This window comes from Pseudomonas sp. MOIL14HWK12:I2, assembly GCF_000510745.1.
GTDB lineage: Bacteria > Pseudomonadota > Gammaproteobacteria > Pseudomonadales > Pseudomonadaceae > Chryseomonas > Chryseomonas oryzihabitans.
On the sequence record NZ_AZOA01000010.1, the window covers coordinates 168,983 to 218,997 of the forward strand.

The 50,015-nt window shown below is 65.9% G+C and carries 43 protein-coding genes, 1 other RNA gene and 1 pseudogene; 23 read left to right on the forward strand and 22 right to left on the reverse strand.

Going from position 1 to position 50,015, the window contains the following annotated elements:
- Nucleotides 1-716: 716 nt before the first annotated feature.
- The 5 genes from ppx to PSK12I2_RS0109360 form a co-directional block, all read right to left on the reverse strand.
- Nucleotides 717-2,216, reverse strand: coding sequence for an exopolyphosphatase (gene ppx / locus PSK12I2_RS0109340; protein WP_027598183.1), 1,500 nt, complete (start codon nucleotides 2,214-2,216; stop codon nucleotides 717-719).
- 112 nt (nucleotides 2,217-2,328) lie between these two features.
- The gene (locus PSK12I2_RS0109345) at nucleotides 2,329-3,060 is read right to left on the reverse strand and encodes an amino acid ABC transporter ATP-binding protein (RefSeq protein WP_027598184.1); all 732 of its coding nucleotides are present in this window, start codon (nucleotides 3,058-3,060) and stop codon (nucleotides 2,329-2,331) included.
- Nucleotides 3,047-3,697: an amino acid ABC transporter permease gene (locus tag PSK12I2_RS0109350; RefSeq protein WP_169854531.1), complete on the reverse strand. Its 651-nt coding sequence runs from the start codon at nucleotides 3,695-3,697 to the stop codon at nucleotides 3,047-3,049. Before PSK12I2_RS0109350 ends, PSK12I2_RS0109345 begins: the two co-directional genes overlap by 14 nt.
- Nucleotides 3,694-4,359: an amino acid ABC transporter permease gene (locus tag PSK12I2_RS0109355; RefSeq protein WP_027598186.1), complete on the reverse strand. Its 666-nt coding sequence runs from the start codon at nucleotides 4,357-4,359 to the stop codon at nucleotides 3,694-3,696. Before PSK12I2_RS0109355 ends, PSK12I2_RS0109350 begins: the two co-directional genes overlap by 4 nt.
- Before the next feature lie 13 nt (nucleotides 4,360-4,372).
- Nucleotides 4,373-5,155, reverse strand: coding sequence for a transporter substrate-binding domain-containing protein (locus PSK12I2_RS0109360; protein WP_027598187.1), 783 nt, complete (start codon nucleotides 5,153-5,155; stop codon nucleotides 4,373-4,375).
- 267 nt (nucleotides 5,156-5,422) lie between these two features.
- On the opposite strand from PSK12I2_RS0109360, the gene PSK12I2_RS0109365 reads away from it, so the two are divergent.
- The 5 genes from PSK12I2_RS0109365 (at nucleotide 5,423) to PSK12I2_RS0109385 (ending at nucleotide 10,606) form a co-directional block, all read left to right on the forward strand.
- A complete protein-coding gene (locus tag PSK12I2_RS0109365; protein ID WP_027598188.1) occupies nucleotides 5,423-6,118 on the forward strand; it encodes a FadR/GntR family transcriptional regulator in 696 nt (231 codons plus the stop codon).
- Between the two features lie 107 nt (nucleotides 6,119-6,225).
- Nucleotides 6,226-6,552 carry a thioredoxin TrxA gene (gene trxA, locus PSK12I2_RS0109370; RefSeq protein WP_017639417.1) on the forward strand — a complete coding sequence of 109 codons (327 nt, stop codon included), beginning with the start codon at nucleotides 6,226-6,228 and terminating at the stop codon, nucleotides 6,550-6,552.
- Nucleotides 6,553-6,778: 226 nt separating this feature from the next.
- Complete coding sequence (gene rho / locus PSK12I2_RS0109375; protein WP_007161344.1) at nucleotides 6,779-8,041, forward strand: transcription termination factor Rho; 1,263 nt, start codon at nucleotides 6,779-6,781, stop codon at nucleotides 8,039-8,041.
- A gap of 118 nt (nucleotides 8,042-8,159) precedes the next feature.
- Nucleotides 8,160-9,626: a 4-hydroxy-3-polyprenylbenzoate decarboxylase gene (gene ubiD / locus PSK12I2_RS0109380; protein ID WP_007161343.1), complete on the forward strand. Its 1,467-nt coding sequence runs from the start codon at nucleotides 8,160-8,162 to the stop codon at nucleotides 9,624-9,626.
- 11 nt (nucleotides 9,627-9,637) lie between these two features.
- Nucleotides 9,638-10,606, forward strand: coding sequence for a CDP-6-deoxy-delta-3,4-glucoseen reductase (locus PSK12I2_RS0109385; protein WP_027598189.1), 969 nt, complete (start codon nucleotides 9,638-9,640; stop codon nucleotides 10,604-10,606).
- A 101-nt stretch (nucleotides 10,607-10,707) separates the two neighbouring features.
- On the opposite strand, the gene glpT is transcribed toward PSK12I2_RS0109385, so the two are convergent.
- Nucleotides 10,708-12,048 (reverse strand): glycerol-3-phosphate transporter, encoded by a 1,341-nt coding sequence (glpT, locus tag PSK12I2_RS0109390; RefSeq protein WP_027598190.1) that lies wholly within the window; start codon nucleotides 12,046-12,048, stop codon nucleotides 10,708-10,710.
- Between the two features lie 190 nt (nucleotides 12,049-12,238).
- Here glpT and PSK12I2_RS0109395 point away from each other — a divergent pair, with 190 nt between their 5' ends.
- On the forward strand, nucleotides 12,239-13,264 hold the full coding sequence (locus PSK12I2_RS0109395) for a DUF5924 family protein (protein ID WP_027598191.1): 1,026 nt from the start codon (nucleotides 12,239-12,241) through the stop codon (nucleotides 13,262-13,264).
- 44 nt (nucleotides 13,265-13,308) lie between these two features.
- A complete protein-coding gene (locus PSK12I2_RS0109400; protein WP_027598192.1) occupies nucleotides 13,309-13,722 on the forward strand; it encodes a flagellar basal body-associated protein FliL in 414 nt (137 codons plus the stop codon).
- Nucleotides 13,723-13,731: 9 nt separating this feature from the next.
- Here the strand turns inward: PSK12I2_RS0109400 and PSK12I2_RS0109405 are convergent, their stop codons facing one another.
- The gene (locus PSK12I2_RS0109405; protein WP_027598193.1) at nucleotides 13,732-14,187 is read right to left on the reverse strand and encodes an EVE domain-containing protein; all 456 of its coding nucleotides are present in this window, start codon (nucleotides 14,185-14,187) and stop codon (nucleotides 13,732-13,734) included.
- 182 nt (nucleotides 14,188-14,369) lie between these two features.
- On the opposite strand from PSK12I2_RS0109405, the gene PSK12I2_RS25060 reads away from it, so the two are divergent.
- A complete protein-coding gene (locus PSK12I2_RS25060; RefSeq protein ID WP_169742417.1) occupies nucleotides 14,370-14,534 on the forward strand; it encodes a hypothetical protein in 165 nt (54 codons plus the stop codon).
- Here the strand turns inward: PSK12I2_RS25060 and PSK12I2_RS0109415 are convergent.
- The 4 genes from PSK12I2_RS0109415 to PSK12I2_RS0109425 all read right to left on the reverse strand — a co-directional run bounded on the left by PSK12I2_RS0109415 (nucleotide 14,501) and on the right by PSK12I2_RS0109425 (nucleotide 15,917).
- Nucleotides 14,501-15,136, reverse strand: a complete 636-nt coding sequence (locus PSK12I2_RS0109415; protein ID WP_027598194.1) for a 5-formyltetrahydrofolate cyclo-ligase — start codon at nucleotides 15,134-15,136, stop codon at nucleotides 14,501-14,503. The two genes, PSK12I2_RS25060 and PSK12I2_RS0109415, sit on opposite strands and share 34 nt — an antisense overlap.
- A 9-nt stretch (nucleotides 15,137-15,145) precedes the next feature.
- Nucleotides 15,146-15,323, reverse strand: a non-coding RNA gene (gene ssrS / locus PSK12I2_RS24580) — 6S RNA.
- Between the two features lie 58 nt (nucleotides 15,324-15,381).
- The gene (locus PSK12I2_RS0109420; RefSeq protein ID WP_007161335.1) at nucleotides 15,382-15,690 is read right to left on the reverse strand and encodes a cell division protein ZapA; all 309 of its coding nucleotides are present in this window, start codon (nucleotides 15,688-15,690) and stop codon (nucleotides 15,382-15,384) included.
- Nucleotides 15,687-15,917: a TIGR02449 family protein gene (locus PSK12I2_RS0109425; protein ID WP_007161334.1), complete on the reverse strand. Its 231-nt coding sequence runs from the start codon at nucleotides 15,915-15,917 to the stop codon at nucleotides 15,687-15,689. The genes PSK12I2_RS0109420 and PSK12I2_RS0109425 overlap by 4 nt, the downstream gene beginning before the upstream one ends.
- 98 nt (nucleotides 15,918-16,015) lie before the next feature.
- On the opposite strand from PSK12I2_RS0109425, the gene PSK12I2_RS0109430 reads away from it, so the two are divergent.
- Genes PSK12I2_RS0109430 through PSK12I2_RS0109445 form a run of 4 tightly spaced genes read left to right on the forward strand, consistent with a single transcriptional unit; the run spans nucleotide 16,016 to nucleotide 20,343 of the window.
- On the forward strand, nucleotides 16,016-16,570 hold the full coding sequence (locus PSK12I2_RS0109430; RefSeq protein ID WP_027598195.1) for a UPF0149 family protein: 555 nt from the start codon (nucleotides 16,016-16,018) through the stop codon (nucleotides 16,568-16,570).
- Nucleotides 16,571-16,576: 6 nt separating this feature from the next.
- Nucleotides 16,577-17,926, forward strand: a complete 1,350-nt coding sequence (gene pepP, locus PSK12I2_RS0109435) for a Xaa-Pro aminopeptidase (RefSeq protein WP_027598196.1) — start codon at nucleotides 16,577-16,579, stop codon at nucleotides 17,924-17,926.
- A complete protein-coding gene (gene ubiH, locus PSK12I2_RS0109440; RefSeq protein WP_027598197.1) occupies nucleotides 17,913-19,094 on the forward strand; it encodes a 2-octaprenyl-6-methoxyphenyl hydroxylase in 1,182 nt (393 codons plus the stop codon). The genes pepP and ubiH overlap by 14 nt, the downstream gene beginning before the upstream one ends.
- Before the next feature lie 19 nt (nucleotides 19,095-19,113).
- Nucleotides 19,114-20,343 (forward strand): 2-octaprenyl-3-methyl-6-methoxy-1,4-benzoquinol hydroxylase, encoded by a 1,230-nt coding sequence (locus PSK12I2_RS0109445; RefSeq protein ID WP_027598198.1) that lies wholly within the window; start codon nucleotides 19,114-19,116, stop codon nucleotides 20,341-20,343.
- Between the two features lie 5 nt (nucleotides 20,344-20,348).
- Here PSK12I2_RS0109445 and cysQ read toward each other — a convergent pair whose 3' ends face one another.
- Both cysQ and nudE read right to left on the reverse strand, forming a co-directional pair.
- Nucleotides 20,349-21,191, reverse strand: a complete 843-nt coding sequence (gene cysQ, locus PSK12I2_RS0109450) for a 3'(2'),5'-bisphosphate nucleotidase CysQ (protein WP_037007631.1) — start codon at nucleotides 21,189-21,191, stop codon at nucleotides 20,349-20,351.
- Entirely contained in the window at nucleotides 21,188-21,754 is a 567-nt protein-coding gene (gene nudE, locus PSK12I2_RS0109455; RefSeq protein ID WP_027598200.1) for an ADP compounds hydrolase NudE, read from the reverse strand. The genes cysQ and nudE overlap by 4 nt, the downstream gene beginning before the upstream one ends.
- A 63-nt stretch (nucleotides 21,755-21,817) precedes the next feature.
- Between nudE and yrfG the strand changes: the two genes are divergently transcribed.
- The 5 genes from yrfG to PSK12I2_RS0109480 all read left to right on the forward strand — a co-directional run bounded on the left by yrfG (nucleotide 21,818) and on the right by PSK12I2_RS0109480 (nucleotide 27,280).
- The gene (gene yrfG / locus PSK12I2_RS0109460) at nucleotides 21,818-22,477 is read left to right on the forward strand and encodes a GMP/IMP nucleotidase (RefSeq protein WP_007161327.1); all 660 of its coding nucleotides are present in this window, start codon (nucleotides 21,818-21,820) and stop codon (nucleotides 22,475-22,477) included.
- Between the two features lie 77 nt (nucleotides 22,478-22,554).
- Complete coding sequence (locus PSK12I2_RS0109465) at nucleotides 22,555-23,448, forward strand: LysR family transcriptional regulator (protein WP_007161326.1); 894 nt, start codon at nucleotides 22,555-22,557, stop codon at nucleotides 23,446-23,448.
- A gap of 94 nt (nucleotides 23,449-23,542) precedes the next feature.
- Nucleotides 23,543-24,358 (forward strand): formate dehydrogenase accessory sulfurtransferase FdhD, encoded by an 816-nt coding sequence (gene fdhD, locus PSK12I2_RS0109470; protein WP_027598201.1) that lies wholly within the window; start codon nucleotides 23,543-23,545, stop codon nucleotides 24,356-24,358.
- Between the two features lie 16 nt (nucleotides 24,359-24,374).
- Complete coding sequence (locus tag PSK12I2_RS0109475) at nucleotides 24,375-26,699, forward strand: FdhF/YdeP family oxidoreductase (protein WP_037007633.1); 2,325 nt, start codon at nucleotides 24,375-24,377, stop codon at nucleotides 26,697-26,699.
- A gap of 38 nt (nucleotides 26,700-26,737) precedes the next feature.
- Entirely contained in the window at nucleotides 26,738-27,280 is a 543-nt protein-coding gene (locus PSK12I2_RS0109480; protein WP_027598203.1) for a nucleotidyltransferase family protein, read from the forward strand.
- A gap of 127 nt (nucleotides 27,281-27,407) precedes the next feature.
- On the opposite strand, the gene PSK12I2_RS25480 is transcribed toward PSK12I2_RS0109480, so the two are convergent.
- Together PSK12I2_RS25480 and PSK12I2_RS25485 are read right to left on the reverse strand one after the other, a co-directional pair.
- Nucleotides 27,408-28,280 (reverse strand): methyl-accepting chemotaxis protein, encoded by an 873-nt coding sequence (locus PSK12I2_RS25480; protein ID WP_371100438.1) that lies wholly within the window; start codon nucleotides 28,278-28,280, stop codon nucleotides 27,408-27,410.
- Nucleotides 28,266-29,285 (reverse strand): annotated as a pseudogene (locus tag PSK12I2_RS25485) (HAMP domain-containing protein); the annotation flags it as partial. The gene PSK12I2_RS25480 and the pseudogene PSK12I2_RS25485, both read right to left, overlap by 15 nt.
- Nucleotides 29,286-29,764: 479 nt before the next feature.
- Between PSK12I2_RS25485 and PSK12I2_RS0109490 the strand changes: the two are divergent.
- On the forward strand, nucleotides 29,765-30,757 hold the full coding sequence (locus tag PSK12I2_RS0109490) for an LLM class oxidoreductase (RefSeq protein ID WP_027598205.1): 993 nt from the start codon (nucleotides 29,765-29,767) through the stop codon (nucleotides 30,755-30,757).
- Between the two features lie 267 nt (nucleotides 30,758-31,024).
- Entirely contained in the window at nucleotides 31,025-34,993 is a 3,969-nt protein-coding gene (putA, locus tag PSK12I2_RS0109495; RefSeq protein ID WP_027598206.1) for a trifunctional transcriptional regulator/proline dehydrogenase/L-glutamate gamma-semialdehyde dehydrogenase, read from the forward strand.
- Nucleotides 34,994-35,241: 248 nt separating this feature from the next.
- Here putA and PSK12I2_RS0109500 read toward each other — a convergent pair whose 3' ends face one another.
- A complete protein-coding gene (locus PSK12I2_RS0109500; RefSeq protein WP_256203964.1) occupies nucleotides 35,242-37,590 on the reverse strand; it encodes an FdhF/YdeP family oxidoreductase in 2,349 nt (782 codons plus the stop codon).
- A gap of 76 nt (nucleotides 37,591-37,666) precedes the next feature.
- Nucleotides 37,667-38,134 carry a tRNA (cytidine(34)-2'-O)-methyltransferase gene (locus PSK12I2_RS0109505; RefSeq protein WP_007161318.1) on the reverse strand — a complete coding sequence of 156 codons (468 nt, stop codon included), beginning with the start codon at nucleotides 38,132-38,134 and terminating at the stop codon, nucleotides 37,667-37,669.
- A 72-nt stretch (nucleotides 38,135-38,206) separates the two neighbouring features.
- On the opposite strand from PSK12I2_RS0109505, the gene PSK12I2_RS0109510 reads away from it, so the two are divergent.
- Nucleotides 38,207-38,764 (forward strand): hypothetical protein, encoded by a 558-nt coding sequence (locus PSK12I2_RS0109510; protein WP_027598208.1) that lies wholly within the window; start codon nucleotides 38,207-38,209, stop codon nucleotides 38,762-38,764.
- A 1,168-nt stretch (nucleotides 38,765-39,932) separates the two neighbouring features.
- On the opposite strand, the gene ntrC is transcribed toward PSK12I2_RS0109510, so the two are convergent.
- From ntrC to glnA, 5 genes are all read right to left on the reverse strand, one after another.
- Nucleotides 39,933-41,363, reverse strand: a complete 1,431-nt coding sequence (ntrC, locus tag PSK12I2_RS0109515) for a nitrogen regulation protein NR(I) (RefSeq protein WP_007161316.1) — start codon at nucleotides 41,361-41,363, stop codon at nucleotides 39,933-39,935.
- Between the two features lie 12 nt (nucleotides 41,364-41,375).
- Complete coding sequence (glnL, locus tag PSK12I2_RS0109520; protein ID WP_007161315.1) at nucleotides 41,376-42,440, reverse strand: nitrogen regulation protein NR(II); 1,065 nt, start codon at nucleotides 42,438-42,440, stop codon at nucleotides 41,376-41,378.
- A 171-nt stretch (nucleotides 42,441-42,611) separates the two neighbouring features.
- Nucleotides 42,612-43,250 carry a DUF4124 domain-containing protein gene (locus tag PSK12I2_RS0109525; protein ID WP_027598209.1) on the reverse strand — a complete coding sequence of 213 codons (639 nt, stop codon included), beginning with the start codon at nucleotides 43,248-43,250 and terminating at the stop codon, nucleotides 42,612-42,614.
- On the reverse strand, nucleotides 43,250-43,765 hold the full coding sequence (locus PSK12I2_RS0109530) for a DUF4124 domain-containing protein (protein ID WP_027598210.1): 516 nt from the start codon (nucleotides 43,763-43,765) through the stop codon (nucleotides 43,250-43,252). The genes PSK12I2_RS0109525 and PSK12I2_RS0109530 overlap by 1 nt, the downstream gene beginning before the upstream one ends.
- A 159-nt stretch (nucleotides 43,766-43,924) precedes the next feature.
- On the reverse strand, nucleotides 43,925-45,331 hold the full coding sequence (gene glnA, locus PSK12I2_RS0109535; RefSeq protein ID WP_017639449.1) for a glutamate--ammonia ligase: 1,407 nt from the start codon (nucleotides 45,329-45,331) through the stop codon (nucleotides 43,925-43,927).
- A 385-nt stretch (nucleotides 45,332-45,716) separates the two neighbouring features.
- Here glnA and thiI point away from each other — a divergent pair, with 385 nt between their 5' ends.
- The 3 genes from thiI (at nucleotide 45,717) to PSK12I2_RS0109550 (ending at nucleotide 49,682) form a co-directional block, all read left to right on the forward strand.
- Nucleotides 45,717-47,171, forward strand: coding sequence for a tRNA uracil 4-sulfurtransferase ThiI (gene thiI / locus PSK12I2_RS0109540; protein ID WP_027598211.1), 1,455 nt, complete (start codon nucleotides 45,717-45,719; stop codon nucleotides 47,169-47,171).
- Nucleotides 47,172-47,328: 157 nt separating this feature from the next.
- Nucleotides 47,329-49,146 carry a translational GTPase TypA gene (gene typA, locus PSK12I2_RS0109545; protein ID WP_027598212.1) on the forward strand — a complete coding sequence of 606 codons (1,818 nt, stop codon included), beginning with the start codon at nucleotides 47,329-47,331 and terminating at the stop codon, nucleotides 49,144-49,146.
- Nucleotides 49,147-49,292: 146 nt separating this feature from the next.
- Nucleotides 49,293-49,682: a lysozyme inhibitor LprI family protein gene (locus PSK12I2_RS0109550; protein WP_027598213.1), complete on the forward strand. Its 390-nt coding sequence runs from the start codon at nucleotides 49,293-49,295 to the stop codon at nucleotides 49,680-49,682.
- Nucleotides 49,683-50,015: the final 333 nt, after the last annotated feature.

The following is a 50,015-nucleotide window of genomic DNA, read 5'->3' on the forward strand; positions in this document are numbered from 1 at the left end:
GCTGATGTTTCTTGTTTCGCCCGCCCGGGCGAGTCACTTTTTGCAGTCGCGCAAAAAGTAACCAAAAACGCTTGCCCCGACCATCCGGCCCTACGCTTCGCTCCGGGTCCGCTCACGCCAGCACCGTTCCGGGGTCGGTCCATATGGGCCATCCATGGCCCACTGAACCTCTCGCCGCATCCATGCGGCTCGACCCACTCCACGGCACTGGCGTTCGCCCTCCTGAACGGGGCGATTCGCTAGCCTGAAAGTTTTGATTGAAAAATCGTAGCGTGGACAACGGCGTAGCCTTGTCCACAAAGCCCGCGGTGCATGCCAGTGGAAAACGCTGCGCGGTTTTCCACGCTACAAGGATGTGCATCAGGCATCAGGCTTGCGCCCTGTTCCCGTCAGTGAGGCAGAGTCCAGGTGTCGCGGAGGGGGATGCGAGGCAGGACGGCGAGCAAGGCGCAAGGGGCAAGAGTCCACTTCGTGTCGTGCACTTGGAGCGGCGCCGGAGCGAGGGGATCCGGAGCGCAGCGGAGGGCCGAAACGTGGGGCAAGCGTTTTTGCTTACTTTTGTCCGGGGCGCGCAGCCGCGATTGGCAAAAGTGAGTCGCCCGGGTGGGCGAAACAAGAGCCATCAGCAGACCACGATAATCAGCTAGTGCCGTGAAAGGCTAAAACCCAGGGCGTTGGGCTTCGCTCCCGCTCCACCCAACCTACGAAAAATCCCCTCAGCGTACGCTCAACCGATACCCCACCCGCTCCAGCCACTGGGCTTCCAGTTCGAAGTCGGCCTGAGTCAGGGGGTTTTCTGCCAGCCAGCCATCGGGGAATTGCACATCGAGGCTACGCTCGCCAGCGCTGAGCTGCACATCCGGAATGCTCTTGTGGCGGATGTGGTGGAAAAGGATGGCGAAGCGCAGCAACAGCGTCAGGCGCAGCAGCGGCTCGCCTTCCGGGCCCAGCTCCTGCAGGCGGTCCAGCGGAATGTTGCGGCGATGGCCGCGTACCAGCAGGGCCAGGGCCTGCTGATCGCGGCGGGAGAAGCCGGGCAGGTCCGAGTGCTCGATCAGGTAGGCGCCGTGCTTGTGGTACTGGTAGTGGGCGATGTCCAGGCCGACGCCGTGCAGGCGCGCGGCCCAGCGCAGCAGTTCGGCATGGTTCTCGTCGGTCAGGGCCCAGGCCTCGGCGACCTGTGCCAGGGACTTCAGGGCGCGCTTTTCCACCCGCTCGGCATGGCGCTGGTCGACGTGGTAGCGCTCGGCCAGGGCGTTGAGGGTGCGCTCGCGGACGTCTTCGTGGCTGTGCCGGCCGATCATGTCGTAGAGCACCCCTTCGCGCAGGGCGCCTTCGGAGAGATGCATCTCCTGCAGTTCCAGTGCCTTGAACAGGGCTTCGAGGATGGCCAGGCCGCCTGGCAGGATGGCGCGTCGATCCGGCTTCACGCCGTCGATGTTGAGCAGGTTGATGTCACCCTGCTTGAGCAGCTTGCGCTTGAGCCATTCGATGCCGTCCGGGGTGATCTCGCCATTGCCGCGGCCGGCGGCCTGGATCGCCAGGGCCACCGCGCGGATGGTGCCGGAGGCGCCGAGGGCCTGGTGCCAGCCCATCTCGCGCAGGCCCTGGTCGATGTTCATCAGTTCCAGGCGGGCGGCGGTATAGGCGCGAGCGTACTGGGCGGCGGTGATCTTGCCGTCGGCGAAGAATCTCTTGGTGAAGCTGACACAGCCCATCTGCAGACTCTCGCGCTGCAGGGTCTCGAAGCGCTGGCCGATGATGAATTCGGTGCTGCCGCCGCCGATGTCGGTCACCAGGCGGCGTCCGGGCACATCGGGCATGGAGTGGGACACGCCCAGGTAGATGAGACGGGCCTCTTCGCGACCGGAGATGACCTCGACCGCATGGCCGAGCACGGCTTCGGCGCGCTGGATGAATTCGGCGCGGTTGCGCGCCTCGCGCAGGGCGTTGGTGCCCACCACCCGCACGGCGCCGCGCGGCATGCCGGCGATCAGCTGGGCGAAGCGGCGCAGGCAGTCCAGGCCCCGCTGGATGGCCTCTTCGCTGAGCAGGCGCGACTCGTCCAGACCGGCGGCCAGCTGGATCTTTTCGCCCAACCGCTCAAGGATGCGGATTTCCCCGTGGGAGTGGCGCGCCCGGACGATGTGAAAGCTGTTCGAGCCCAGGTCGATCGCGGCGATCAGTTCGTGGGGTTCGGCTGGCGAAGGCTGCATCTGGAGGCTCTCGGCGATAAACCGCGCCATCGTGCCAGCTAGCCGGTGGCGGCTTCAAGCGCACAGCGGTTACGGTTGCGCAAAGTGGCAGAAAAAATAGGGTTTTTCCGCCTCAGGAGGCCACCTGACCGATGAACTGGGCCAGTTCCGGCGTCTGCGGATGGGCGAACAGCTCCTGGGGATGACCGCTTTCGTGCACCTTGCCCTGGTGCATGAACACCAGCTTGTCGCCGACCTCGCGGGCGAATCTCATCTCGTGGGTGACCATGATCAGCGTCATGCCCTCGCGGGCCAGTTGCTTGACCACCATCAGCACCTCGTTGACCAGTTCCGGGTCCAGCGCCGAGGTGATCTCGTCGCAGAGCAACACCTTGGGCGACATGGCCAGGGCGCGGGCGATCGCCACCCGCTGCTGCTGGCCGCCGGAGAGGCGATCCGGATAGCTGTCGAATTTCTCCGCCAGGCCGACCCGTTCGAGCATCTGCCGCGCCAGGGCGCGGGCTTCGTCCTTGCTGGTCTTCTTGACCACCTGGGGCGCCAGCATCACGTTCTCGCCCACGGTCAGGTGCGGGAAGAGGTTGAATTGCTGGAAAACCATGCCGACCTTCTGCCGCAGCGACCTCAGATTGACCCGGGCCGCGTCCAGGTATTCGCCATCCACCTCGATGACGCCGTCGTTGATGGATTCCAGGCCGTTCAGGGTGCGCAGCAGGGTGCTCTTGCCCGAGCCGCTCTTGCCGATGATGGCCACCACCTGGCCTTCCTCGACGGTCAGGTCGATACCCTTGAGCACATGGTGGTTGCCATAGTGTTTGTGCAGGGCGGTCACTCTAAGCAGCGGCATGCAGTCTCCTTTCCAGCCAGCGGGCGGCCAGCGACAGCGGATAACAGAGGATGAAATAGCCCAGGGCCGCGAGGCCGTAGACGGTGAAGGGCTGGAAGGTCGCGTTGGCGAGCATGCCGCCGATCTTGGTCAGTTCGGTGAAGCCGATGATGGAGGTCACCGCGGTGCCCTTGACCACCTGCACCGAGAAGCCCACGGTGGGCGCCACGGCGATGCGCAGGGCCTGGGGCAGGATCACGTGGCGCAACTGCTCGAAGCGGGTCAGCGCCAGGCTTTCCGAGGCTTCCCACTGGCCGTGGGGAATGGCGTCGACGCAGCCCCGCCAGATCTCGGCGAGATAGGCGCTGGTGAACAGCGTCAGGGCCAGGCCGGCGGCCAGCCAGGCGGGGACTTCCAGGCCCAGCAGCGACAGGCCGAAGAAGGTCAGGAACAGCTGCATCAGCAGCGGGGTGCCCTGGAACAGCTCGATGTAGCCGCGCGCCAGCAGGCGGAGCGGCCGGAGCGTCGAGTTGCGCGCCAGCAGCACCAGCACGCTGGCCAGGCCGCCGAAGAGGAAGGCCGCCAGCGACAGCAGCAGCGTCAGGCCGAGACCGCTGGCCAGGCTGCGCAGGATGTCGGCGAGAGTGAAGTCCATCAGCGCCTCCTGACGATGAAAAAGACGCCCAGCCAGTGCAGCGCCTGGCGCACGCCGATGGCCATGAGCAGATAGATGAGGGTGGTCAGCAGATAGGTTTCGAAGGCGCGGAAATTGCGCGACTGGATGAAGTTGGCGGCGAAGGTCAGCTCTTCGGTGGAGATCTGCGAGCAGACCGCCGAGCCCAGCATCACGATCACCACCTGGCTCGACAGCGCCGGCCAGACCTTGGCCAGCGCCGGGCGCAGGATCACGTAGCGCAGGGTTTCGAAGCGGGTCATGGCCAGGGCCGCCGCCGCTTCCAGCTGGCCGCGCGGGATCGCCTGGATGCCGGCGCGGATGATCTCGGTGGAGTAGGCGCCGAGGTTGATGACCATGGCCAGCACCGCCGCCTGGCCGGCTTCGATCCGCACCCCGATGGAGGGCAGGCCGAAGAAGATGAAGAACAGCTGGATCAGGAAGGGCGTGTTGCGGATCAGTTCGACATAGACCCCGAAGGCCTGGGCGAAGGGTTTCAGGCGCCAGGCGCGGCAGGTGGCGCCGACGATGCCGATGAGGATGCCGAAGAAGCCACCGATCACCGTCAGCTCAAGGGTGTAGAGCGCTCCCTTGAGCAGCAGGTCGCTCTGCGCGAGCACAGGCTGGAAGTCGAACTGATACGCCATGGCGCGTCGATCCTCAGAGAGTGGCCGGCAGGGGATCGCCCAGCCATTTTTCGGAGTTCTTGCTCAGGGTGCCGTCGGCGCGGGCCGCGTCGAGAATGGCGTCGACCTTGGCCTTGAGCGCCGGCTCGTTCTTGTTGATGCCCACGTACACCGGCGAATCCTTGAGCTTGACCTTGAGCACCGGCTCCTTGGCCGGATTGCGCGTACCTATCACCTTCATCACCACGCTGCCGCTGGCGATCAGCTCGGACTGCCCGGCCAGGTAGGCGGCGATGGTGGAGTTGTTGTCTTCGAAGCGCTTGATCACGCTGTCCTTCGGCGCCACGTCGGTGAGCGCCAGGTCTTCGATGGAGCCGCGGGTCACCGAGATCACCTTGCCGGCCAGCTGCTCGGGCGTGCTGATGGCGGCATCCTTGGGACCGAAGACGCCGAGATAGAAGGGCGCATAGGGCTTACTGAAGTCGATGACCTTTTCGCGGTCGGGATTCTTGCCCAGGCTGGAGATGACCAGGTCGACCTTGCCGGTGGTCAGGAAGGGAATGCGGTTGGTGCTGTTGACCGGGGTGACTTCCAGCTTCACGTTCAGCTTGTCCGCCATCAGTTGTGCGGTGTCGATGTCCAGGCCGCGCGGCTTGAGATCCGGGCCGATCGAGCCGAAGGGCGGGAAGTCCTGCGGCACGGCGACCTTGAGCACGCCGCGCTGCTGGATGTCGGCCAGCTGATCGGCTTGGGCGGAGGTGTGCAGGGCGGTCAGGCCCAGGGCGAGCAGGGAGAGGGCGGTCCAGCGCTTGAGCATGACGAGACTCCGAAAGCAGGAAGGGATGGCTCTGCCCAGTGCATTTCATGTGCCAGTCCCCTGCCAGACGGGTGCAAGGGCCGTCTGGCCTGAGGATTGGTCTTACTGGTCTGAACAGTTGTCCCGCTCAGCACCCTGAACTTCCGCTTGCCGTGAGCCGCTTTGGTGCGCGGCTATGGCGGCGTGCTCTGCCTTGGGGCTGCACTTGAAGTCGCTGGAAATTGGGCATAAAAGGCAAGCTTCCGGACTGACTGGCCTGACCACGCCATGCCCCTCGCTGCCACCCGTGCCGTACCCCAATATGCCGTCGACGCCATTCGCCGGCTGATCGAGACCGAAGGCTATGCCCCCGGCGCGGCCCTGCCCGCGCAGCGCGAGCTGGCCGAGCGGCTGGGGGTGAGTCGCGCCTCCCTGCGCGAGGCACTGTCCACCCTCAGTGCCCTGGGCCTGGTCAGCGTCCAGCCCGGGCGCGGGGTCTATGTGCAGGAGGCGACGGGCGCGCCGGATGGGCACTGGCCCTTCGCCGGCGAGGTCGCCGCCGCCCATGTCTTCCAGTTGAGATTCGCCCTGGAGGGCTTCGCGGCTGGCCTCGCCGCCGTCACCCTGGGCCCCGCCGACCTGGATCGCCTGGAGGTCAATCTCGCCGCCCTGCACCGGGCGCTGCGGGCCAACGAGCTGGAAGAGGCCGCCGTGCTGGATTTCGATTTCCATCGCCAACTGCTGCTGGCCGCGGACAATCCGGCCATGCTCGCGGTGATCACCAGCAGCCCCGAGCGTTTCCACGAAAGCCAGAAACTGCCCTTCGTGCGCCCCGAGCGGGCCCTGGAAACCTGGCAGGAACACCGGCGGATCCTCAGGGCGCTGAGCCGCCGCTCGCCCGCGGCCGCGCAAAAGGCCATGCGCGAACATATCCGCAATGCGGCGCTGCGCAGCGGAACCCCTTTCCCGGTACCTGCGGTCTAACATCAATGCCGGTCATAGCCACCATCAATGTTCGAATGCTTTCGAAGTGACGGCAGCAGGGCTATCATGGGCGTACTTCAAGTCGCACCCGAATTCGGAGAGAGTCAATGAGCGAATACATCACCAACGTCAGCGACGCCAGCTTCGAGCAGGACGTGCTGAAGTCCGACAGCCCCGTGCTGGTCGACTACTGGGCCGAATGGTGCGGTCCCTGCAAGATGATTGCCCCGGTTCTGGACGAGATCGCCAAGGACTACCAAGGCAAGCTCAAGGTCTGCAAGCTGAACATCGACGAAAACCAGGACACCCCGCCGAAGTACGGCGTGCGTGGCATCCCGACCCTGATGCTGTTCAAGAACGGCGCGGTCGAGGCCACCAAGGTCGGCGCCCTGTCCAAGTCGCAACTGGCCGCCTTCCTCGACGCCAACGTCTGAGGGTTCTGGTCGAAAGCCCCGCCATGCGGGGCTTTTTTATGCCTGGACGGCTGGACGAGCACAGGTGCAGGTGCTAGATTCCAGCCACGACCCCATCAGCGGGCCGTCTTCTCATCTGCTGTAGCCGTCAGTTCTCCTCTTCAGAACGCATCCCGCGAAGCTAATCTCGCATCCGGCCGCTCAGCTCGAATCCCTCCTTCGCCTCTTCTCACGTCAACATACGTCTATGAATCTGACCGAACTCAAGCAAAAGCCCATCACGGAACTGTTGGAAATGGCGGATGCCGCGGGCTTGGAAAACATGGCCCGGTCCCGCAAGCAGGACATCATCTTTGCGCTGCTCAAGAAGCACGCCAAGGGTGGCGACGAGATTTCCGGGGATGGCGTGCTGGAGATCCTGCAGGACGGCTTCGGCTTCCTGCGTAGCGCCGACTCCTCCTACCTGGCCGGCCCCGACGACATCTATGTCTCTCCCAGCCAGATCCGCCGCTTCAACCTGCGCACCGGCGACACCATCATCGGCAAGATTCGTCCGCCGAAAGAGGGCGAGCGCTACTTCGCGCTGCTCAAGGTCGACACCATCAACTTCGACCGTCCGGAAAACGCCAAGAACAAGGTGCTGTTCGAGAACCTCACGCCCCTGTTCCCCAACAAGCGCCTGACCATGGAAGCCGGCAACGGCTCCACCGAAGACCTCACCGGTCGGGTCATCGACCTCTGCGCCCCCATCGGCAAGGGTCAGCGCGGTCTGATCGTCGCGCCGCCCAAGGCCGGCAAGACCATCATGCTGCAGAACATCGCGGCCAACATCACCCGCAACAATCCCGAGTGCTACCTCATCGTGCTGCTCATCGACGAGCGTCCCGAGGAAGTGACCGAGATGCAGCGTACCGTACGCGGCGAAGTGGTGGCCTCCACCTTCGACGAGCCGCCGACCCGCCACGTGCAGGTCGCCGACATGGTGATCGAGAAGGCCAAGCGCCTGGTCGAGCACAAGAAGGACGTCGTCATCCTGCTGGACTCCATCACCCGTCTGGCGCGTGCCTACAACACCGTGATCCCCAGTTCCGGCAAGGTGCTCACCGGTGGTGTCGATGCCCACGCCCTGGAGAAGCCCAAGCGCTTCTTCGGTGCCGCGCGCAACATCGAGGAAGGCGGCAGCCTGACCATCATCGCCACCGCGCTGGTGGAAACCGGCTCGAAGATGGACGAGGTGATCTACGAGGAATTCAAGGGCACCGGCAACATGGAGCTGCCCCTGGAGCGGCGCATCGCCGAGAAGCGCGTCTTCCCGGCCATCAACATCAACAAGTCCGGCACCCGCCGCGAAGAGCTGCTCACCGACGAGGAAGAGCTGTCCCGCATGTGGATCCTGCGCAAGATCCTGCATCCGATGGACGAGATCGCCGGCATCGAATTCCTCCTCGACAAGTTGCGTCAGACCAAGACCAACAACGAGTTCTTCGATTCGATGAAGCGCAGCAAGTAAGGCGCAGTCGCATGCAAAGGCCGGGAAATCCCGGCCTTTGGCGTTTCTGGACCAGTGCTTTCTCGATGCGCGACTCAGGCGGTAGACTGCCAGACTTTCCCCAGCGCCAAGAGGCCGCATGCAATACCGAGATCTGCGTGACTTCATCCGCAGCCTGGAGCAGCGTGGTGAACTGAAGCGCGTGACCGCCCCGGTCTCGCCGATCCTCGAGATGACCGAAATCTGCGACCGGACCCTGCGCAAGCAAGGCCCGGCGCTGCTGTTCGAGAATCCCGTGGGCTTCTCCATGCCCGTGCTGGGCAACCTGTTCGGCACGCCCCAGCGCGTAGCCCTGGGCATGGGTGCCGAGGACGTCGGCGCCCTGCGCGAGATCGGCAAGCTGCTGGCCTTCCTCAAGGAGCCCGAGCCGCCCAAGGGCCTCAAGGACGCCTGGTCGAAGCTGCCGATCTACAAGAAGGTCATCAGCATGGCGCCCAAGGTCCTCAAGGACGCCCCCTGTCAGGAGGTGATCGAGGAGGGCGAGGCGGTCGATCTGGGCCGGTTGCCGATCCAGCACTGCTGGCCGGGCGACGTGGCGCCGCTGATCACCTGGGGCCTGACGGTCACCCGCGGCCCCAACAAGGAGCGCCAGAACCTCGGCATCTATCGCCAGCAGGTCATCGGCCGCAACAAGCTGATCATGCGCTGGCTGAGCCACAGAGGCGGCGCCCTGGACTTTCGCGAGTGGTGCCAGAAGCATCCCGGCCAGCCCTATCCGGTGGCCGTGGCCCTGGGCGCCGATCCGGCCACCATCCTCGGCGCGGTCACGCCAGTGCCCGATACGCTGTCCGAATACGCCTTCGCCGGCCTCTTGCGCGGCAGTCGCAGCGAACTGGTCAAGTGCGTGGGCAACGACCTGCAGGTGCCGGCCAGCGCCGAGATCGTGCTGGAAGGCGTCATCCATCCGGGCGAGACCGCGCCGGAAGGGCCCTATGGCGATCACACCGGCTACTACAACGAGGTCGATACCTTCCCGGTCTTTACCGTGGAGCGCATCACCCGGCGTCGCGATCCCATCTATCACAGCACCTACACCGGGCGTCCGCCGGACGAGCCGGCCATCCTGGGCGTGGCGCTCAACGAAGTCTTCGTGCCCATCCTGCAAAAGCAGTTTCCGGAAATCGTCGACTTCTACCTGCCGCCGGAAGGCTGCTCGTACCGCATGGCGGTGGTGACCATCAAGAAGCAGTACCCCGGCCACGCCAAGCGGGTGATGCTGGGCGTCTGGTCGTTCCTGCGGCAGTTCATGTACACCAAGTTCGTGATCGTCACCGACGACGACATCAATGCCCGCGACTGGAACGACGTCATCTGGGCGGTCACCACGCGCATGGATCCCAAGCGCGACACCGTGATGATCGACAACACCCCCATCGACTACCTGGACTTCGCCTCGCCGATCTCCGGCCTGGGCTCGAAGATGGGCCTGGATGCCACCCACAAGTGGCCGGGCGAAACCACCCGCGAGTGGGGGCGGGCGATCGTCAAGGACGAAGCGGTGGTCAAACGGGTGGACGAGATGTGGTCCAGTCTCGGGATCGATTAACGGAGACGACGATGAAGGTCACCCTGCAGCCCTCGGGTGCGGTACTGGAAACCCAGCCCGGCGAAGCCATCCTGGCCGCCGCGCAGCGCCTCGGCTACAGCGGACCGCACAGCTGCCGCAATGGCAACTGCCAGCTCTGCGCCGCGCTGCTGGTGGAGGGGCAGGTCAGCCAGCACGGCCAGACGGTCGATCACGGCGAGGTCTATGTCTGCGTGGCGGTGCCCCTGAGTGATTGTCTGCTGCAGTGGGACGGCGTCCTGGCGCCCGGCGAATTGCCGGTGCGCACGCTGGCCTGCCAGGTGGTGGCGCTGGATGACGTGGGGGGCGATGTCCGCCGGGTGCGCCTGCGCGCGCCGGCTGGGCGACCGCCACGCTATCACGCTGGCCAGTACCTGCTGATCGGCCGTGACGACGGCAAGCAGTCGGCCTTTTCCCTGGCCTCGGCGCCCCACCAAGGGCGTGAGCTGGAATTGCACGTGCTGGCGCGCGAGGCCAGCAGCCAGGCGCTGCTGGCGCAACTGGAAGGCAAGGGCATGGCCCAGGTCGAGCTGCCCTATGGGGATGCCCATCTGGCCGAGCTGCCCGATGGTCCCCTGGTGCTGATCGCCGCCGGGACCGGCATGGCGCAGATGCACAGCCTGATCGAGGACGCCCGCACCCGCGGCTTCGCCCATCCGGTGCACCTCTACTGGGGCGTGCGCACGCCGGACGACTTCTATGCCATCGAGGCCTGGGAGCAATGGGCGGAGCTGCCCAATCTCGTCCTCAACCGGGTGGTGAGCGATGCCTGTGGCTGGGAAGGGCGCTGTGGTCTGCTGCACGAGGTGGTGAGGGCGGATTTCGCCGACCTGAGCGGCCTGCACGTCTATGCCAGCGGCTCGCCGGCCATGGTCTATGCCACCCTGGACGCCCTGGTGGACGCCGGCATGGACGCGCACCAGATGCGCGCCGACGTCTTCGCCTACGCGCCGCGGGGTTGATGCGGCTCGCGGCCATGCCGGTGCGTCGTAGCGACCGCTCCTGCAGCTAGGGTGAGCTGTAGGAGCGGCCCATGGCCGCGATTTGTCAGTGGCGTTCAGCGCTACCGCTGTGACTTGGCCACCATGCCGGTGTGTCTCAGAGTCAGTGCCAGGAAGACGATGGCCAGGACGCAGGAGCCGATCAGCAGCATGAAGCCGCCATCCCAGCCGAAGTGGTCCACGGTGTAGCCGACCAGGGCATTGGCCGCCACCGAGCCACCCAGGTAGCCGAACAGTCCGGTAAAGCCCGCAGCGGTGCCGGCGGCCTTCTTGGGCACCAGTTCCAGCGCCTGCAGACCGATCAGCATCACCGGACCGTAGATCAGGAAACCGATGCAGACCAGGGCCGCCAGGTCGACGCCGGGATTGCCTTCCGGGTTGAGCCAGTAGACCAGGGTGGCGATCATCACGCCAAGCATGAACACCACGCCGGTGGCGCCGCGGTTGCCGCGAAACAGCTTGTCCGAGAGCCAGCCGCAGAGCAGGGTGCCGGGGATGCCGGCCCACTCGTAGAAGAAGTAGGCCCAGGAGGTCTTGTCCACCGAGAAGTGCTTGGCTTCCTTGAGGTAGGTGGGGGCCCAGTCCAGCACGCCATAGCGCAGCAGATAGACGAAGACGTTGGCAAAGGCGATGTACCAGAGCAGGCGGTTCTTCAGCACGTACTCGACGAAGATCTCCTTGGTGGAGAATTCACGTTCGTGACCTTCGCTGTAGCCCTCGGGGAAGTCCTGTTTCCAGTGTTCCACCGACGGCAGGCCGCAGGATTGCGGGGTGTCTCTCATGGCGATGAAGGCGAAGGCCGCGACCGCCAGGGCCACCACGGCCGGGACATAGAAGGCGGCGTGCCAGTCGTTGAACCAGGCCAGGCCGAGCAGGAACAGCGGACCGATCAGGCCCCCGCCGACGTTGTGGGCGACGTTCCACACCGAGACCNCCCCGCCACGCTCCTTCTGCGACCACCAGTGCACCATGGTGCGACCGCTGGGCGGCCAGCCCATGCCCTGGAACCAGCCGTTGAGGAACAGCAGGACGAACATGATGCTGACGCTGGAGGTAGCCCAGGGCGCGAATCCGAACAGCAGCATCACCAGCGCCGACATCACCAGCCCGAAGGGCAGGAAGTAGCGCGGATTGGAGCGGTCCGAGACCAGCCCCATGAGGAATTTGGACAGGCCGTAGGCGATGGCCACCGCGGACAGCGCCACGCCCAGTTCGCCCCGGCTGTAGCCTTGCTCCACCAGGTAGGGCATGGCCAGCGAGAAGTTCTTGCGGAGCAGGTAGTAGCCGGCATAGCCGATAAAGATCCCGGCAAAGATCTGCCAGCGGAGACGTCGGTAGACGGGGTCGATGCGATCGGCGGGCAGCGGCGCGCGGTGGGCCGCGGGGGCGAAGATTCCAAGCATGGGAGCCTCGGTATTGTTATAGGTATTAATCGAAAGCGAACATTCCAGGTTCGTTTTCGAATATTACAATGATATTACAGCGGGTCCAGGCTTTTCCGCCCTGTGGCAGCGGCAGCCCGGATTCCCTCTTGATCTGCGGGGGTTGCGCGCCTAGGGTGGCGCGTCTTTGCCGTTGTTTTCGCGAGTCGTCATGCCTGCCTGGAAAGTCCTCTCCTCCCGCGCCCTGAACCTGGCCACCGCCCTGTTCGAACGCTATCCGCGGCTGATCGCCCTGGCCGGCTTCATCTCGGGGATCTGCAGCTTCCTGCTGGTGGACCGGCAGAAGGGCTTCGCCCCGGTGATGGCCGTGGTCATGCTCGCGAGCTGGGTCTGGCTGATGCTGGAAAACGTGCTGCGGGGCTGGGTCAGCCGCCGTTTCGGCTGGGAATTGCCGCCGCCGCTGTTGCGCTACGCCACCCAGCTGATCCACCAGGAAAGCCTGTTCTTCTGCCTGCCGTTCTTTGCCATCACCACGGCCTGGAACAGCGGCCAGGCGCTGTTCACCGGGCTGCTCGGCGCGGCCGCGCTGGTGTCCATCATCGATCCGCTCTACTACAAGGCCCTGGCGCCGCGGCGCTGGGTCTTCCTCAGCTACCACACCCTGACCCTGTTCGCTGTGCTGCTCACGGCGCTGCCGATCATCCTGCACCTGACCACCACCCAGAGCTACGAACTGGCCCTGGGGGTCGCCGTGCTGCTGTCCTTTCCCAGTCTGGCGGTGGCCTTCCGGGTACGCCTCGGCTGGCGCTGGCTGGGGCTGCTGGGGCTGTGCCTGGCCATCGGCGCCTTCGGCTGGCTGGGGCGCGCCTGGGTGCCGCCGGCCACCCTGTGGCTGACCGACATGGGCATGAGCACCAACTTCGACAGCCTCAAGCGCCAGCCCGGCGATGCGGTGAAAAGCCTGAGCATTGCCCAACTGCGCGCCCAGGGGCTTTATGCCTTCACCGCCATCAATGCGCCGCGCGGTCTGAACGAGCGCATCTACCACGTCTGGCGCCATGCCGGTCAGGAGGTGGATCGGATTCCGCTGGATATCAGCGGCGGTCGGGAGGCCGGTTATCGCGCCTGGACCCACAAGCAGAACTTCCCCGGTGACGTGACCGGCCGTTGGCAGGTGCAAGTGGTAACGGACGTCGGCCAGGTGATCGGAACCCTCAGGTTCGAGGTGACCCCTTGAGCCGTGCTGGCTATGCTGCAGCCATCCACCCGCGAGGATCCAACGTGAAAGCTGTCGTTGCCATTGTGTTGTCTTTCTGCCTGGCCATGAATGTCTGGGGCGAAGAGAAGAAGGAAGGGAAGGAAGGCGAGGCGCCCAAGACCGAGTTCTACAACCTGACCCCGGCGCTGGTCGGCAACTATGGCAGCGGTCCCAAGCTCAAGTACTACAAGGCCGACATCGCCCTGATGATGACCGGCAAGGAAGCCAAGGATAAGGTCGAATTCCATGAGCCGCTGCTGCGCAATCAGCTGGTGATGCTCTTCGCCCAGCAGACCGATGAGACCCTGGCGGGCGTGGAAGCCCGCGAGAAGCTGCGTCAGGAGGCCCTCAAGCAGGTGCAGAGCGTCCTGACCCAGGAGGAGGGCAAGCCCCTGGTGGAAGACCTGCTGTTCAACAACCTGATCATCCAGCCCTGAAGCCAGCGCTCAGCCGCGGACCGCGGCGACGATCGCCGCCCATTCCGCCGCGCTGACCGGCATCACCGAGAGGCGGTTGCCCTTGCGCAGCAGGGCGAAGTCGGCGAGTGCCGGCAGCTGGCGCAGGCGCGGCAGGGTCAGCACCCGCGGAAAGGCCTCGACGAAGGCGACCTGGCGCGCCGTCCAGAGGTTGTCTGAGACACTGGCCTTGGGCGCATGATAGGGACTTTCGGGATCCAGGGCGGTGGGATCCGCGAAGGCTTCGCCGACGATGCGGCCGATGCCGGCAATGCCGGGTTCGGCGCAACTCGAATGGTGAAAGAAGAACAGCTCGTCGGGAGCCATGGCGCGCAGGAAGTTGCGCGCCTGGTAGTTGCGTACCCCGTCCCAGCGCGCCTGGCCCAGGCGTTCCAGGTCGGCCAGCGAGAATTCATCGGGCTCGGATTTCAACAGCCAGCAGGCCACGGTTCGTCTCCTGACGAATGGAGGCTCGGGAGCTTCCAGGAAAGGGTCTGGTCGATTGCAAGGGGCGACCGCTTGTCGCAGAATGCCGCGCATTCCGGATGTAGTCTGATCGTACGCGCTGAGCATAACAGGGCGACGTCCTGTCCTGCCCAAAGGTGCCAGCAAGGGGGTGGCCCAGCTCGATGAAACGCAAACCTGATCTGTTGTGGGTGCTGGTCCTGATCTTTACCCTGGGTGTCGTCACCACAGGGTACACCCAGAGCTTCTGGGAACAGCGCCAGAGCCAGCAATACGCCCGCTATGCCAGCGACACTCAGCCGGCGCGGGAAGTCTCGCCCGTACGCTGAGCGTACCAGCCGTCATCGCTCACCACGGCCGCCATGGGCACGTCCCAGGCCGCCAGTGCCAGCCGCTCCACCTTCTGACATTCATGGGCACAGCCGATCAGCTGCGGGCTGTGCCATTGCCGCCGGCGCGCCAGATAGGCCAGGTTGCGATCATAGAAGCCCTTGCCCATGCCCAGGCGTCCGCCCTGGGGATCGAAACCCACCAGTGGCATCAGAATCAGGTCCAGGGCCCAGGTCGGGCGACCCAGGCGCCGATCCGGGCGCGGCTCGGCGATGCCGAACCTATTGCGCACCCAGGATTCGCCACGACCCACGCGCTGAAAGATCATCGCCGTCCGCGGCCAGCGGGACAGCACCGGCAGGTAGGTGGCCTTGCCGCGGCGCTGGGCTTCCTCGAGCAGCGGACGCGGATCGATCTCGCCATCGCTCGGCAGGTAGAAGGCGATATGCCGGGCACGGCGAAACAGCGGATGCTGCGCGAGCTGCCGATAGAGTTGGCGGGCGGCCTGGCGTTGCTGCACAGGGGTGAGGGCGCGACGTCGCTGGCGAAGGAGCTTGCGCAGCGCGGGCCTGCTGAGATCGGAGGAAGGCGGGGTGGTCATGAAGGAAATGAGCTCTCCGGAATGCCGCTGCCGGTGTAGCCCTTGAACCCTTGGTTCAAGGTGGGAGAAGTCGTAGACCTTTAGGCTTTCCGCCGTAGCGGACATGCACACCAGTCTGACGAGCAACCCCCGGGGTGTTGCTTATCGGCTCGGGGACATGACCGACTGGCGCACACACCAGAGAGTGATCTCAAGTATACGCCCCTGAGCCGGGATGCAAACCCCCACCTGTCCCCGGTCGGCGATCAGGCGGTGGTGTCGTGTTCGGTGATCAGCGCCCGGTCGACGCGATCCAGCAGATCGCGAACCCGCTCGCGGGTGCTGCTGACTTCCAGGCTGACGTCGTCCTGGCGGTGCAGCAGTTCGTGGGTGATGTTGAGGGCGGCCATCACGGCCACGCGGTCGGCGCCGATGACCTTGCCGCTGCCGCGGATCTCGCGCATCTTGCCATCCAGGTAGCGAGCGGTGCTCTCCAGGTTGGCGCGCTCGTCAGCCGGGCAGCTGATGCGATATTCCTTTTCCAGTATCTGGACGGTCACGGTCTCGATGCTCATGAGTCCTGCTCCAAGGCTTTCAGGCGTAAAATCATCGCTTCGACCTTCGATCTGGCCAATTCGTTCTTCTCGATCAACTCGGCGCGCTCCTGGCGCCAGTTGCGCTCGCCCTGGCGCAGTTGTCGATTCTGCCGCTGCAATTCCTCGAGACGCAGGAGCAGGCGCTCCACACGGTCACCGAGGGCTTCCAGATCGGCGTCGAGGGGCGTGTCGCGAGACTCGCGCATGAGGGCTACAGCTCCAGAAGGGTGCAACGAGATTGGCCGCCGGCGGGGTCAGCGCGTAGGATAAGGCTTCATTCTAGCCAGCGCCTCACCTCGACGCCATGTCCAGCTCAGCATCCGCCTACGCCGCCTTCGCCACCCTGCTCGCCGAGGCCGCTCTGCCGGTCTCGCCCGCCGAACTCCACGGTCACCTGCTCGGGCGGGTCTGCGGGGGCGCGGGCTTCGACGAGAACGACTGGCTGGCCGCGGCCAGCGAGCTGCTCGGTGGCGCGCCGGGCGAGCGTCTGCAGGCGGCGCTCTCGGGTCTGCTGGGCATGGTGCAGCAGGAATTCGCCGGTCAGCAGGTGGCCCTGGTGCTAATGCTGCCGCCGGACGAGGTGCCGCTCGCCGAGCGCACCGCGGCCCTGGGCCAGTGGTGTCAGGGCTTCCTCGCCGGCTTCGGCCTGTCCGGCCGCACCGGCGAGGTCTCCGGCGAGGCGCGCGAGGTGCTCGAGGACCTGGCGGCCATCGCCCAGATCCAGGAGCCGGCCGAGGAAGGCGAAGAGGGCGAGAACGACTTCATGGAAGTCACCGAGTACCTGCGCGTCGCCCCGCTGCTGCTCTATGGCGAATACGGCCGCGGTCCCATTCCCGAACCCGCACCCGTGGTGCACTGAGCGGCCATGCCGCGGATCCACAAGGCCGAATTCGCCCGTCGCCGCCGCGCCCTGATGGCCGAGATCGGCCACGGCGGCATCGCCCTGCTGCCCGCCGCTCCGGTGTGCCTGCGCAATCGCGATATCGAACAACCCTATCGCCAGGACAGCGACTTCCAGTACCTCACCGGCTTTCCCGAACCCGAAGCCCTGGCCGTGCTGATTCCCGGCCGGGCCCACGGTGAATACCTGCTGTTCTGCCGCGAGCGGGACGCGGAGCTGGAGCGCTGGGAAGGCCGGCGCGCCGGTCAGGAAGGGGCACTGGCCGACTATGGCGCCGACGATGCCTTTCCCATCGGCGATCTGGACGACATCCTGCCCGGGCTGCTGGAAGGGCGCGAGCGGGTCTACTACGCCATGGGCGCCCATCCGGAATTCGAGCGGCAGCTGCTCAACTGGATCGAACTGATCCGCGCCAAGGCCGACCAGGGCGCCTCGCCGCCACGGGAGCTGCTGGCGCTGGATACCCTGTTGCACGACAGCCGGCTGTACAAGTCGGCCGCCGAGGTGCGTCTGCTCAAGGCCGCCGCCGAGCTGACCTGCGCCGCCCACCTGCGCGCCATCCAGGCCTGCCGACCGGGACTGCGCGAGTATCACCTGGAGGCGGAGCTGGACTACTGCTTCCGCCAGGGCGGTGCCCGGCTGGCGGCCTATGGCTCCATCGTCGCCGCCGGGGCCAATGCCTGCGTCATGCACTACCAGGCCAACGATGCCCCTCTGCGCGACGGCGACCTGGTGCTGATCGATGCCGGGTGCGAGCTGGAGTGCTATGCCAGCGACGTGACCCGCACCTTTCCGGTGAATGGCCGCTTCTCGCCGGAGCAGCGGCAGCTGTACGACATCGTGCTGGCCGCCAACCAGGCCGCCATCGCCTGCGTCGCGCCCGGACGGCACTGGAACGAACCCCACGAAGCCACGGTCAGGGTGATCACCGAGGGGCTGCTCGCCCTGGGGCTGCTGCAGGGCGAACTGGATGCGCTGATCGAGGCCGGCGCCTGTCGTGAGTTCTACATGCACCGCGCCGGACACTGGCTGGGGCTGGACGTCCACGACGTCGGCGAATACCGCATCGGCGATCAGTGGCGGATGCTGGAACCGGGCATGGTGCTGACCGTGGAGCCCGGACTCTACATCCCGGTGGAGGCCGAGGTGCCGCGCAAATGGCGCGGCCTGGGCATCCGCATCGAAGACGAGGTGCTGGTGACGCGCAGTGGTTGCGAGGTGCTGACCGCCGGCCTGCCCAAGGCGGCCGCGGAGATCGAAGGCTTGATGGCGGCCGCGCGCGACCGCCGGGAGAACGCTCATGCAACGTCCTGATATCGCCATCATCGGTGGCGGCCTGGTGGGCGCCAGTCTGGCGCTGGCCCTGCAGGCCGGCGCCAAGGCGCGCGGCTGGCGCATCCTGCTGGTGGAGCCCTTCGCCCCTGGCGACACCTATCAGCCCAGCTACGATGCCCGCTCCTCGGCGCTCTCCTACGGCTCGCGGCTGATCTACCAGCGCCTCGGCGTCTGGGACGCCCTGGCCGAGCATGCCGAGGCGATCCGCGAGATCCAGGTCTCCGACCAGGGCCGCTTCGGCGTGACCCAGCTGCTCGCCCGCGACGAGAACCTGCCGGCACTGGGCTATGTGGTGGAGAACGCCTGGATCGGCCAGGTGCTCTGGCAGGCGCTGGATCGCGAGGTGGTGGAATGGCGCTGCCCGGCCGAGGTACGCACGCTCACCGCCGTTGCCGACGGCTATCGCCTGGAGCTGGAGGATGGCGACATCCTCGAATGCGGCCTGGCGGTACTGGCCGACGGCGGGCGCTCGGCGCTGCGCGAGTCCCTCGGCATCGAGGTGCGGCGGACGGTCTATGAGCAGACCGCACTGATCGCTAACGTCTCGACCAATCTCAGGCATGGCGGTCGCGCCTTCGAGCGCTTCACGCCCCACGGCCCCCTGGCGCTGCTGCCCCTGCCGGGCCAGCGCAGCGCCTTGGTCTGGACCCAGCCGGACGGCGAGGCCCTGCGACTGCAACAGGCGCCCGCTGCCGTCTTTCTCGCCGAATTGCAGCAGGCGGTGGGCTATCGCCTCGGCAGCTTCACCCAGGTCGGCACCCGCCATGCCTATCCGCTGACCCTGCTGGAAGCCAACGAACAGGTCCGCCCGCATCTGGTGGTCCTAGGCAACGCCGCCCACAGCCTGCACCCCATCGCCGGCCAGGGCTTCAACCTGTCCCTGCGCGACGTCGACAGCCTGGCCGAGTGCCTGCTGGAGAGCGCCGCGGCGCCCGGCGACTTCGCCACCCTGCAGGACTACCTGCAGCGCCAGCGCCTGGACCAGCAGCTGACCATCGGCTTTTCCGATCGCATCACCCGGTTGTTTTCCAACAGCCGGCCCTGGCTCAGTGCCGGACGCAACCTGGGCCTGGTCGGCCTGGAGCTGTGCCCGCCGGCCAAGAGTGCCTTCGCCCGCCAGGCCATGGGCCTGGGTACCCGTCCCTGACCTGCGAGGAGAAACGAGCATGCTGACCCATGCGGATCTGGTGATCGTCGGTGCCGGCATGGTCGGCAGCGCCCTGGCCCTGGCCCTGGCCGACAGCGGCCTGTCGGTGGTGCTGCTCGACCGCGGCCCGCTCACCCCCGGCGCGGTCGAGAGCGACCTGCCCTTCGAACCCCGGGTCAGCGCCCTGTCGCTGGCCAGCCAGCGCATCCTGCAGCGCCTGGGCGCCTGGGACGGCATTCTCGCGCGGCGTGTCAGTCCCTACCAGGCGATGCACGTATGGGACGGCTCCGGCACCGGCGCCGTGCATTTCGATGCCGCCAGCGTGCACGCCGAGGTGCTCGGCCACATTGTCGAGAATCGCGTGGTGCAGGATGCTCTGCTCGAACGCCTGGCCGAGGCCAACGTCCTGCTCCTGCCCGAGGCGCGCCTGGAATTGCTGCGTCGCTCCGGCGATCAGTGGCTGGTGCAGCTGGCCGGCGACCGCCAGATCCGCGCGCCCCTGGTGGTGGCTGCCGATGGCGCCACCTCCGCCGTGCGCCGTCTGGCCGGGCTGGAAACCCGCGAATGGGACTATCTGCACCATGCCATCGTCACCAGTGTGCGCTGCGCCGAATCGCACCAGCGCACCGCCTGGCAAAGATTCACCGACGACGGCCCGCTGGCCTTCCTGCCGCTGGACCGCGGTGGCGACACCCGCTGGTGCTCCATCGTCTGGTCCTGCACGCCCAAGCAGGGCGAGCGGCTGATGGCGCTGGACGACGCGGCCTTCTGCCAGGCCCTGGGCGAGGCCTTCGAGCAGCGCCTGGGCAAGGTGGAGTGCAGCGACACACGGCTGTGCATCCCGCTGCGCCAGCGCCATGCCAAGCGCTATGTGGAACCCGGTCTGGCCCTGATCGGCGATGCCGCCCACGTCATCCACCCGCTGGCCGGGCAGGGCGTCAACCTGGGCTTTCTCGACGCCGCGGTGCTGGCCGAGGAACTGCGCCATGCCCAGGCGCGCGGCGAATCCATCGCCGAGCAGCGGGTGCTGGAGCGCTACGAGCGCCGCCGCATGCCGCACAACCTGGCGATGATGGCGGCGATGGAAGGCTTCCAGCGGCTGTTCCAGGACGACCGCCTGCCGCTGCGCTGGCTGCGCAATGCCGCGCTCAAGCAGGTCGATCGCCATTTCGAAGCCAAGGCCCTGTTCGTGCGCCGCGCCCTGGGCCTGTCCGGCGATGTGCCGGAGTTGGCCAAGGTAGTGGCCTAGCGGCCTCAGGCGTCGCCCAGGGCTCCGGCCAGCTCCAGCACCTGCTGCCGCCAGGTGGCCTCGCGGGGCAGGGCGAGGAAGTGCGGATTGAGAAAGGACTCGCGCATCTCGTAGGTGAGGGGCTGGCCGTCCAGGGTCAGGACCTCGCCGCCGGCGCCTTCCAGCACGCCCTGGGCGGCGGCGGTGTCCCACTGGGAGGTGGGGGCGAGCCGGGGATAGAAGTCGGCCAGGCCTTCGGCCAGGAGGCAGAACTTGAGCGAGCTGCCGACGCTGACCAGCTTGGGTTCGCCCAGCGTGGTGCCCAGTTCTTCCAGCAGGCGCTGCTGCGCCGGACTGCCGTGGCGGCGACTGGCGACCACGGTGAAGGCTTCTTCCGGTTGGGTGCGCACGCCTATCTCGACGCCGTCCTCGCCCTGGATGCGGAAGGCGCCCAGTTCGCGGCCGCCGCTGAAGCAGACGTCCCGGGTGGGGATGCCGACCACGCCAAAGATCACCTGGCCGCGCTCGACCAGGGCCACGTTGACGGTGAATTCCTCGCTGCCGTCGATGAATTCCTTGGTGCCGTCCAGGGGGTCGACCACCCACCAGACGTCCCAGGCGCTGCGCGCCGCGAAGGGGATGTCACAGGCTTCTTCCGACAGCACCGGCACGTCCGGGGTCAGGCGCGCCAGGCCTTCGGCCAGCACCCGGTGGGCGGCGAGGTCGGCGGCGGTCACCGGCGAGTCGTCGCTCTTCTGCCGCACCGCCACGCCCTGGCGCCAATGGGGCAGGATGGCCGCGCCGGCCTGGCGCACCAGGTCGATGACGTTGAGCACCAGGGGCGCGGTAATGGAAACGGGCGCCATCATGCCGGCAGTTCTCCGCGTTGGGTGAGCAGGTCGCGTACCAGGTAGAGGGCGGCCAGGGCGCGGCCTTCGGAAAAGCGCGGATTCTGCACCAGCTGCGACAGTTCGCGCAGGTCGACGCTGCTGACTTCCAGGGGCTCGGGTTCGTCGCCCGGCAGGCGCTCGGGATAGAGGTCGCGGGCCAGCACCACGTGGATGCGCTGACTCATGTAGCCCGGGCTCAGCGACAGGGCGGTGAGGTATTCCAGCTGGCGCGCGCCAAAGCCGGCCTCTTCCTTGAGTTCGCGATTGGCGGCGTCGAGGATCTCCTCGCCCGGCTCCACCAGGCCCTTGGGCAGCGACAGTTCGTAGTCTTCCACGCCGCCGCAGTATTCCTCGATGAGCAGGGCGTGGGTGGCGTCCTGCAGGGCCACCACCATCACCGCGCCATGACCGGTGCCCTTGTTGGCCAGGCGCTCGTAGGTGCGTTCCTCGCCGTTGGCGAAGCGCAACTGCATCTCCTCGACGGTGAACAGGCGGCTCTTGGCCACGATCTGTCGGGCGAGAACAGTGGGTTTCTGGCGCATGGACGGCTCCTGGGCTGGGCGGACGGGTATGATAACCCGCCTGTTACATGATCCGGAGTCACCATGACCCCTCTCGACTGGAGCCGTATCGATACCGTGTTGCTGGACATGGACGGCACCCTGCTCGATCTGCATTTCGACAACCATTTCTGGCTGGAGTACCTGCCGCAGCGCTATGCCGAGCGCCACGGCCAGTCCCTGGCGCTGGCCAAGGCCGAGCTGGAGCCGCTGTTTCTCAGTCACCAGGGCAAGCTGACCTGGTACTGCCTGGACTTCTGGAGCGCCGAGCTGGGCTTTTCCATGCGCGAACTCAAGGAGGAGATCGCCCACCTGATCGCCCTGCGGCCGGACGCCGACACCTTTCTCGCCGCCCTGCAACGCGCCGGCAAGCGGGTGGCGCTGATCACCAACGCCCACCGCGATTCCCTGTCGCTGAAGCTGGAGCGTATCGAGCTGGCGCCCTATTTCGATCGGCTGATCAGCTCCCACGACTACGGCTTTCCCAAGGAGGAGCAGCAGTTCTGGCACGCCCTGCAGGCCGACTTCGCCTTCGATCCGGCGCGCACCCTGTTCATCGACGACAACCTGCCGATCCTGCGCAGCGCCCGCGACTACGGCGTCGCCCACCTGCTGGCGATCCACGAGCCGGACAGCCGGCGCGGTCCCAAGGACAGCGAGGAATTCGAGGCGGTGCGGGATTATCGCGAGCTGCTGCCGCAGTGAGGACTGCCGCAGTCCTGGCGACCCTCACCCCGGCCCTCTCCCGGGGGGAGAGGGGGCAGAGCGCCCGGAGGTAATCAGTGGATATCAAGCAACTGCGCTTTCTCATCGCCCTGGACGAGACGCGTCACTTCGGCCAGGCGGCGGCGCGCTGCCACGTCACCCAGCCGACCCTGTCCATGCGCCTGCGTGGCCTGGAAGACGAGCTGGGGGTGGAGCTGGTGCGTCGCGGGCAGCGCTTCGAGGGATTCACCGAGGCGGGGCAGCGCATCCTCGCCTGGGCGCGCACCCTGATGGCCGCCCATGACGGTCTCTATGCCGAGGCCCAGGCCTTCCAGGGGCAACTGGTGGGCACCCTGAGGGTCGGCCTGGTGCCGCTGGCCAGCTTCGATCCCATGCCGCTGCTGCAGCACCTGCGCCTGCTGCACCCCAAGCTGCATTTCCAGCTGCAGGTGCTCAGCACCGAGCGCATCCTCGAAGCCGTGGCCAGCAATCGCCTGGAGCTGGGCATCTCCTACCTGGAACACCTGGATCCGGCGCGCTTCGACAGCCTGACCCTGACCGAGACGCGCATGGGCCTGCTCTATGACGAGCGGCATTTCAGCTTCGACCAGGCCGCGCTGGATTGGCAGGCGGTGGCCGGCTTGCCGCTCGGCCTGCTTACCGGCGCCATGCATTTTCGCCAGTCGGTGGACCATGGCTTTCGCAGCCTGGGGTTGACGCCACAGCCGGTGCTGGAGACCGACGCCGTCTATCTGCTCCTGCAGGCGGTCAATGCCGGTCTCTGCTGTGCCGTGGTGCCCCTGGCCGGCGGTTTCGACCGTCTCACCCCCCATGCGCGGCTGATCCCCATCGCCACGGCCCGTACCCTGGCGCCCCTGGGGCTGCTCATTCGTCGGACCGAACCCCGACTGGCGGTCGCCGATGCCTGTTTCCAGGCGGTCAAGGCGCTCTATGCCGAGAGTGATAGATAGCGTTTATCAAGGCATCGGTCATAGCGATTAGACGCCCCGGGATGTGCTGGTTAATCTTTGATCTGTGTCAAACCGCCGCAGGTCGTTTTCGCCCATGTCCCAGGATTCGCCAGACCTCGTTGCCGCGCCCCCCGCCGGCTATGCCTTCGCCGAGCTGGAGCAGCCTGCCGTGCGCGGCGAACAGCCGCTGGCCGAGGAGGTGGCGCTGGCCATCGCCTACAACGGCATCAGCCATGCGGTGATGATGGCGACGCCGGCCGACGTCGAAGACTACGTGGTCGGTTTCAGCCTCAGCGCCGGCATCGTCGATGCCATCGACGACATCTATGGCATCCAGGTGCGGCGCGTCGGCGAAGCCCTCAATGTCGACGTCGAGATCAGCAGCCGCACCTTCTGGGCGCTCAAGCAGCAGCGCCGCCAGCTGGCCGGCACCAGTGGCTGCGGCCTGTGCGGGGTCGAGGCCCTGGAACAGGCGCTGCCGCAGCTGGATCGCCTGCGCAAGGTGCCGCTGCCACCGGCCGCCCACCTGCACGACCTACGCCAGCGCATCGATGCCGCCCAGGACCTGGGCCAGCGCAGCGGCGCGGTGCACGCCGCGCTGTTCATCGACGGCCAGGGCGAACTGACCCTGTGCCGCGAGGACATCGGTCGCCACAACGCCCTGGACAAGCTGATCGGCGCCCTGTTGCGCCAGCGCCAGCCGGTGCGCGAGGGCTGCGTGGTGGTCACCAGCCGTTGCAGCCTCGAACTCATCCACAAGGCGGTGCGGGCCGGACTCGCCACCCTCATCACCCTGTCGGCGCCTACCGGGCTGGCCGTGGAGTGGGCGCGCCGTCATCGTCTCAATCTGATCCATCTGCCACACCGGTCGCCGCCGCGGGTCTATGCCCCGGCGCCGGTGGCCCCTTGATCCCACGGGAATCGCCATGAACAAACCTCAGCAGTCCTTCAAACCCTATCAAGGCCCCGCCGCCGGCTGGGGCGCCCTGAAGAGCGTGGTGCACTTCTGGCTCGACAGCGGCAACGCCTTCAAGAATCTGCGTACCCTGCTCAAGACCAACCAGGACCATGGCTTCGATTGCCCCGGCTGCGCCTGGGGCGAGGCCCCGGAAAACGGCCTGGTGAAGTTCTGCGAGAACGGCGCCAAGGCGGTCAACTGGGAAGCCACCAAGCGCCGCGTCGATGCCGCCTTCTTCGCTCGCCACAGCGTGACCTCGCTGCTGGAGCAGAGCGACTACTGGCTCGAATACCAGGGCCGGCTGACCGAGCCGCTGCGCTATGACGCGGCCACCGATCGCTATGTGCCCATCGCCTGGGACGCCGCCTTCGCGCTGATCGCCAAGGAGCTCAAGGCCCTGGCCAGCCCCGACGAAGCCGAGTTCTACACCTCGGGGCGCGCCAGCAACGAGGCGGCCTTCCTCTATCAGCTGTTCGTGCGCGCCTACGGCACCAACAACTTCCCCGACTGCTCGAACATGTGCCACGAGGCCAGCGGCGTGGGCCTGGGCCGCAGCATCGGCGTCGGCAAGGGTACCGTGACCTATCACGACCTGGACGAGGCGGATGCCATCTTCGTCATCGGCCAGAACCCCGGCACCAACCACCCGCGCATGATCGAAACCCTGCGCAACGCGGTGAAGCGCGGCGCCCAGGTGGTCTGCTTCAACCCGCTCAAGGAGCGCGGCCTGGAGCGCTTCCAGCATCCGCAAAGTCCGCTGGAGATGCTGACCAACGACTCGCGGCCGACCAACACCGCCTACTTCCGTCCGGCCCTGGGCGGCGACATGGCGGCGCTGCGCGGCATCGCCAAGTACCTCCTGCAGTGGGAGCGCGAAGCCGCTGCCAAGGGCGCCAAGCGCGTCTTCGACCACGATTTCATCGCCGCCCACACCCTGGGCATGGACGACTACCTGGCCCAGGTCGACGCCACCTCCTGGGAGCTGATCGAGCGCCAGTCGGGCTTGTCGCTGCACGAGATCGAACAGGCCGCGCGCATGTATGCCCGCGCCGAGAAGGTCATCATCTGCTGGGCCATGGGCATCACCCAGCACCGCCATTCGGTGGCCACGGTGCAGGAGATCGCCAACCTGCAGCTGCTCTGCGGTCACATCGGCCGGCCCGGCGCCGGCCTCTGCCCGGTGCGCGGCCACAGCAACGTCCAGGGCGACCGCACCATGGGCATCGACGAGAAGGCCCCGGCCTGGCTCAGCGACGCCCTGGCCAAGCGCTTCGCCTTCGAGCCGCCACGCAATCGTGGTCACAACACCGTGGAAGCCATCGCCGCCATGGAGCAGGGCAAGGCCAAGGTGTTCATCGGCCTCGGCGGCAACTTCGCCCAGGCGACCCCGGACACCCCGCGCACCCACAGGGCGCTGCGCAAGTGCGACCTGACCGTGCATATCGCCACCAAGCTCAACCGCAGCCACCTGGTGACCGGTCGCCAGGCGCTGATCCTGCCCTGCCTGGGCCGCACCGAGATGGACGTGCAGAGGGGTGGCAAGCAGGCGATCACCGTGGAAGACAGCTTCAGCATGGTGCACGCCTCGGCCGGTATCCTGCGGCCGCTGTCGTCGCAGATGAAGTCCGAGCCGGCCATCGTTGCCGGCCTGGCCAAAGCCACCCTGGGCAACCATCCGGTGGACTGGGACTGGCTGATCGAGGATTACGACCGCATCCGCGACCTAATCGCCGACGTCATTCCCGGCTTCCAGGACTTCAACGCCCGTCTCGCCGCACCCGGCGGCTTCTACCTGGGCAACAAGGCCGGACGCCGGGAGTGGAACACCCCCACCGGCAAGGCCAACTTCGCTGCCAATGCGCTGTTGCATGACCTCTTGCCGGACGCGGTCCGTCGCCAGGGCATCAAGCCCGACCTGATCCTGCAGACCATGAGATCCCACGACCAGTACAACACCACCATCTACAGCCTCGACGACCGCTATCGCGGCGTGAAGGGCCAGCGCGACGTGGTCTTCGTCAACCAGGCCGATCTGGATCGCCTGGGCGTGGCCGCCGGCGAGAAGGTGGATCTGGTCGCCCTGTGGGACGACGGCCTCGAGCGCCGGGTCCGCGGCTTCACTGCGTTGCCGTTCGACATCCCGGTCGGCCAGGCAGCCGGCTACTACCCGGAGACCAATCCGCTGGTGCCCCTGGAAAGCTACGGCGAGGGCAGCTTCACGCCCACCTCCAAGTTCGTCGCCATCAAGGTCGAGAAGGCCAGCGCCGGCAACCGCATCGCCTCGGTGGCCTGATCGGGGTTAGGCTGTCCTCTCGATTCGGGAGGGCAGCCATGCAGCGCATCGTCACCTGGCTCGGCGCGGATCCGGTCCGCTGCCGGCTGCTCGCCACTCTTGCCGACCTGCACCTGCCCGACGCCTGGCTGGCCGCGGGCTTCGTACGCAACCTGGTGTGGGATCGACTGCATGGCCACGCCGAGTCGACGCCGCTGGCGGATCTGGATGTCATCTATTTCGACGCGACTGACTGCCGGCCCGAGCGGGACAGGGAAATCGAAGCGCTGTTGGCGGCGCAGGCGCCGGGCTGGCCCTGGTCGGTACGCAATCAAGCCGCCATGCACCTGCGCAATGACGATGCGCGTTATGGCGATAGCCTGGACGCCATGCGTTTTTGGGTCGAGGTCGAGTCTGCCCTGGCCGCGCGCCTGACCGCCGACGGCGAGCTCGAAGTGGTCAGCCCCTTCGCCCAGGAAGGGCTCTTCGCCCTGCATCTCACGCCCAATCCCTGGCGTCCACGACCCGAAGCCTTTCGCCAGCGGCTCGCGACCAAGGGCTGGCTGGAGCGTTGGCCGCGGTTGCGTATTCAGACCGCTTGAGGGGGGCTCGCGCGGGTGTGGGTCAGGCGCGTCGCCCGTGGCCTTCCGGCAGCGCGGCCCGGTCGAGCGCGAGGCGTTGCGGCCGGGGTGCGGCCAGGCGATTCCCGAGCATCGCCTGGCCCGGGTCTCAGACCCTGAAGCGCGACGTCAGCTCTTGCAGCTGCAGGCTCAGGTTGGCCAGTTCGGTGCTGGAGCCGGCGGTTTTCTCGGTGGCGGCGGCGGTCTGGTCGGCCACTTCGTGGACCTTGACCACGCTGCGGCTGATGTTTTCACTGGCCGCACTCTGTTGCTCGACCGCGGTGGCGATCTGCTCGTTCATGGCCTCGATCTCGCTCACCGCACTGCTGACGCTGCCCAGCACCACGCCTGCCTGGCGGGTCAGGTCGACGCTTTCGCCGGTCAGTTCGATATTGCGGTCGAGGGCGGCGCTCATCTTGTCGGTGCTGCCGTGCAGTCGGGTGATGAGGCTGGCGATCTCGTCGGTGGAGGTGCGCGTACGCTGCGCCAGGCCGCGCACCTCGTCGGCGACCACGGCGAAGCCACGTCCGGCTTCACCGGCGCGAGCGGCCTCGATGGCGGCGTTGAGCGCCAGCAGATTGGTCTGCTCGGCGACCGCCTTGATCACGTCCAGCACGCCGCCGATGCGGTCGGCATCCTGCCTGAGCAACTCCATGGTGGCCTGGGTGCTGTCCACTTCCTGGGCCAGGCTCTGAATCTGAGTGGCGACCTGGTTGACCATCTCGTCACCCTCCCGGGTCTTGAGCGTGGCCTCGCGGGCGGTGGTTGACGCCTGTTCGGCATTGCGCGCCACCTCGTTGATGGTGGCGCTCATCTGCTGCATGGCGGTGGCGATCTGCTCGGTCTCCATCTTCTGCGCCGAGGCGCCAGCGCGCGTCTGCTCGGTGACGGCGGAGAGTTCTTCGGCGGCACTGGCGACCTGGATGACGCCGTCCTTCTGCTCGCGGATCAGGTCGCTCAGATTGACGATCATGCGCTGCATGGCCGCCTGCAACTGGCCGATCTCGTCCTTGCGCGCTGCCTCGATCTGCACGGTCAGGTCGCCCGCAGCGAGCTGTTCCACGGTCACCAGGGTCTGGCGCAGCGGCGTCACGATGGAGCGGGTGATGACCCAGGCCGCGACCAGGCTGAGCAGTACCGCCAGCAGCAGCCCGCCAAAGAGCATCAGCTTGGCTTCGCGGATATCGTCGAGGCGGAACTGGCTCTGTAGCTGCTTCATCTCGTCGGAGGTCTTGAGCAACATCTGGATATGCTGGTAGAGCCCCAGATTGACGTCCTGGAACGCCTTCTGGACGCTGAACAGCTGGTGGACCTGACGCTGATACTGGTCGAGAAGTCCTGGCAGCTGCTGCAATTCCGGGGTCGGAGGCAAGGTCTTGAGCACGTCACCGGTCTTGGTCAGGGACGCCAGCAAGGCTTCCTGTTGTGGCCCGGCGGACTTGAGCACATAGAGGTGCAAGTGGATCCGCAGCTGCTGCAGCGCCGCCAGCAGGGAGGGCAGCTGGGCGCTGGCTTGATCGCGCTCACGATCCAGGGCGCTGGATGCCTCCTGCAATCGCTGGTCCATCATGTCGCCCGTATCGCGAATGTCCTGGATCGCGGTGGTGCGATCCTGGGTCACCTTGAGCGCCTGCTGATAGATATCGCGGTATTCCCTGAGGGTCTGTTCGGTACGGGCCAGTAGTGCTGTGCTTTCCGGACGTTTGAACAGTGGACGGACATTCTCTAGTTGCTGTTCGAGGGCATCGATGCCGCCTTTCCAGCGAGCGGCCTGGTCGGCTTCCGGCATGAGGGCGAAATCCTTGCGGGCATTGCGCATGTCTCGGGCGAGTAGACCGATTTGGGTGAACTGTTCGATCAGGTTGCCGCGTCGGCCCAGGGCCTGGATGCCGTCCCAGCCGGCATAGGCGATAGCCAGGGACAGAATGATCAGGATGGTAAAGCCGGAAAACAGCTTCGTACGAACACTCATGTTGCTCATCTTCATAAGGCTATTTCCAATGTTCGGCGGAAAGTTCCGGAGTTTGAGAGGGGCGGAGGGCGTCGGATTCTAGCCGAGGGTAATGTAAAAAAGTTAGGTGTTTACAACCTTTAAATAATGGTAAGTCTAATTCTTATATATCAATATCAAGAGTGATTTCGTTTCCTGACATTCGCTGTTAGCGCTATTGATATATATAGAATTTTTTGTCGAAATTTGGCCTTGGACAATCCGTGTTAGTTGAGGGATTGCTTTTTATTAGTCTGGCTTTAGAGATATGACCAAAAGGCAGGAGCAGAGGCGCTGGCCTGTATCCGGAGAGAAGGGGATTTGGCGGGACGGTTCTTCGCTGGCGGCCAGCGGCTCCCGCTCGCGCAGACGGCGATGAACACCTTCGCCGCTCTCATCGACTGTCCGGCGAACCCTGGAATGCCGCTAGACTCCATAGAAGGTCATTCGCTTTCCCTCTCCGGCAAGGAATCCCCATGTCCACCACGGAGCGTCGCCGCGCCTTTCTTCAGCATCCGGGCTTTTCGCGGCTGTTCGCACCCGGGCGCCTGACCCTAGGCTTTCTGCTGCCACTGGAGGGCTATCCCGACGATCCCATGCCGACCCTGCGCGACCACGCCCGCCTGGCGCGGCTGGCCGACCAACTGGGCTTCGCGGCGCTCTGGGCGCGCGACGTGCCCTTCTACGATCCCGGCTTCAACGATGCCGGCCAAGTGTTCGAGCCCTTCACCTATCTCGGCTATCTGGCGGGCATCACCCAGCACCTGACCCTGGCCACCGGCAGCGCCGTCATCACCCTGCGCCATCCGCTGCACCTGGCCAAGATGGCGGCTTCGGTCGACCAGTTGAGCGATGGCCGGCTGGTGCTGGGGGTGGCCTCCGGCGATCGCCCGGTGGAATACCCGGCCTTCGGCCTGGAGAGTGAATTCGAGCGGCGGGGCGAGCGCTTTCGCGATGCCTTCGAGATGTTTCGCCTGGCCGGCGAGACTAATTTCCCGCTGGGGGCCTTTCGCCGCTTCGGCGATCTGCAGGGGCTGGCCGATCTGGTGCCCAAACCCGTGCATGGGCGCATTCCGGCGCTGGTCACCGGGCGCAGTCGGCAAACGGTGGACTGGATCGCCGCCAAGGCCGATGGCTGGTTCTATTACTTCGTACCGGCCGAACATGTTCCGGCGCTGACGCGGGTCTGGCGCGAGGCGCTGGACGAGATCGGCGGGCGCGAGTTGTTCAAGCCCTTCGCCCAGGGGCTGTTCTTCGAGCTGGTCAGCGATCCGGCTCAGCCGCCTCGGCCCATCCATGCCGGCTTGTCCTGCGGGCGGCGGGCGTTGGTGGACTACCTTGGTCAGTTGCAGGAAGCCGGCGTCAATCACCTGGCGCTTAACCTGCGCCCCTCACGGCGTCCGGCCAGCGAAGTGGTCCAGGAACTGGGCGAATTCGTGCTCCCGCACTTTCCTTCCCTGCAGCCGTAGCGATCGTCGCGGTGTGGCGCCAGGTAACACTTGTCTGGCTAACGATTCCCGGCCGTCGTCACCTGGGCAGGCGATTCCCCTGTGGTAGGGGTTCAACCGGGTCGCACCCCTTGGCCTGATCTCTGCATAACCTTCCGTTCTGTTACCTAGCTTTTGGTGCAACCGGATCGACGGTAGAACCTTGCGGGTTGCACTTGGTTGCACTTTTCTTTCGAGCGGCGCTAAGCTGCGCCGAATTTCGACGCCTTCTTGCTTGAGGACCTGCGCATGGCCACTACAACCACCCTGGGCGTAAAGCTCGACGAAGCCACCCGCGATCGCCTCAAGGAAGCGGCGCGCCGTATCGATCGGACGCCCCACTGGTTGATCAAGCAGGCCATCTATACCTATCTGGAAACCCTGGAAAGCGGCGCGACCCTGGCCGATCTGCAGGGCATCGCCCAGCGTCTGGCCGAGGGCGACAACGAAGCCGTCGAGGCGCTGGCCGATCCGGTCTACCAGCCCTTCCTGGAATTCGCCGAAAGCATCCTGCCGCAATCGGTACTGCGCTCGGCCATCACCGCGGCCTATCGCCGGCCGGAAGAAGAGCTGCTGCCGCTGCTGCTGGAGCAGGCGCGCCTGCCGGCGGCCCAGGCCAAGGCCACCCATGAACTGGCTCACCGCATCGCCGAGAAGCTGCGTAATGCCAAGGGTGCAACCGGGCGCTCCGGAATGGTGCAGAGTCTGCTCCGTGAATTCTCGCTGTCGTCCCAGGAGGGCGTGGCCCTGATGTGCCTGGCCGAAGCCCTGCTGCGCATCCCCGACAAGGGCACCCGCGATGCGCTGATCCGCGACAAGATCAGCACCGGCAACTGGCAGCCGCACCTGGGCAACAGCCCCTCGCTGTTCGTCAACGCCGCCACCTGGGGCCTGCTGCTGACCGGCCGCCTGGTCTCGACCCACAACGAGGCCGGCCTCACCAGTTCGCTCAATCGCCTCATCGGCAAGAGCGGCGAGCCGGTGATCCGCAAGGGCGTGGACATGGCCATGCGCCTCATGGGCGAGCAGTTCGTCACCGGCGAGACCATCGCCGAAGCCCTGGCCAACGCCAGCAAGTTCGAGGCGAAAGGCTTCCGCTACAGCTACGACATGCTCGGCGAAGCCGCCCTGACCGAGGCCGATGCCCGCCGCTACCTGGCCTCCTACGAGCAGGCCATCCACTCCATCGGCAAGGCCTCCCACGGCCGTGGCATCTACGAGGGCCCGGGTATCTCCATCAAGCTCTCGGCACTGCATCCGCGCTACAGCCGCGCCCAGTACGACCGGGTGATGAGCGAGCTCTATCCGCGCCTGCTGGAACTGACCCTGCTGGCCAAGCGCTACGACATCGGCCTGAACATCGACGCCGAGGAAGCCGATCGCCTGGAGATCTCCCTGGATCTCCTGGAGCGCCTGTCCTTCGAGCCGCAGCTGGCCGGCTGGAACGGCATCGGCTTCGTCATCCAGGCCTACCAGAAGCGCTGCCCGCTGGTGATCGACTACCTGATCGACCTGGCCAAGCGCAGCCGTCGGCGTCTGATGATCCGCCTGGTCAAGGGCGCCTACTGGGACAGCGAGATCAAGCGCGCCCAGGTGGAAGGCCTGGAGGGCTATCCGGTCTATACCCGGAAGGTCTACACCGACGTGGCCTACCTGGCCTGCGCCCGCAAGCTCCTGGCGGCACCGGAATCCATCTATCCGCAATTCGCCACCCACAACGCCCACACCCTGGCCGCCATCTACCAGCTCGGCGGGCAGAACTACTACCCCGGCCAGTACGAATTCCAGTGCCTGCACGGCATGGGCGAGCCGCTGTACGAGCAGGTGGTGGGCAGCGTCAAGGACGGCAAGCTGGCACGGCCGTGCCGCATCTATGCCCCGGTGGGCACCCACGAGACGCTGCTGGCCTACCTGGTCCGCCGCCTGCTGGAAAACGGCGCCAACACCTCCTTCGTCAACCGCATCGCCGACCATTCCATCTCCCTCGACGAGCTGGTGGCCGATCCGGTGGTGCAGATCGAGCAGCAGTCCACCAATGAAGGCGCCATCGGCCTGCCGCATCCGCGCATTCCCCATCCCAGCGCTCTGTACGGCGCCGAGCGCTGCAATTCCAGCGGTCTGGACCTGTCCAGCGAACACCGCCTGGGTTCGCTGTCCGCGGCCCTGCTGGCCAGTGGCAACACCGCCTGGGAAGCCCGCCCGCTGCTGGGTCGCGCCAGCGAGCCGTCGATTGCGCAACCGGTGCTCAATCCGGCCGATCGCCGCGATCGCGTCGGTCAGGTCAGCAACGCCACCCGTGCCGATGTCGACATCGCCCTGGAAGAAGCCCTGGCCGCCGCACCCATCTGGCAATCCACGCCGCCCGAGCAGCGCGCCGCCGCCCTGGATCGCGCCGCCGAATTGATGGAGGCGCAGATCCAGCCGCTGATGGGCCTGCTGGTGCGCGAGGCCGGCAAGACCTACGCCAATGCCATCGCCGAGGTGCGCGAGGCGGTGGACTTCCTGCGCTACTACGCCGCCCTGGTGCGTCGTGACTTCGCCAACGACAGCCACCGCCCGCTGGGTCCGGTGGTCTGCATCAGCCCCTGGAACTTCCCCCTGGCCATCTTCAGCGGCCAGATCGCCGCGGCGCTGGCCGCCGGCAACACCGTGCTGGCCAAGCCGGCCGAGCAGACCCCGCTGATCGCCGCCCAGGCCGTGCGTATCCTGCTGGAGGCCGGCATCCCCGAAGGCGTGCTGCAACTGCTGCCGGGCGAGGGCTCCACCATCGGCGCTGCCCTGGTCAACGATGTGCGGGTCAAGGGCGTGATGTTCACCGGCTCCACCGAGGTGGCGCAGATCCTGGCGCGCAACATCGCCGGACGCCTGGACGCCCAGGGCCGGCCGATCCCGCTGATCGCCGAGACCGGTGGCCAGAACGCCATGATCGTCGACTCCTCGGCCCTGGCCGAGCAGGTGGTCGCCGACGTGGTGGCCTCCGCCTTCGACAGCGCCGGTCAGCGCTGCTCGGCCCTGCGCGTGCTCTGCGTGCAGGACGACGTGGCCGATCGCGTGCTGGAAATGCTCAAGGGCGCCATGGCCGAATGCCGACTGGGCAATCCGGAGAATCTGGCCATCGACATCGGCCCGGTGATCGACGGCGAGGCCAAGGCCACCATCGACAAGCACATCCAGACCCTGCGCGGTAAGGGTCGCCGGGTGCACCAGGGCGGGCGCGTGGAAGGCGATGCCATCCACCGCGGCACCTTCGTCATGCCCACCCTGATCGAGCTGGAGAGCCTGGCGGAACTGGGTCGCGAGGTCTTCGGCCCGGTGCTGCACGTGGTGCGCTATGGCCGCAAGGACCTGGACAAGGTCATCGACCAGATCAACGCCACCGGCTATGGCCTGACCTTCGGCGTGCACACCCGCATCGACGAGACCATCGCCAAGGTGGTGGAACGCGCCCATGCCGGCAACCTCTACGTCAACCGCAACATGGTCGGCGCGGTGGTCGGGGTGCAGCCCTTCGGTGGCGAAGGCCTCTCGGGCACCGGTCCCAAGGCCGGTGGCCCGCTGTACCTCTATCGCCTGCTCAGCACCCGTCCCGATGGCGATCCCGCGGTGGCTCTGGCCAAGGGCAGCACCGGCGAGACCGAATGGCAGGTACGCGATGCCCTGCGCCAGCAGGCCGGCAATCCGCTGGGCGCCCTGCACGACTGGGCCAGGCAACAGGGCCTGGGCGAGCTGGAGCAGGCCTGCCTGAGATTCGCCGAGGAATCCCTGAGCGGCCTGACCCGCCTGCTGCCGGGTCCGACCGGCGAGCGCAACAGCTACAGCCTGCTGCCGCGCAGCCGGGTGCTGTGCCTGGCGGCCGACGAAAGCGATCTGCTGCTGCAATTGGCGGCGGTCATGGCGGTGGGCAGCACGGCCCTGGTCGAGGACGCCCACAAGACGACGCTGACGCGCCTGCCGCACGCCGTGCGCGCGCGGGTTCAGGTGGCGGCTGACTGGCGCAAGGACGAGGTCGCCTTCGAGGCGGTCCTGCACCACGGCGATTCCGATCAGCTGCGCCAGGTCTGCCAGCAGGTGGCCAAGCGCAATGGTCCCATCGTCGGCGTCCAGGGCCTGGCCCGCGGCGAGACCGCCATTCCGCTGGAGCGCCTGCTCATCGAGCGCGCCCTGAGCGTGAATACCGCAGCGGCGGGTGGTAATGCGAGTCTGATGACGATTGGCTGATTGGCTGATTGGCTGATTGGCTTCGACGGTGGAGTCGTCTCAACCCAACCTACGGACGCGCGTCGCGTTGCCCCTTCTCCCTTCGGGAGAGGGTTGAGATGAGGGCGAGGTGCGAGGGATAGGCCCAGGGCTGTTGGGCTTCGACAGTGGAGCCGTCTTGACCCAACCTACGAATGCACGTCCGTAGGTTGGGTTGAGCGCAGCGAAGCCCAGCAGGCATACTCGCTGTCTGGCTCCGATAGCAGGACCTAATACAGCGCCCCATACCCCTCCGGTTCCACCGGAAAGCTGCCATCGTTGGCGGCGATCAGTTTGTTCAGGCGTACCGGGATGGCCTTGGCCGCTGGCACCTTGCTGCCTTCGGCGTGGTGCCAGAGGGGGATCAGGGCGTTGCATTCGGGGTAGTAGCCGCCACAGGCCCCTTCCGGAATGTTGTAGGGCGTGACGCGCAGCGGACCCACCTCACGGCGCACGCCGTCATCGGCCACCGTCGACACCTGCACCTTGTCGCCCTCGGCCAGGCCCAGGCGTTCGATGTCGTTGCGATTCATCAGCAGCACCGCACGGGTGCCCTTCACGCCGCGAAAGCGATCGTGATAGCCGTAGATGGTGGTGTTGAACTGGTCGTTGCTGCGCAGCGTCATCAGGGTCAGGACGTCACGCCCGCGGGCGGGCATGTCCGGATCTTCTTCCAGGCTGCGCGGCACGATGAGATTGGCCTTGCCGGTGTCGGTCTTCCATTCACGCTTGGCCGCCGGCAGCGGGCGATGGAAACCGCCCACCTCCCACATCCGCGCATTGAAGTCGTGGAAGATCTCCGGGAAGGAGCGCGCGATCTCGTCGCGGATCAGCGCATAGTCGGCGATCCAGGCGTCCCAGGTGACCTGCGGGTTGTCGGGCAGGGTGGCCTTGGCCAGGCCGGCGACGATGGCCGGCTCGGACAGCAGGTCGCCTTCGGGCGGCTCGGCTACGCCACGCCAGCCGTGGATGCAGCCGGTACTGTCCTCGGTGCTGTGGGCCTGTTCCACCCCATTCTGGCGATCGATTTCGGTACGCCCCAGGCAGGGCAGCAGATAGGTCTTGTCCGCCGGCACCAGATGATTGCGATTGAGCTTGGTGGCGATCTGCACCGACAGGCGCAGGGTGCGCCAGGCCGGCTCCATCAGGCTGGTCTCGGGAATGGCGCGCAGGAAGTTGCCGCCCAGGCTGATGAAGGCCTTCACCGAGCCGTCGAGGATACCCTCGCAGGCTTCCACGGTATTGCGACCCTTGTCCTGTGGCGGGGCGAAGCCGAAGCGCTCGCCCAGCTGTTCGAGCGGCGCCAGCTCCGGCTTCTCGGTGATGCCCACGGTGCGCTGGCCCTGGACGTTGGAATGCCCGCGCACCGGGCAGATGCCGGCGCCGGGCTTGCCGATGTTGCCGCGCATGAGCAGCAGGTTGGTCAGCATCTGGATGGTTTCCACGCCATGGCGATGCTGGGTCAGCCCCATGCCATAGATGCCGATGACCTTCTGACAGCGACCATAGACGGCAGCGGCTGCTTCCAGAGCGCTGCGGGTCAGCCCCGACTGGCGCTCCAGCTGCGGCCATTCCTGGCGCTGCAACCACTCGCAGAAGTCGGCGAAGCCGTGGCAATGCTCGGCGATGAAGGCATGGTCGAGCACGGCCGGTTGGCCCTGTTCGCGCGCGAGATCATCAGCCGCCAGCAAGGCCTTGCACAGACCGGCGAGGGCCGCGGTGTCGCCACCGGGCTTGAGCTGATGGTACTGGGTGCTGATCTGGGTGGGCTGGTCGGTCAGCATCTCCACCGGCGACTGCGGATTGACGAAGGTTTCCAGGCCGCGCTCGCGCAGGGGATTGAAGGTGATGATGGGCGCGCCGCGTTTGCGCGCCTCCTGCAGGTCATGCAGCATCCGCGGACTGTTGCTGCCCGGATTCTGGCCAAAGAACAGCAGGCAGTCGGCCTGATCGAAGTCGTTCAGGGTCACGGTACCCACGGTCACGCCAATACTTTTGGGCAGAGCGACCGAGGTGCTCTCGTGGCACATATTGGAACTGTCCGGCAGGTTGTTGGTGCCGTACAGGCGGGCATAGAGCTGATAGAGGTAGGAGGTCTCCAGCGCCGCACGACCCGAGGCGTAGAAGATCACCGAGTCCGGCGCCAGCGCCTTGAGTTCGGCGCCGATGTCGGCGAAGGCCTCGGCCCAGCTCACCGGACGATAGCGGTCGGTGGCGGCGTCGTAGCGCAGCGGATGGGTGAGCCGGCCAACCTCTTCCAGGTCATAGTCGCGCCAGCCACGCAGTTCGCTGAGCGAATGCTGGGCGAAGAATTCCGGTCCGCATCTCTTGCTGGTGACCTCCCAGGCAGTGGCCTTGGCGCCGTTCTCGCAGAATTCCAGCGGATGGGGCTTGCCCGGCTTGGCCCAGGCGCAACTCACGCAGGCGAAGCCGCCGTGCTTGTTCTGCCGGGCCAGCAGCGCACCGGACTTGAGCGGCACCCGTTCACGCAGGACGATCTCGGTCACCGAGCGTGCCGAGCCCCAGCCACCGGAGGGCGCGTCATAGCGTTCAACCTTGGGTTTGCCGATCTTGCTCATGGTGCGCCTCACGTGACTGTCTGGCGATGTGCCTGTAGGTCATGGGACGACGCGTCTGGCGGGAAGGTTCTGGTGGTCAGCCAGGCGGTGCGGCGAAGCCCAGTTGGCGCCAGCCTTCGTAGACCGCCACGGCCACGGTATTGGACAGATTGAGGCTGCGGCGATTGGGTAGCATCGGCAGGCGCAGCCGCTGTTCGGGCGGCAGCGACTCCAGCACCTCGGCCGGCAGCCCGCGACTTTCCGGACCGAACAGCAGGGCATCGCCCGGCGCATAGGCGATCTCGGTGAAGGGATGGCTGGCCTTGGTGGTGAAGGCCAGCAGTCGGGGCGGCTGCAAATCTGCTATACAGGCCGCGAGGCTGGCATGGGTCCGCACGCTGGACCACTCGTGGTAGTCCAAGCCGGCGCGACGCAGTTTCTTGTCGTCCAGCGCAAAACCCAGCGGCTCGATCAGATGCAGGCGGCAGCCGGTAATGGCGCACAGGCGAATGACGTTGCCGGTATTGGGCGGAATTTCCGGTTGGTAGAGGATGATGTCGAACATGAAGGGCAGGGCGCCTGGCAAAGCGCCTATGGTACTGCGCCGCCGTCGCGCCGTCGCGAGCGGGGTAGGACGATGAACCTCTGGCGCCGGCTGGTCGACTGGCTGCTGCGCGAACAGCGCGCCCGCCGGGACGAACTGGCGCGGGTGGAAGATCCCGATCTGCTCAAGGCCGAATGGCGCGGCCAGCGCCAGCGCCTGATCCTCTGGCTGGCCTCGGCGGCCCTCGGCGCCGGGCTGTTCGGCATGATCCTCGGTCAGCTGGTGTACCAGCGCACCCATCCCGATCCCTGGTCGGCCGAGGCCCGCCGCCCGGTCATCCTGGGGGTGGAGGCTCATCAGGAGGCGGGGCGCTTCGAATTGCTGATCACCGCCGACCGCTCGCTGTTCTACGAACGCTATCGCCCCGATGGCGCCCTCAGCCTGCGCCTGCCCCGCGCTCGCTGGGACGGCGGCGAACGCCAGGGGCGGGTGGCGCGGCCGGGCGGCAGCTTTTCCTGGACCGTGCGCCAGGATGGCCAGGACCTGAAGGTGCTGCTGGTCGGTGTGGGTGGTGCCTTGCAGGCCAGCGACCGCATCGTCGAAGCCGGCGAGGATTGGGTGCTCCACGTCGAGGTCCCGCTGACACCCTGAAATGCCCCGTTATCAGGCAAAAGGCCGCTGCTTTGCACCAGAGCGGAACGGGGTGCGGAGCCGGATTGTTTTGAAGCTTAGTCCTCCTTTGTCGACCCCTACGTCCTTGCTGAGGAGGAAAAGCGCTCTAGCTTGCGGCTTTCCACTTTTCGCACACGAAAAAAAGAGGCCATCACACTGGGTGATGGCCTCGGGAAGAAAAGAGGGGATTCCCCAGCCTGCCTGTACCGAGGTCCCCAAAAGGGTAGTTACCTAGGATATTGCAGGAGGTGTGCCAAGTTTTTGGGTTGGGTGATTTGGGGGGATTTGTAGGTTGGGTTGAGCGCTAGCGAAGCCCAACGTTTCGGTCCTGCAGGCTCGGCTTTCTTGGTGCCATAGTCGCTCATCGAATTCTGCTGATGTTTCTTGTTTCGCCCCCTCGGGCGAGTCACTTTTGCCAGTCGCGGCTGCGCGCCCCGGACAAAAGTAACCAAAAACGCTTGCCCCGGTCATCCGGCCCTCCGCTGCGCTGCGGGTGCGCTCACGCCAGCGCCGTTCCGGGGTCGGTCCAGATGGGCCGTCCATGGCCCATCTGGACCTCTCGCCGCATCCATGCTGCTCGACCCACTCCACGACACTGGCGTTCGCCCTGCTGAACGGGGCGATTCGCCAGCCTGGAAGTTTTGGTTGAAGAGCCCGTAGCGTGGACAACGGCGAAGCCTTGTCCGCGAAGCTAGCAACGCGCACCAGTGGAAAACGCTGCGCGGTTTTCCACGCTACAAATCCTATGAACACCGAAGTCTCAGGCTAGCGCCCCGTCCCCTTCAGTGAGGCCGAGTTCCGGTGTCGTGGCGGGGGTTGCGAGGCAGGACGCCGAGCAAGGCGCGAGGGGCAGGAAGCCCCTTCGTGCCGTGCCCCTGCCACGGCGCCGGAGCGAGGGAAACGTAGCGAAGCGGAGTAACAGCCGTAGGCTGGCCCGAAGGGTGAGCGAAGCGAATCACCCGGAGCGCAGCGGAGGGCCGAAACGTGGGGACAGTGTTTTTTGTTACTTTTTTCGCGTTTGAAAAAAGTGACTCGCCCGGGTGGGGGAAACAAAACCTATCAGCAAACCGCGATAATCAGCTTAGGCAGCTATAAGTCCAAACTCGAAACGTTGGGCTTCGCTATCGCTCAGCCCAACCTACAACAGCTAGTCCTCCCCCTCTTCATCCGGCCCGTCCACCTTCATGCCCAGCTCCTTGATCTTGCGGGTCAGGGTGTTGCGGCCCCAGCCGAGCAGGACGGCGGCGTCGCGGCGGCGGCCGGCGGTGTGCTTGAGGGCGGTCTCGATCATGATGCGTTCGAAGGCCGGCACGGCGTTGTCCAGCAGGCTGGACTGGCCGCGGGTGAGGGCCTGGTCGGCCCACTGGCGCAGGGCCTGTTCCCAGTTAGCGGCGGGGGCGGCGTCCTGGGGCTGGTTGAGCAGCTCCGGCGGCAGGTCGTCGATCAGCACCTCGCGGCTGGAGGCCATCACCGTGATCCAGCGGCAGGTGTTCTCCAACTGGCGCACGTTGCCCTGCCAGGGCAGGCCCTTCATGTATTCCTCGGTCTCGCCGCGCAGGGTCTTGGGCTCCACGGCCAGTTCCTGGGCCGCGCGCGCCAGGAAGTGGCGGGCGAGGGCGGGGATGTCCTCGCGGCGGTCGGCCAGGCGCGGGATGTGGATACGGATGACGTTGAGGCGATGGAAGAGGTCCTCGCGGAACTTGCCCTCGCGCACCAGGCCTTCCAGGTTCTGGTGGGTGGCGGCGATGATGCGCACGTCCACCTTGACCGGGGTGTGGCCGCCGACGCGATAGAACTCGCCATCGGCCAGTACCCGCAGCAGGCGGGTCTGGGTATCAGCCGGCATGTCGCCGATCTCGTCGAGGAACAGGGTGCCACCATCGGCCTGCTCGAAGCGGCCGCGGCGCTGGGCGGCGGCGCCGGTGAAGGCGCCTTTCTCGTGGCCGAACAGCTCGGACTCCATCAGGTCCTTGGGGATGGCGGCCATGTTCAGTGCGATGAAGGGCGCCGCGGCGCGCGGACTGTGGCGGTGCAGGGCGTGGGCGACCAGTTCCTTGCCGGTACCGGATTCGCCGTTGATCAGCACGGTGATGTTGGAGTGCGAAAGGCGGCCGATGGCGCGGAACACCTCCTGCATCGCCGGCGCCTCGCCGATGATCTCGGGGGTGCGGGTCAGGTGCGCCGGTTCGGCGAAGCCCTGCTGCTCCTGGGCGTGCTGCCCGGCGCGCTTGACCAGGGCCACGGCTTCGTCGACGTCGAAGGGCTTGGGCAGGTATTCGAAGGCGCCGCCCTGGTAGGAGGCCACGGCGCTGTCCAGGTCGGAGTGGGCGGTCATGATGATGACCGGCAGGCGCGGGTGCATCTCGCGGATGCGTGACAGCAGGTCCAGGCCACTGGTCCCCGGCATGCGGATGTCCGAGATCACCACGTCCGGCTGCTGACGGCCGAGGCGGGTCATGACGCTGTCGGCGCTGTCGAAGGCGACGGTGGTCATGCCCTCCTGTTGCAGGGCTTTTTCCAGGACCCAGCGGATGGAACGGTCGTCGTCGACGATCCAGACGGTCTCCTGACGGCTCATGCGTACTCCTCGTTATTCCAGCGGCAGGAAGATGCTGAAGGCGGTGTGGCCAGGATGGCTTTCACACTCGATCAGCCCCTGGTGCTGGGTGATGATGTTCTGGGTGATGGCGAGCCCGAGGCCGGTGCCGTCGGGGCGACCGCTGACCATGGGATAGAAGATGGTTTCCTGCAGGTCCTGGGGGATGCCCGGACCGTTGTCGGTGATTTCCACCTTGCACACCAGGCGATGGCGGTGGTGGCCGATGGTGAACTGGCGCAGGGTGCGGGTTCTCAGGGTGACCCGGCCCAGGCGCAATTCGTTCTGCTGGGAGATGGCCTGCATGGCGTTGCGCACGATATTGAGCACCGCCTGGATCATCTGCTCGCGGTCGATCATCAGATCGGGAATGCTCGGATCGTAGTCGCGCACCAGGTTGATCAGCCCCTGGCTTTCCGCTTCCACCAGGCTGCAGACGCGTTCGAGCACCTCGTGCACGTTGGTGATGGCCAGCTTCGGCAGCTTGTTGGAGCCGAGCATGCGATCGACCAGATTCCGCAGTCGGTCGGCTTCCTCGATGATGACGTTGGTGTAGTCCTTGAGCGCCTCTTCCGGCAGCTCGCGGGCCAGCAGCTGGGCCGCGCCACGGATGCCGCCGAGGGGATTCTTGATCTCGTGGGCCAGGCCGCGCACCAGCAGCTTGGTGGTCTCCTGCTTGGAGAGCTGGGCCTCTTCCTTGGTGATGCGCAGCAGCCGGTCACGGGGATGGACTTCCAGCAGCAGCAGGGTGTTGTGGCGGTCCAGGATCGGGGTCACCGCATAGTCCACCGTGAGGCTGTTGCCCGAGGTGGAGATCAGCAGCGCCTCGCGCTTGGTGAAGGGGTGGGCATGGTCCACCGCCTGGCGCAGCGCCTGCAGGGCCTCGGGCGATTCGGTGAACAGCTCGCTGATGAACTGGCCATGGCTGCGCTGGCCGCTGATGGCCAGCAGCATCTCGGCCGCCGGATTCATGTACTCCAGACGCAACTCCGCATCGAGCAGGATGACTGCGGTGGTGAGGTTGTCGAGCAGGAGTCGGTGGATGACGTCGGTAGGCATGAGAGGCCACAGCGCTATAGGGACGATAGGAAAATGCAAGAAGCAAACCAAGACGCCCCGAGTTAGGGCAGATGGCTGAAACGTGCACTAACAGCCGCCGCACGCCGGACGGAGTTGCACAGGATTTGTATCAAGATGGTGCACAGTCAAAAAGCGCACCAAAGAGGTGCGCTATAGGAAGGGTAGCCAGGATTTCCTGGCTTCGGGCGGTTTCATGTCCAGCGGACATTCCGGCCGCTTGCCCCAGTCCTTGTCGCTGCAGGGATGGGCGCGGCGCTTCTGCTCCAGGGAGGGGCGCCGCAGATGGAAGGGCTGCGCCGGCGTCCGCTCCAGTACGTTGCCATCGGCGGCGAGGATCTCCGCCACCAGGCTGTGGGTGCCGCGGTCCAGGCCGCCCAGGGGAAACACCGGACTGCGTCCGGCGCCGGCTTCCCGGTCGTCCAGCAGCAGGCGGTAGCTGTGACCCGGCTGCAATTCCGGCTCGCTGACCAGGCTGACGATGAGCTGCCCTTCCTGATCGATCACCGTGGCATCGGGTTCGGGCACCAGGATGCGCAGCATCTGGTAGCGGAAGGGCGCCGCCTTGGGCGTCCTGGCCACCGGCGCGGCGGGGGTCGGACTCAGCTTGCGGGTCGGCTGGCCCTGCTGATTGAGGTTGTTGGGCACCGTAATCGGCACCTGGGTGGCCTTGACGCCCTTGGGCGGCTGGTCGGTGTAGACCCGATTGCCTTCCTTGTCGACATAACTGTAGACCGCCGCCTGGGCGGGGAGCAGCAGGCAGAGCAGCAGCAGGGTCAGGAGCGCGCGCATCAACGGGCCGGGCTGTTGACGCTGATGCGCTGCACGGTCACGGTCTTCTCGGCACTGGTCTGGACCACCTCGCCGTTGCCGGACAGCACCTGGGCCGCGAAACGGTGCTCGCCGCGATCCAGGTTGGCCACGCCGAAGCGGGTGCTCTGGCCGGGGCTGCCGTAGGGGGCGCCGTCCACCAGCAATTGCAGCGACTGCCCCGCACCCAGGGCCGGTTCCAGGGATACGCCCACCGAGAAGGTGCCGTTGTTGGCGCGGATGGCCTCATCGTCGGGCACATTGACCTCCAGGCGGCTGAAAGCCGGGCCGGCGGACGCCGCCGCAGGCGCACTGGGGATGGGCGGCGCCGGTCGTGGATTGTCCACGGTATTGGTGGGTGCCACCTGCACCGGCTTGGCATTGGCCGAGGGCTGGTCGCTGAACACCGTGTTGCCTTCGGCATCCACCGACTTGTAGATCGCGGCCTGGGCGGAGCAGGCGAGGCAGAGCAGACAGCAGGCAAGCAGGCGAGGCATGGCGGAATCTCGGCCGGGCAGTGGAGATCAAGGGTAGCAGGCGCGCCCGGTGCACAGGTAGGCAACCTGGCCGCTGTGCCCGGGCGTCGGTCGCGGCGGTTTTCCCAGGGCAAAAGAAAAGGCCTCCCGAAGGAGGCCTCTTGCCTAACCGCAGCGGGATCAGACGCTGTAGTACAGGTCGTATTCCAGCGGGTGCACGAAGGTACGCACCTTGATCTCTTCCTCGGACTTCAGCTCGATGTAGGCATCGATGAACTCGTCGGTGAAGACGCCGCCCTTGGTCAGGAACGCGCGACCGGCGTCCAGGGCTTCCAGGGCTTCCTTCAGGCTGCCGCAGACCTGCGGGATCTTCTTGCCTTCTTCCGGCGGCAGATCGTACAGGTTCTTGTCGGCGGCATCGCCGGGGTGGATCTTGTTCTGGATACCGTCCAGGCCGGCCATCAGCAGGGCGGCGAAGCACAGGTAGGGGTTGGCAGCCGGATCCGGGAAGCGGGCCTCGATGCGGCGGGCTTTCGGGCTCGACACATAGGGGATACGGATGGAGGCGGAGCGGTTACGGGCCGAGTAGGCCAGCATGACCGGGGCTTCGAAGCCGGGCACCAGACGCTTGTAGCTGTTGGTGGACGGGTTGGTGAAGCCGTTCAGCGCCTTGCCATGCTTGATGATGCCGCCGATGAAGTACAGGGCGGTATCGGACAGACCGGCATAGCCTTCGCCAGCGAAGGTGTTCTTGCCATCCTTGGAGATGGACATGTGCACGTGCATGCCGGAGCCGTTGTCGCCATACAGGGGCTTGGGCATGAAGGTGGCGGTCTTGCCGTAGGCGTCAGCCACGTTGTGCACGACGTACTTCAGGGTCTGGGTCTCGTCGGCCTTCTTGACCAGGGTGTTGAACTGCACACCGATCTCGTTCTGGCCAGCGGTCGCCACTTCGTGGTGGTGGACTTCCACGACCAGGCCCATCTCTTCCAGGGCGTTGCACATGGCGGTACGGATTTCGTGGTCGTGATCGACCGGCGGTACCGGGAAGTAGCCGCCCTTGACGCCCGGACGGTGGCCCTTGTTGCCGGACTCGAAGTCGGCATCGGTGTTCCAGGAAGCCTGTTCGGAGAAGATCTTGAACATGGAGCCGGAGATGTCCGACTTGAATTTCACTTCGTCGAAGATGAAGAACTCGGGCTCCGGGCCGACGAACACGGTGTCGCCGATGCCGGTGGACTTCAGGTATTCCTCGGCAGCACGGGCGATACCGCGGGGGTCGCGCTCGTAGGGCTGCATGGTGGAGGGTTCGATGATGTCGCAGACCAGGATCAGGGTCGGCTCTTCGGTGAAGGGATCCAGAACGGCGGTGCTGTCGTCGGGCAGCAGGATCATGTCGGAGGCTTCGATGCCTTTCCAGCCGGCGATGGAGGAGCCGTCGAACATCTTGCCGTGGGCGAAGAAGTCTTCGTCCAGCGCGTCACGCGCCGGCATGGTGACGTGTTGCTGCTTGCCTTTGGTGTCGGTGAAGCGCAGGTCTACCCACTTCACGTCGTTTTCTTTGATCAGTTGAACAGCCTTCGACATGGTTTCCTCCAGAGGAATTTCGGCCGGGAGCGGTTGGCGGTACTCCCGGTATCAGCTGTGCCCTTGAGGGGCGCTCCCGTACTGCCTGGTCAGCGACCGGCGTTCCACGAAAAGCGCCCTATGCTGGCCCAGGGGCGGCTGCCTCACAAGAGAGCAAGTTGTATGCCAGTGCCCCTAAATGGGCTGGAGGGCCGTCCTGGCGCCTGTCGTGCCGTTTTCAGGTCAATGGAGGCCGTATTCAGGCACCAATTTAGTGCGCTTAATTCGGCGGATGCACCTTAATGGCGCCTTGGGTGATTTTGTCGGGCGAATTCGAGTGCCGGGTGGTTTTCAGGTATCATATTCGCCCTTTTCTTTCGCGTTGCCCGCCCCCCGTTTCCCGCTCATGAAGCTCATCATCAAGGTCTTTCCGGAAATCACCATCAAGAGTCGCCCGGTGCGCAAGAATTTCATTCGCCAGCTGGTGAAGAACATTCGTGTCGTGCTGCGCGATCTGGATCCGGATGTCCGCGTGGAAGGGGTGTGGGACAACATCACCCTGGAGACAGCGCTCGACGAGCCGCGGCTGCTGGCGGAAATGAAGCAGCGCCTGGCCTGCACCCCGGGCATCGGCCAGTTCCTCGAGGTGCACGAGTATCCGCTGGGCGATTTCGATTCGATTCTCGAGTTGTGCGTACGCCACTTCGGCGAGCGCGTGCGCGGCAAGGTGTTCTCGGTGCGCTGCAAGCGCGCCGGCCGCCACGACTTCTCCTCGATGGACGTGGAGCGCCATGTCGGTGGTGGCCTGCGCGAACGCTGCGGCGGCGCCGGCATCGCCCTGAAGAATCCCGAGGTGAACGTTCGCCTGGAGATCCGCGACCAGCAGCTGTTCATCATCGACGAGCACCACGAAGGGCTGGGCGGCTATCCGCTCGGCGCGCTGGAGCAGGTGCTGGTGCTGATGTCCGGGGGGTTCGACTCCACCGTGGCCGCCTACCAGATGATGAGACGCGGCATGGTCAGCCATTTCTGCTTCTTCAATCTCGGCGGACGCGCCCACGAGCTGGGCGTGATGGAAGTGGCCCACTATCTCTGGGAGAAGTACGGGCGTTCCCAGCGCGTGCTGTTCATCAGCGTGCCCTTCGAGGAAGTGGTGGGGCAGATCCTCACCCAGTGCGACGACAGCCACATGGGCGTCATCCTCAAGCGCATGATGCTGCGCGCGGCCAGTCGCATCGCCGAACAGCTGCAGATCGAGGCGCTGGTGACCGGCGAAGCCGTCTCCCAGGTCTCCAGCCAGACCCTGACCAACCTGGCGGTGATCGACAAGGCCACCGATACCCTGGTGCTGCGCCCGCTGCTGGCCAGCCACAAGCAGGACATCATCGATACCGCCCAGCGCATCGGCACCGCCGACTTCGCCAAGCATATGCCCGAATACTGCGGCATCATCTCGGTGAATCCCACCACCAAGGCCAAGGCCCTGCGGGTGGAGCACGAGGAAGGCAAGTTCGACCTGGCGGTGCTCGACGCCGCCCTGGAACGTGCGCGCTTCATCACCGTCGACAAGGTGATCGAAGAGCTGGGCAAGGACGTGCAGGTCGAAGAGCTGGCACAGCCCTTGCCAGGTCAGATCGTGGTGGACATCCGCCATCCCGATGCCCAGGAAGACCAGCCGCTGGAGCTGCCCGGCATCGAGGTGCAAGCCATGCCGTTCTTCGCGCTGAACAGCCGTTTCAAGGAACTGGACGAGAATCGCCAGTACCTACTCTATTGCGACCGCGGGGTGATGAGCCGGCTGCACGCCCATCACCTGCTCACCGAAGGGCACGCCAATGTGCGCGTTTATCGTCCGGCCTAAGCAGCCGGGCCTGCTGGGTGGCAGTATCCGCCACCGCCCTCCCGACCTCTTCTAGCCCTCCGGCCACGTACCGGTCGGCCGCGTTTCGCGCCTTTGCAATCTCCGGCTGTCAGCCTGCTGGCTGAAGCTCCTTCATTTCTATACCGAGAACACCACTGTGATCGAGAATCTACGCAACATCGCCATCATCGCGCACGTCGACCATGGCAAGACCACCCTCGTCGACAAGCTGCTGCGCCTGTCCGGCACCCTGGACCGCAAAGAAGCGGAAAACGAGCGGGTGATGGACAGCAACGACCAGGAAAAGGAACGCGGCATCACCATCCTGGCCAAGAACACCGCGCTGAAGTGGAAGGACTACAACATCAACATCGTCGACACCCCCGGCCACGCCGACTTCGGTGGCGAGGTGGAGCGCGTGATGTCCATGGTCGACTCCGTGCTGCTGGTGGTCGACGCCCAGGACGGCCCCATGCCGCAGACCCGCTTCGTGACCCAGAAGGCCTTCAAGGCCGGCCTGCGTCCGATCGTGGTGGTCAACAAGATCGACCGTCCCGGCGCGCGTCCGGACTGGGTCATCGACCAGATCTTCGACCTGTTCGACAACCTCGGCGCCACCGATGAGCAGCTGGACTTCCCGATCGTCTACGCCAGCGCCCTGAACGGCATCGCCGGTCTGGACCACGAGAAGATGGACGACAACATGGATGCCCTGTTCCAGGCCATCGTCGACCACGTACCGGCTCCCCAGGTCGATCTGGACGGTCCCTTCCAGATGCAGATCTCCCAGCTGGACTACAACAGCTTCCTCGGCGTGATCGGCATCGGCCGTATCGCCCGTGGCCGCATCAAGGCCAACACCCCGGTCGTGGCCATCAGCGACGACGGCAGCAAGCGCAACGGTCGTATCCTCAAGATCATGGGCCACTCCGGCCTGCAGCGCGTGGAAGTGGCCGAAGCCGAAGCCGGCGACATCGTCTGCGTCTCGGGCATGGACGAGCTGTTCATCTCCGACACCCTGTGCGATCCGCAGAACGTCGAAGCCCGCCCGCCGCTGACCGTCGACCAGCCCACCGTGAGCATGACCTTCCAGGTCAACGACTCGCCGTTCGCCGGTCGTGAAGGCAAGTTCGTCACCAGCCGCAACATCAAGGACCGTCTGGACAAGGAACTGCTGCACAACGTGGCCCTGCGCGTCGAGCCGGGCGAGTCCGCCGAGAAGTTCAAGGTCTCCGGGCGTGGCGAGCTGCACCTGTCGGTACTGATCGAGAACATGCGCCGCGAAGGCTTCGAGATGGCCGTGGGCCGTCCGGAAGTGGTGATCATCGAGAAGGACGGCGAGAAGCAGGAGCCCTACGAGAACGTCACCATCGACATCGAAGAGCAGCACCAGGGCTCGGTGATGGAGCAGATGGGTCTGCGCAAGGGCGATCTGACCAACATGATCCCCGACGGCAAGGGCCGTATCCGCCTGGAATACACCATCCCGGCGCGTGGCCTGATCGGCTTCCGCAACAACTTCCTGACCCTGACCTCGGGCAGCGGCATCCTGACCTCGACCTTCAGCCACTACGGCCCGATCAAGGCCGGCGAAGTGAGCAACCGTCAGAACGGCGTGCTGGTGTCCATGGCCACCGGTACCGCCCTGACCTACTCGCTGGAAACCCTGCAGAGCCGCGGCAAGCTGTTCCTGGCTCCGGGCGACGAGATTTACGAAGGCCAGCTGTGCGGCATCAACAGCCGTGACAACGACCTGGTGCTCAACCCCACCAAGGGCAAGAAGCTGGACAACATGCGCGCCTCGGGCAAGGACGAAGTCATCGCCCTGGTGCCGCCGATCAAGTTCACCCTCGAACAGGCGCTGGAATTCATCGCCGACGACGAGCTGGTGGAAGTGACGCCCAAGTCCATCCGTCTGCGCAAGAAGTTCCTGAACGAAAACGACCGCAAGCGCTTCGAGCGTTCCAAGGTCTGATCCCGTCCGGGTGATGCAGGAAAGCGCCTTCGGGCGCTTTTTTGTTGCCGGTTTTTCAGAGCCTGCTACGCGCACGACTGGCGGCTCTGCTAGCGTTTATCCCACGGCCGCGCCATTCGGGACGGCCCCTTCTGCAGGATGCTGCCATGCTCAAGACTACCCTCGCCGCCGCCCTGACCCTGAGCGGTCTCAGCGTTTTCGCCACGGCCCAGGCCGCCGGTTGCGGCACGCCGCGCAATGCCTTCGATACCGTCTACTGCGCCAGCAACCTGTTCGCCCAGAGCGACAAGTCGCTGAACCAGACCTATGGCGAGTTGCGCAAGCAGCTGCCGGCCGATCAGCAGGCCGTGCTCAAACAGAGCCAGTTGGCCTGGATCAAGCAGCGCGACAGCCAGTGCGCCCGCGAGGAAGCCGATGGCTACTTCGTCAACCTGGATTGCGCCGTCAGCCTGACCGACAGCCGTCTGGAGGTGCTCAAGGAGCGCCTGCGCGAATGCGCCAGCACCGGTTGCGAGGCGGGCAAGCTGGGGCAGTGAGGTAGCTGGCGGGATAGGGGGCGCGCCGTTCCCTCACCCCAACCCTCTCCCGGGGGGAGAGGGGGCTATCCGGAACGGGCGCTTGGCGTCATCGCTCCGGAGAAAATCGTAGCCTGGAAACCGGCGCAGCCTTTTCCACTGGGCTCGCTGCCAGGGCCCTCACCCCAACCCTCTTCCCGGGGGAGAGGGGGCTATCCAAGTGGGCGCTTGGCGTCATCGCGCCGGATAAAACCGTAGCGTGGAAAACGGTGCAGCCTTTTCCACTGGGCTCGCTGCCAGGGCCCTCACCCCAACACTCTCCCCTGGGGAGAGGGGGCTATTCGAACGGGCGCT

Bases quoted from the DNA above. Each gene is read 5' to 3' on its own strand.
- ppx (WP_027598183.1), bottom strand. From the start codon at position 2,216: ATGCAGCCTTCGCCAGCCGAACCCCACGAACTGATCGCCGCGATCGAC.
- PSK12I2_RS0109345 (WP_027598184.1), bottom strand. From the start codon at position 3,060: ATGCCGCTGCTTAGAGTGACCGCCCTGCACAAACACTATGGCAACCAC.
- PSK12I2_RS0109355 (WP_027598186.1), bottom strand. From the start codon at position 4,359: ATGGCGTATCAGTTCGACTTCCAGCCTGTGCTCGCGCAGAGCGACCTG.
- PSK12I2_RS0109360 (WP_027598187.1), bottom strand. From the start codon at position 5,155: ATGCTCAAGCGCTGGACCGCCCTCTCCCTGCTCGCCCTGGGCCTGACC.
- PSK12I2_RS0109365 (WP_027598188.1), top strand. From the start codon at position 5,423: ATGCCCCTCGCTGCCACCCGTGCCGTACCCCAATATGCCGTCGACGCC.
- trxA (WP_017639417.1), top strand. From the start codon at position 6,226: ATGAGCGAATACATCACCAACGTCAGCGACGCCAGCTTCGAGCAGGAC.
- rho (WP_007161344.1), top strand. From the start codon at position 6,779: ATGAATCTGACCGAACTCAAGCAAAAGCCCATCACGGAACTGTTGGAA.
- ubiD (WP_007161343.1), top strand. From the start codon at position 8,160: ATGCAATACCGAGATCTGCGTGACTTCATCCGCAGCCTGGAGCAGCGT.
- PSK12I2_RS0109385 (WP_027598189.1), top strand. From the start codon at position 9,638: ATGAAGGTCACCCTGCAGCCCTCGGGTGCGGTACTGGAAACCCAGCCC.
- PSK12I2_RS0109395 (WP_027598191.1), top strand. From the start codon at position 12,239: ATGCCTGCCTGGAAAGTCCTCTCCTCCCGCGCCCTGAACCTGGCCACC.
- PSK12I2_RS25060 (WP_169742417.1), top strand. From the start codon at position 14,370: ATGAAACGCAAACCTGATCTGTTGTGGGTGCTGGTCCTGATCTTTACC.
- PSK12I2_RS0109415 (WP_027598194.1), bottom strand. From the start codon at position 15,136: ATGACCACCCCGCCTTCCTCCGATCTCAGCAGGCCCGCGCTGCGCAAG.
- PSK12I2_RS0109420 (WP_007161335.1), bottom strand. From the start codon at position 15,690: ATGAGCATCGAGACCGTGACCGTCCAGATACTGGAAAAGGAATATCGC.
- PSK12I2_RS0109425 (WP_007161334.1), bottom strand. From the start codon at position 15,917: ATGCGCGAGTCTCGCGACACGCCCCTCGACGCCGATCTGGAAGCCCTC.
- PSK12I2_RS0109430 (WP_027598195.1), top strand. From the start codon at position 16,016: ATGTCCAGCTCAGCATCCGCCTACGCCGCCTTCGCCACCCTGCTCGCC.
- pepP (WP_027598196.1), top strand. From the start codon at position 16,577: ATGCCGCGGATCCACAAGGCCGAATTCGCCCGTCGCCGCCGCGCCCTG.
- ubiH (WP_027598197.1), top strand. From the start codon at position 17,913: ATGCAACGTCCTGATATCGCCATCATCGGTGGCGGCCTGGTGGGCGCC.
- PSK12I2_RS0109445 (WP_027598198.1), top strand. From the start codon at position 19,114: ATGCTGACCCATGCGGATCTGGTGATCGTCGGTGCCGGCATGGTCGGC.
- cysQ (WP_037007631.1), bottom strand. From the start codon at position 21,191: ATGATGGCGCCCGTTTCCATTACCGCGCCCCTGGTGCTCAACGTCATC.
- nudE (WP_027598200.1), bottom strand. From the start codon at position 21,754: ATGCGCCAGAAACCCACTGTTCTCGCCCGACAGATCGTGGCCAAGAGC.
- yrfG (WP_007161327.1), top strand. From the start codon at position 21,818: ATGACCCCTCTCGACTGGAGCCGTATCGATACCGTGTTGCTGGACATG.
- fdhD (WP_027598201.1), top strand. From the start codon at position 23,543: ATGTCCCAGGATTCGCCAGACCTCGTTGCCGCGCCCCCCGCCGGCTAT.
- PSK12I2_RS0109475 (WP_037007633.1), top strand. From the start codon at position 24,375: ATGAACAAACCTCAGCAGTCCTTCAAACCCTATCAAGGCCCCGCCGCC.
- PSK12I2_RS0109480 (WP_027598203.1), top strand. From the start codon at position 26,738: ATGCAGCGCATCGTCACCTGGCTCGGCGCGGATCCGGTCCGCTGCCGG.
- PSK12I2_RS25480 (WP_371100438.1), bottom strand. From the start codon at position 28,280: ATGCAGCGCATGATCGTCAATCTGAGCGACCTGATCCGCGAGCAGAAG.
- PSK12I2_RS0109490 (WP_027598205.1), top strand. From the start codon at position 29,765: ATGTCCACCACGGAGCGTCGCCGCGCCTTTCTTCAGCATCCGGGCTTT.
- putA (WP_027598206.1), top strand. From the start codon at position 31,025: ATGGCCACTACAACCACCCTGGGCGTAAAGCTCGACGAAGCCACCCGC.
- PSK12I2_RS0109500 (WP_256203964.1), bottom strand. From the start codon at position 37,590: ATGAGCAAGATCGGCAAACCCAAGGTTGAACGCTATGACGCGCCCTCC.
- PSK12I2_RS0109505 (WP_007161318.1), bottom strand. From the start codon at position 38,134: ATGTTCGACATCATCCTCTACCAACCGGAAATTCCGCCCAATACCGGC.
- PSK12I2_RS0109510 (WP_027598208.1), top strand. From the start codon at position 38,207: ATGAACCTCTGGCGCCGGCTGGTCGACTGGCTGCTGCGCGAACAGCGC.
- ntrC (WP_007161316.1), bottom strand. From the start codon at position 41,363: ATGAGCCGTCAGGAGACCGTCTGGATCGTCGACGACGACCGTTCCATC.
- glnL (WP_007161315.1), bottom strand. From the start codon at position 42,440: ATGCCTACCGACGTCATCCACCGACTCCTGCTCGACAACCTCACCACC.
- PSK12I2_RS0109525 (WP_027598209.1), bottom strand. From the start codon at position 43,250: ATGCGCGCGCTCCTGACCCTGCTGCTGCTCTGCCTGCTGCTCCCCGCC.
- PSK12I2_RS0109530 (WP_027598210.1), bottom strand. From the start codon at position 43,765: ATGCCTCGCCTGCTTGCCTGCTGTCTGCTCTGCCTCGCCTGCTCCGCC.
- glnA (WP_017639449.1), bottom strand. From the start codon at position 45,331: ATGTCGAAGGCTGTTCAACTGATCAAAGAAAACGACGTGAAGTGGGTA.
- thiI (WP_027598211.1), top strand. From the start codon at position 45,717: ATGAAGCTCATCATCAAGGTCTTTCCGGAAATCACCATCAAGAGTCGC.
- PSK12I2_RS0109550 (WP_027598213.1), top strand. From the start codon at position 49,293: ATGCTCAAGACTACCCTCGCCGCCGCCCTGACCCTGAGCGGTCTCAGC.